The sequence below is a fragment of the Sphingobacterium sp. KH_072 genome (assembly GCF_057837975.1).
This window is the reverse complement of sequence record NZ_CM174457.1, coordinates 3,400,216-3,457,886: the sequence shown is the minus strand read 5'-3', so window position 1 is coordinate 3,457,886 and position 57,671 is coordinate 3,400,216. Positions and strand designations below refer to the sequence as shown.

Below are 57,671 nucleotides of genomic sequence, written 5' to 3'. Positions count from 1 at the left end.
AACACGCGGTCTATACGGGCGTGACTTTGGCCTTGCGCGGACGCGTACATCAGTTTGTGGAGCGCACTGCCGTTTGGTTTGTAGAATTGGAACCGGAAGAAATCGATTATTACGTGGCCAATTACAATCCGATGGATAAAGCAGGTTCGTACGGTATTCAAGAGTGGATTGGCCGTATAGCGGTGGAGCGTATCGATGGTGCGTATGAGAATGTGATGGGACTTCCAACAGCACGCTTGTATCGTGAGCTAAAGCATTTTCTTGCCGAGGATTGATAAGAGAAGTCGCATAACTTTAGAAATTTGGAAAATTCTGTTATTTCATGATGTTAAAATCCGCTAAAGTAGACACGGAAAGTCAATGTTAGAAGCATTGGCTTTTTTTTGTAATTTAGTAATTGAAAGGTTTTTATGATTTTGGAAACTATTTGTTCAAACCTTTAGTGTAGCCATCAAAGCATCCTGCAGGAATATTTATTGTAAATCGAATTAACCAAATTATAAAATGAAATCGATATTAAAATTTACAACTGCTGTACTTATCCTGTCATCTCTTGCAATGTGCAATGTCAAAACAAGTGAAAAAGCAGAAAACTTTGATTGGCTTTTAGGTAAATGGCAACGAATAAATGAAGAAAAAGGTAAGACTACTTTTGAAAATTGGGAAAAAGTAAGCACTTCGGAATATAATGGAGTTGGTTTTACTATTCAAAATAATGACACAATAAGTCAAGAGCAAATGAAGATCGTTGAAGAAGATGGGGAATGGAATTTGCTAGTCAAAACCCGTGAAGAGAAAGAATTTGTACGATTTGATATGTCTAAAATAGAAGAAGATAAATTTGCATTTAAAAACGACATACTGGATTTTCCGAAATTGATAAAATACTGGAAAACTGGCGATAAAATAAATGCCTTAGTTTTGGGTGATAGTCTAGAGTTGTCGTTTGAATTTAAGCGCATAGAATAAGAAAGATCAATTGTTAATTTGGAAGGAATTATTTCCAAACAAAAAAATCCCCCAACACCATTATCTATTGCTGGAGGATTTCAACTTTCTACTACAGCGCTATTACTGGATATGATAGCGAATTCCGGTATAAAACATTCTTCCGGTTAGTGGGCCCCACAACATATTGGTGTCGAAATTACTTCCAAATGGCTGATCAAATGCCAGAATAGGATCGTGCTGGAAGAAGTTGCTCAAGTTCTCTCCACCAACATACACATCGAAGTTTTTGTTCTTGCCAAATGTCTTGGACACTTGCGCATTCATCGTGACATATGCTTGGGAACGATCTGCCACCTGATATTGTGCAGGGTTGCCTGTGGTCGGTGGAATGCGTTTTTGTCCAACTACATTTAACGTGTAATCAAACGACCATCCGCCATGCGTATTATAACCCAAATTCATAAAACCACGGTGTTTCGCGATCAATGGTTTTTGCAAGCGACCCGTTTGATAATCGGTCTGCACATCCAAATAACGGTAGGCAAATCGAGCTTCCAAATGCTGGATTGGCATAAAACGAAACTCTGTTTGTACACTATTAGAGAAAGATTTTCCCTCTAAATTGTAGAAGCCAACTTCACGTGGATTCTCCCAATCGATCACCACTTGATGCTGAAAATTGTTGTGAAAAAGTTCTACGGATACACCCGCTTCGCGGCCAAATAATTGAAAATTCTGGTCTGCAGTGAATCCCGTATTCCAAGATACTTCTGGCCGAAGGCCGTAAGCGCCAGCACCATTCACGATACCGTCTAGATTAGCAATGCTTCTGCTCGAAGCAAAAATGCCTAAGTTTTCTGCAAAGATATTAGCTGTACGCTGTCCACGACCCGAACTCAAGCGTAAGGTCGTGTTTGTTGCTGGTTGATAACGAATCACACCACGTGGCGTAGTAAACCAACCATACAAATTGTTGTGATCTTGGCGTAAACCCAATACCACATCCAGATTTTCGGCTGGGCTGTACGTGTATTCTCCGAATATTCCGGTTACGCGCTCTTGGCGACCCATTTGATAGGTAATGCCCGGAGAAGTGTAAAATAGATCTTCGCGATATTTATCGTATTGCAAGGATGCGCCTACTTTATATTTGTGCGCTTCGCTTCCGATTACATCTTGGAAAATTAAGTTGGCGTAGCCGGATGAGTGATTGTTGTTATATCCAGTCAGGCCAAAAAAGCTTTCCTGATCGTAATTACTGGCCGAGAGCTGCAAGCCAATACTTCGGTGCAGATTCGTAGGGAATACATAGCCTACTTTGGCAAAACCTTCCACTCGCTTATTGATAAACCCTAATCCATATCTATTGGTAGTGAATTGATCGCTGTCCTTGTCAAAATCAATCTCACCGCCGACTCGATTATCGTTCAGATATTTGATTCCAAATTGAACAATCACGCCGTGATCATTCTGGTAATGCCAACGGTTGACACCGCTGAATAAGTTTCCTACGGGAATATCGCGAAAACCATTATTACTAAAGTTCATGTGACGATTGTACATGAAATTGTCGTGCAGTAGAAAACCCACCGACCAATTATCACTTAGTCGCTGTGAAACATTCAGATTGACATCCGTACGCCCCATGTTATTGCCGTAGGCATTGAAATACAGACGATCTGTATTATGTGGTTTCTTCAGTTCTACGTTGATTTGTCCGGCCATGTTTTCAAAACCATTGACCACCGAACCAATACCTTTGCTAATGTTAATGGCTTCGATCCAGCTTCCAGAAATACTGTTTAATCCCAAAGGAATCGCAAAACCTCGCGGTCCTGGCAATCCTTCTACGGTCAGCTGGGTATAAATGCCGCTAAGTCCCAACATCTGGATCTGCTTGCTGCCGGTAACGGCGTCGCTACTCACCACATCCACCGAAGCATTGGTCTCAAAGCTTTCGCTCAGGTCACAACAAGCGGCTTTAAAAAGTTCTCTTGCAGTCAACGTTTCTACCCGAGTCGCATTCATCCGAGAGATGTAGTTTGACTTCTGTTGGCGAGAAACCACCACTTCCTTAAGCACGTTGTTTTTGGACTGTACGACCAACACCTCATGCATGTTGGTGACTTCCAAAGTATCCGCCTGCATAGCCGTGTGAGACACGACCAGACGCTTGTAATCATGTTCATGCATGATCTTAAAAATTCCGTCTTTGTCCGACTGCACCTTCTTTTCTGAGTTTTCTAACCAGTATACCGTAGCGCCTTGGATAGGTTTTAGACTGCCATTCTCACCTTCATTCACCACTACGCCACGTACTTCGTGATCATGGTCGTGGTGCGCCGGATCATCCGGATTGTTTTGCGCTTTGTGCTCGTGAGGTTCGCCTTCTTCGCCCATGCGCTCGTACAGACAGCAGGTATGAAGTGCATTGTATACAGCATCTGGTGCTTTGAACTCGTCGGTATCATGTCCCGCTGCCGCAATAGCTTCTTTTAATTTCGAAACGCTAGTCTTTTTGCTACTGAATGTAACTTCGGCTTTGCCCGTGTTAGGATCCCATACAATTTGGGATGCACCGGCGTCTTTACCCGCCTTCTCGATTCGTTGTTTACACATACCGCAATTGCCCGCTACATCAAAGGTAACTTTGGTAGGATCTTGCGCGTATGCCCATTGTATAGCCGCGAAAAATAGGGCTATACATACATAATGTATATTTTTCATAGTTGTATTTTAATGTAGAGTATTTGTTGGCTACCAATTAGGTGGTAGAATAATAGGACTACATTAAAATCAAATACGGAAATTGCAATTGACGAGATAGGTGTCTGGGAAGGTGCCCAGAGGCACTAAAGAGGCAAGTGTGGTTTTGGTTGGTGCAGGTACATCAAACAATGCATGGTGAAAAACCATGATCCAAGGAATGATAAACTCTGCTGGCGAAAGCGAGTTAAAATCCTTTAATAAATTGGTGAGCGCTTGATCGTCACCGTTGTTCAGTTCGACCTGTACATCCGTACAGCAGGTGTGTTCTTGATTACAAGAAATATCGGAGTGCTGATTCTCTTGCTGTTCTAGACGGCAAGATTCCTCGTCTCCCGTGCAAAATGCACAAGCGCTGGAATTGTTTTGTTTTTCGAAAATAGAGATTTGAGAGTTTTGCCCACAAGTATGATAATACACCGTTGCACCAGTGCTGGTGAGTGAGTATACTAACAATAGGAATATGGACAAAATTCTAATCATCTTTTACAAATGTCAAAAATATAAAGCAGATACACAAATTATGCGTAAGCAAGTTGATGTCTATTTTGTCTGATCCAAAGCGTTGGTGACATCTGCAATAATGTCTTCTTTGTCTTCTAAACCTACCGAAAGGCGGATAGAACCGGGTTTAATGCCTAAGTTCAGTCTTTCTTCTTCTGATAGCTTTGAATGCGTAGTTGAAGCCGGATGGGTTACAATCGAACGGTTGTCGCCCAAGTTCGACGTGCAAAGAATCATTTCTAAATGGTCAATGAAATTCTTCGCGCGTTCGAATCCGCCTTTAACGACGAAAGTAACAATTCCTCCACCTGCTTTCATCTGTTTTTTTGCCAATTCGTACTGTGGGTGTGATGGCAAGAAAGGATATTTGACATCTTCGATCTCCGCGTTGTTTTCCAAAGCTTCTGCCAGCGCTAATGCATTGGAACAATGGCGATCCATACGTAGACCTAATGTGTCCAAACTTTTAGAGATCAGCCAAGCATTGAACGGAGACATCGATGGACCCGTGTGGCGAATGAAAAACATCATCGTATCAATCAGCTCTTTTTTACCAACTGTTACGCCGCCCAATACGCGTCCTTGCCCATCCATATATTTCGTCGCCGAGTGAATTGACAAATCAAAGCCATATTGCAATGGTTTTTGTAAATATGGCGTAGCAAAGCAGTTGTCGATGATCAATAATATATGCGGATATTTCTCTTTAAAACTCCCCAACCATTCCAAGTCCACTAATTCCAAACCGGGATTGGAAGGTGATTCTAAGAAGATGATTTTTGTGTTTTCCTGAATTGCTTCCTCCCATTGCGCTTTGTCTACACCATCAACATAGGTCGTCGTAACGCCCCAACGCGGAAAAAGCTGCGTAAATAATTGATGCGTGGATCCAAAGATGGCTCGGCTCGAGACAATGTGGTCGCCACTATGAATAAAGGCTGCAAAAGAGGCAAATACCGCTGCCATACCAGACGAAAAAGATAAGCCGGCTTCTGCATTCTCCATAATGCATACCTTGTTGATAAACTCATCCGTATTTGGATTCGAATACCTAGAGTATACCATGCCCTCTTCTTCTTCCGCGAAGATAGCACGCCCTTGCTCTGCACTATCAAAGATAAAGCTGGAAGTCAGGTACAAAGGAGCGGAATGTTCTCTTTTATCTGAGCGAGGAACCTGATTGCGGATGATTTTGGATTCGTCTTTATGCATAGTTCGCAAATGTACATAAATGTGGTAGTCATTTCCAATGGTTTAGTAACATTTGTATCTCGAACAGCGCGCAGATGAAGATGTGTTAAGAAATGTAATGGTATGTATTTCGTAATACTTTATTTTTTACATTTGTAGTAGTTTAAATATTATGGCAAACATGGTGAGTTGGAGTCGATTGATGATTTTGGGATTAATATTAAGTACGTTGACAGGTTGTCTGCGTGACGATGATGAACCTATTCGTCCAACTCGTCCAATTAGTAGGTTGTATATATCGACTTCTAATTTTCAACCAAATACAGCTCTTCCACAGTTTGAGAATGTTTACTTGGTCGATCCAGCCGATGGTACGACCTTCTCTTCTTTTAATAATTCTTTTCTGACGGGTGCTTTTGGTGGAGAAGCCATTATTTATAGCCCAGAAGCTCAGTTATTGTTTCAATCTTCTCAAAGTACGGCTTCAGCTGTTGATAATTCTATTCAAATCTATCGGATCGATACACTTCGTGGTGCTTTGGCGAGACAAGGACAACCTAGTTCTGAATTATTAACGGCTATTCGCGGTATGGCATATCATCCAAATAGAGATGTATTGTTTATGCCTAATTCTGCTCCTGCAGCTTCAACCATTCCACCATCTGTGGCGGGTTCGGTTTTAGCAAATGCAGGAGCAACGCAGTCTGATTTATACGTTTATGGTCGGGTTAGGGCTAAAGATCGTGCTAGTTTACCCACTTTTAGAATGCCCTTTCCAGATAAAACGATCCGATCTGTTTTTGTTTATGATATTAATTTGAGCCCAGAAAATCTTAAAAATATGACATATATCTCGACTATGGGGGGAGCAAATACAGAGATACTCGGTTATGAAAATTTACCAGATCAATTAGTAAATCAACCTGATTCACTGCGAACAAATATTAATCCAAAATTCACATTAACTTTGCCGGGTGTTACTGATCTTTTGTCGATGACTTATTCGCCGCGGTTGAATTTGATGATTGCCACTCAATTTATTGAAGGAGGTGGGAGTCGAATTTTGTTTTTCGAAAACTTTTCTAATCACACCACTAATACCAGTATCACACCAAGTAGAACAATTTCAGGATCAGCCACTTCGTTGGTAAATCCGGTTAGTGTAGCTATTGATAATAGAGAAGGTGCGCGCTATTTTTATGTAGCGGATTCGCAAGCTGTACCAACAGGAGGAACGACACCTGGTGCTGTTTTTCGGTATTTAATTACAGATGAAGGAAATGTGCAACCTAATGGTGTATTACGGATTCCAAATCGTACGCCTGTTGGCGTTTCGCTTGATGCACGCGGAACGATTCCTGCAGATTCTAACGCAAATGGCAATGGCGCTTCGGCTAGAATTCGCCATTAACATGCCTTAAAGAAGTGTTTTTTTTAGTACTATTGCATCAGTTCCAGCAGAAGGGCAATATCATTCCTTTTGGTGCTATTATCCACGTGTTCGTACGCTGAAATAAGGTTACGAAGTACCCGCTTGATAATGGATGGATTATCGCAAGGATGCGTATATTCTCGTGATAAAGGGAGGTTGAGTTGTCTGAGGAAAGCCTGAATATCTTCTTCTTGCATAATCTGCCCGCGATTGAAGACATTGATGTAAAACAACGCTTTGCTTGGCTCGGACTCGTCCATATAAGCTAGCACAAAATGTTTTGGTAAGTTGATGCCGTAAATGGGTAAATCTAATTTCTGCGCTACCAAAGCGTAGATGCATGCCAGTGAAATAGGATTACCCTTCTTTGTTTCTAAAACTTGATTGATAAAGGAGTTTTGCGGATCGTGGTAATTGCTCGTATTGCCAGAAAGACCGAATTCACGGAATATAATGTTATTCAACAACCTTACTTTCTCCACCGGACTCATATCGTACATCATGCCTGTCCAAGCGGCGCTACGTAGCTCTGCTAATTGATAATAGACCTGATCCTCATTCATATTCGGGTATTGATACCGATTGATAATCATTAACCCATCCAACAAATCATCCGCATTATTCAATTGCCAGATTTGCAATTCATTTTTGACTTCGTCAAACTGAATTTTGTGGATAATATTTTCGATCCGCGATTGTGCGAGCGGGTCAAAGGATTCTTCCCAGGTCTGCTCAAGCGTAGGAATTACATCAGGACCACAAGTAATAATTTTGTGTTCGATGTGCTGAAAGATGTCATAATCTGGATCGTCCAACAAGGACACTAATGCGGTGAATTCATTGTTGGTCATACGCTTTGCTATTTAGATTATCTAGGAGATACCAGTTTAAAACCGACGCCATATACATTTTCAATCCTGACGCTACTTGATTTTGATAACACTTTCCTTAGTCTAGAGATAAAAACATCTAAACTGCGACCGAGAAAATAATCATTGTCGCCCCAGATGTGTAAAAGAATCTCTTCCCGTTTTACTATTTGGTTACGTTGCTTGTGTAAGAACGTTAGCAATTCTAGCTCGCGCAGGGTCAGTGTAGTCGTAAAACTTTCTCCTATAGATATTGATAGCAATTTTAAGTCCAATTTTACATCATCGATGTAAATTTCATTCATCTTGTGGGCAGATGAAGAATTAGTATAGCGCATTTGTCTGTTTATGAAATTGCGAATACGCAATACCAATTCATCTACATCAAACGGTTTGGTCATGTAATCGAATGCACCTAGCTGCAGCCCTTGAATTTTATCTTCTTTCATGTTTCTGGCGGTAAGAAAAAGAAAGTGAGCCTGTTCATTTATCTGCCCAATTTGTTTCGCTAAGGTGAATCCATCGGTATCGGGCAGTTGTATATCAATAATACTAATGTCGTACTGCTCTTGTCCATACGCTTTTAATGCAGAGGTGCCATCCAGTGCCCAGTATACGTCGAATCCCATCATCTCTAAGTACTGCTTGGTCACATTTCCCAGATCTGACTCATCTTCCACATACAAAATGCGTGTTTTCATGGCCCTATATTACGAATTTTTAGGGATATCGATGATAAATGTGCTGCCGACTTCGAGGATACTTTCTACCTCAATGGTCCATCCGTGCGCGATAACACATTGTCTTACATAATACAAGCCAAGTCCAAGACTACTTTGCATATTGGAAGCCGAACGGTAAAATTTTTGAAACACAAGCTTTAGCTCCTTATCGGCGATGCCTTCTCCATTATCTGATAGGCGTATGCGCCAGTTATTTCCATTCTCGCTAAGCTCTACTTTGATCGATTTTTCGGTTTTATGGTTATGTTTCACGGCATTATCCATCAAGTTAGAAATCATTGTTGTAACGAAAAATGGATTCATGCTAACATGAGCTTGCTGATCGTCTACATTAATAAAAACGATCTGCACGTTGCTTTCACTCGTTTTGAGTCGGTAATCATTGACCATTTCTTGTAGGAGTTGGGCTATACTTCCTGATTCTTTCGTCAGTGCGTAGCCACTCATCGCGGTGATGTCTAATACCTGCGCAAATAGGCGTTGCAAGCGACTGGACTGCCGCTGGATCACGTCGGTCAATGCTTCGAGTGGTTTGTTCTCTTGTACAAGTTGTTGGGATTTCAGTGTCTTATTGGCTACCTGTATCGTCGCTATTGGCGTGTTGAATTCGTGTGTAATGCTGTTCACAAAATCCGACTTCATATCTGCTAAACGCTTTTGTCTTATCCAGTTTCTATACGTTGCTAGATAGATAATAATAATGGTTACGATAGCAAAAATCCCTAACAGAAATACGGGTGCAATCAGTTTGAGTAGCGCAATAGTCCGGTGTTTTCGGTCGGCAAAAATCGAAAATGAAACCTGATAACTGAAATCTTCGGTACTACTCACATTGAGCTCGGAGACCAAATTTTGCTTACGTAGCTGTTCCAGTTTGCCTCCTATTCTCAAGCCTCTCATAGCTGCGACGGTCTTTTGATCGCCTGCGGCGATAGATTCTGGGGTATAGATGTCTACTCTCCGATCGCTCGTGAGATTAATACGCACGCGATTTAACAATAAGGCGTATTCCCAGTCGTCTCCACGTTGAAAATTAGTTTTTATTTGCCCGAAGACACTATCCATGGTATTGTTTGCCTTAAGCTCGCGATCCAATTTTGTTAAGAGTAAACGCACTGTGTCATTCAGTTGTTGCTTATTGTGTTTGTCCAAACTATCCAACAATGCTAGTTTGGGGTTGATGTTTGCATCGAAAACTTTCTGCCCACCCGGGTACAATTTGTCATTACGGATCGCATTGTAATAAAACTCTTTGATCAATAACTTTTCCGTATTTTGATATTGTTGATCATTCAGGATGAAGGTGTTGTAAGTCAAGTAAACAAGTAGGCTGATCAATGTAATAAAACTGAATACAGCCGCAATCTTATAAACCAGAGAAATAGAAGTGAGTTTCATGGTGGCGCGTCACGATTATAACGGGAAAATATATAACTAAAGAAGTTGAATATACATGAAATCAACGACTAAAGACGACGTGTTTAATTTTTGTTAACAATTTGTTGGGGTTTTATTAACAGTGCAATAGCGCAAATCCAACTACTTTTATTTTAGATATCGCGAATACCGATGTCTTATCAGACACCTACATCTAAACCCATGTTAAATTATTTCACTCATCAATCTGCGCTGCGCAACCATACCGTTGGAATGCTGCTTGCGCTATTTTTGCCTATTGCTCTACTCGCGCAACAACCGCAAACTATTACAAAAAAGGGATATACGTTGCATTTTCAAGCACAGAATCCAGACTTTGATGCTGCACAACAAAAGCGTTTAATAGATGTGTTTTTCACCAATTATCCTAAGCTGGTAAAAGACTTTAATAAAAACTCGCTAAAAGAAGTGTACATCACCATCGATACAGCTTACGATGGTGTGGCTTACGCCCATAATGGCAAAATCGTCATCGCGCAAGCTTGGATGGAAAAAATGCCCGAAGATATCGACGTAGTCACGCACGAAGTAATGCATATTGTACAAGCCTATCCACCGCGTAGCGGACCAGGGTGGTTGGTTGAAGGGATTGCAGATTATGTCCGCTATAAATATGGTGTAAATAATAAAGCCGGCAATTGGTCTTTACCCGAATTGAAAGAAGACCATCACTATACCAACAGCTATCGTATATCTGCTCGCTTCTTGGATTGGATAGAAGTGAACAAAAAGAAAGGCGCTGTAAAACAATTAGATGCTGCGATGCGCGAGAAGACTTACACACCAGAAACCTGGGTTAACTTAACCGGAATGGAACTGGATGCGCTTTGGGATGCGTACGTAGCAGCCAACAAAGCATAGAACATTTTTTAGTATATTCGAATTATGAACCTACGTTATTTAATTTATTCCCTATCCTTTTTGTTTTCGATAGGGGCACTTTCTGCCCAACAAATTGACCAGGTAGAAAGACCTGAAGAATGGGTAAACACCCTGATGGGAACCGACTCCAAAGTATCTATGTCTAATGGAAATACATATCCTGCGATCGCTGTGCCATGGGGGATGAATTTCTGGAGTCCACAAACTGGAAAAATGGGCGATGGCTGGATGTATACCTATGCAGCGGACAAGCTTCGCGGATTCAAACAAACGCACCAACCGTCTCCGTGGATGAATGATTACGGTCAATTCTCTATCATGCCGGGAAGTGGTACACCTGAAATTGATCAGGATAAACGGGCAAGTTGGTTTTCGCACAAATCTGAAACAGCTAAGCCATACTATTACAGTGTGTATTTGGCAGATGCAGATGTGACGACAGAGATCACACCAACGGAGCGTGCAGCTGTATTCCGCTTTACTTTTCCAGAAAGCGATAGTTCATTTGTGGCTATTGATGCATTCGACAAAGGATCTGAAGTAAAATTCATTCCAGAAGAAAATAAAATTGTAGGTTACTCTAGCCGCTACAGTCGGGGTAAATACGAGAACTTTAAAAACTACTTTGTCATCTATTTTGACAAAGACGTTACGTTCACCAAAATTTGGAAAGATAGCGTATACCAATCAGCAAGTGAAAAAGCAGCCGCTGGAAACCATACTGGCGCGATCGTTGGCTTCAAAACCAAACGTGGCGAGCAGGTCAATATGCGCGTAGCATCTTCTTTCATTAGCTACGAACAAGCAGAATTAAATCTTTCTCGCGAAGTCGGTGCTAAATCGTTTGCGAACGTGCATGACGAAGCTAAAGAAGCTTGGCATCAGACCTTGAGCCGCGTAAAAGTGGGCGGTGGTACGCACGATCAGTTGAAAACATTTTATTCTTGTTTGTACAGAACGGTCTTGTTCCCTAATAAACTGTATGAAATCGATGCGAACAACGAACCGGTGCATTGGAGCCCATATAATGGCAAGATCCTTCCAGGTCGTATGTTTGCTGGTACTGGTTTTTGGGATACGTTCCGTGCGCTATATCCATTCTTGAATCTGGTCTATCCAGAGATTAATATGGAAATGCAAGAAGGATTGGCCAACGCTTACAAAGAAGGCGGTTGGTTGCCAGAGTGGAGCAGCCCAGGTTATGCCAACATCATGGTGGGCAACAACTCGGCCTCTGTGGTATCTGATGCACATATCAAAGGATTGCGCGGTTATGATATTGAAACCTTGTACGAAGCCTTGCTAAATGGCGCGAACAATGAAGGACCAATGACGGCAGTAGGTCGCGCAGGCGCTCCTTACTATTTGGAACTCGGTTATGTGCCGTACGATGTAGGAATCAATGAGAATGCGGCCAGAACTTTAGAGTACGCTTACGATGATTTTGCGATTTATCAATTGGCAAAAGCATTGAAAAAACCGCAGAAAGATATCGAATTGTACCGTACACGTAGTATGAACTACAAGCACCTATTTGATCCAGCAACTGGATTGATGCGCGGTAAAAATAAAGATGGTTCTTTCCAATCGCCGTTCAACCCATTCACCTGGGGAGATGCATTTACCGAAGGGAATAGCTGGCACTACACTTGGTCAGTATTCCATGATATAGAGGGCTTGGCGCGTTTGATGGGTGGCCATCAATCCTTCACCACCAAATTAGACTCCGTATTCTCTTTACCTCCGGTTTATGATGAAAGTTATTATGGCGGCGTGATTCACGAGATTCGCGAAATGCAAGTGGCCAATATGGGGCAATATGCGCACGGTAATCAGCCGATTCAACACATGATTTACCTGTATAACTATGCAGGCGAGCCTTGGAAAACACAATATTGGGCACGTGAAACGATGGATCGTATGTACACGCCTTATCCGGATGGATATTGTGGTGATGAGGATAATGGACAAACTTCGGCATGGTATGTATTCTCGGCATTAGGATTCTATCCTGTTTGTCCAGCTACGAATGAATATATCTTCGGGTCACCATTGTTTGATAAAGCAGAGATCACGTTGGCCAATGGCAAAACCGTATCGATCCAAGCCGGTAATAACAGCGCGGAGAATCGCTATGTACAGCAATTGAATGTGGATGGTAAAGCACATGCAAAGAACTTTATTACGCACGAACAACTGCAGAAGGGTACAAAGATTGACTTTTCGATGGGAGCACAACCTAATACACAACGCGGAACATCTGCAAAAGATTTCCCGTATTCGTTGAGTTTAGAAATGGAAGGAAAATATAAATAATGATAAACGTAGGTTTAGCTAATAAAGTGCGCTGGCAGGAATGCCTGCGCACTTTTGGTGTAGTGAGTTTGCTACATATCGCTGTTGCGGCACAAGCGCAAGACAAAAGATTGGTGGATTATGTAGATCCGATGATCGGTACGGCCAAAATGGGACATACCTATCCGGGACCGACTGTGCCATTTGGATCGGTACAGCTCAGTCCAGATACAGATACCATACCGTACGCCATGAATGGCAAATACAACGGCGATGTGTACAAATACTGTGCAGGCTATCAGTACAGTGATCCAACGATTGTGGGCTTTAGTCATACGCACTTCAGCGGTACAGGTCACTCTGATTTAGGTGATTTTTTGCTGATGCCGACAAGCGGCGAACTAAAACTAAATCCTGGTACAGCAGACAAACCAGGCAGTGGTTATCGATCGGCGTACAGCCATGATAATGAAAGTGCCGCGGCCAACTACTATAAGGTGAAGCTCGATGCACATGATATCACGGCCGAGCTAACGACCAGTGCGCGTGTTGGTCACCATAAATATACTTTTAGCCAGGCAGGGGAGAGCCACATTGTTTTCGATTTGATGCATGGCATCTATAACTATGATGATAAAAATGTATGGACGGTAGCACGTGTGCTAGACGATCACACCATTGTTGGATATCGCCAAACGCACGGTTGGGCAAGAACGCGCGTCGTTCATTTTGCCATGAAGTTCTCCAAACCATTTAAAAATTATGGCACCAAAGATTTCGAAAAGCAACAAGTGTACAAAGGTTTCTGGCGCAAGTTTGACCAAACGGACAACTTCCCTGACATTGCTGGAACTAAGATTCGGATGCACTTCGACTTTGATGTGGCGGCCAATGAAGAAATTCAGGTGAAATTGGCGATCTCTCCCGTAAGTATGGATAATGCCTTGGCGAATATGGAAGCAGAAGTATCACATTGGGACTTTGAGCGCACCAAGCGAGAAGGACAAGATCTGTGGGAGAAAGAATTAGGTCGTATTCAAGCGAAGTTACCTACTCATGCTGATTATGTCAATTTCTACACGGCGATGTACCACGCTGCGCTGATGCCAACGGAGTATATGGATGTGAATGGACAATACCGTGGCTTGGATCATCAGATTCACCAAGCAGATGGCTTTACCAATTATTCTTCCTTCTCCTTGTGGGATACTTTCCGGGCTTTTCACCCGTATATGAACCTGATTAACCCTTCCCGCAACGCCGATATGGTGGCTTCGATGATGGCACATTACGATCAGAGCACGTTGAAGATGCTACCGATCTGGTCGCATTACGGTAATGATAATTGGTGTATGAGCGGCTATCACAGCGTTTCGGTTATTGCAGATGCGATTCTCAAGGGTGTGTACAAAGGCGATGCGAACAAGGCATTGGACGCGTGTATTGCGACGGCGAATTACCGTCGATATGAAGGTATTGGAGATTACATCGATTTGGGTTATATACCCGATGAGAAAAATGGGACATCTGTATCCAACACCTTGGAATATGCGTACGACGATTGGTGCATTGCGCAATTGGCCAAGCACTTGAATAGGGATGCTGATTATCAGAATTTTGCGAAACGCGCGGAGAACTGGCGCAATATGTTTGACCCATCCATCGGCTTTATGCGTCCGAAAGATGCGCAAGGCAAATTCCGTGAGCAATTTGATGTATTGGAAACACACGGACAAGGCTTTATAGAAGGTAATACGTGGAATTACAGCTTGTATGTGCCACATAATCCAGCGGGATTAATGGAATTAATCGGTGGCAAAAAGAAGTTGTCAACTTACTTGGATTCCTTGTTCACGATGCACCTTCCCGACAAATTCTTCGAACACACCGAGGATATTACTCGCGAGGGAATTATTGGCAATTACGTGCATGGGAATGAGCCGGCACATCACGTCGTTTACCTTTATCAGTTGGTTGGCGAAGGTTGGAAATCACAAGAATGGATTCGCAAGATTTTGAAAGATCAGTACCATAATGGTGCAGATGGTCTTGGTGGAAATGATGATTGCGGGCAGATGAGCGCTTGGTATTTGTTTTCTAGCTTAGGTTTCTATCCAGTAGCGCCGGGTTCCACAGATTACTGGTTAGGCAGTCCGTTAGTGCAGTCCGCATCTGTTCGACTGGAGAATGGAAAGACCTTCGAAGTAGAAGCAATCAATCAAAATGATAAGAATGTATATGTGCAAGAAGTACGCTTGAATGGCAAACCGCTGAAAGGCTATATTTTAAAGCATGAAGACATCGTAAATGGTGGTAAGCTGCAATTCAAAATGGGCGCTAAGCCAAATAAGAAAGCTTAAAATTACACTACCTTTTTAGTTACACACAATAGTGGTATGAGATATTATTTCATACCACTTTTTTGTCGTTGTTGGTAAAAATACTGGTTTTCAGGGAGAATATTGTTGCTTATTAGCCTTATCTTAGGGTTTTCAAACTACTCCGGAGGAATTCTATTCTTCTCTAACCTATAAAAAATAGATACATGAAAAAGATCTTTACATTATTTTGTCTAATTGCGATGGCATTAGGCAGTCATGCTCAGATTTTAAAGAAAGTGCAGCGAAAACTCGAAGATAAAGCCGAAAAGGCGGTTGGAGATATGCTGGATAAGAAGGACACGAAGACCACTACAACTGCTCCAAATGGAAGTGTTTCCACCTCAGGTAATATCGATATCATTACTAATAGTACGCCTTTTACAAGAGGAACACAGCTTATTTTTGCAGACGATCTTCAAAACGATGCGACTGGGAGTATGCCGAGATATTGGCAAACGAATAGTACAGGTTCTGTTGTAGAGATCAATGGTGCTTCGGGGAAATGGCTACAGCTCGCCGCAAGGGCGTCGTATCAACTCGATACGTTACTACACTTACCGAAGAAATTTACGTTGGAGTTTGACTTGCTTACGCGGACAAGTCAGGCAAAGGATTTACGCGATATCGATTTTGGTTTTTCCAAAAACAACAGTACGAAAAACTATATCTATGGCGTTGGGAAAGAGATTAGCGTTTATAGTAGTTTGAAGTATTACTACGAAACGATTACGACGGATGCCGGAACTAATAGCAGTAGATTACCATTTCCCTTAAGCAATTATGCAAATGCAGTGATGCATATCGCGATCGCTGTTGACGGTGATCGGATGCAATTGTTTGTAGATAATCAAAAGGTGCTGGACGCCACTATGGTGGATGAGCAGGCGCCGAAACACTTCTTCCTATCTACCGATCAATTCCGTGATAATGCCAAAGCTTTCATCAGCAATTTTAGAATAGCTGGTTTTTAGTCATATTAATCGATACAAACATGAAAAAAGCGCTATGAAGTTCCATCTTCATAGCGCTTTTTTATGCGGTTCATTTTCCACAAATCAGATGATGCTAATCTTTTTTGAGCTGTCCGTCTAATAAGTTAATGATGCGGTTGCCGTATTCTGCGTTTTTTTCTGAATGCGTCACCTGAATAATTGTAACGCCCTCCTCATTCAATTTCTTGAATAACTTCATCACATCTTCACCTTGCTGAGAATTGAGGTTTCCCGTTGGTTCATCGGCTAAGATCAATTTTGGAGATCCGGCCAGTGCTCGAGCGATACCCACGATTTGCTGTTGTCCGCCGGATAGTTGATTCGGAAATAAATCTTTCTTGCCAACAATTCCAAAGCGGTCGAGCATATCCCCGACAATAGCTTTTCGCTCCGAGCCAGAGATGTTTTTATAGATCAAAGGCGTTTCTATGTTTTCATATACCGTGAGCTCATCGATGAGATGGTAAGATTGAAAAACGAAACCAACACGTGACTGAAACAGCTCCGCTCTTTTACGACTTTTCAACGCATATACATCCTCTTCCAAGAAGTGATAGATGCCCTCGTCGGGGATGTCCAAATTTCCTAATAGATGCAGCAGCGTGGATTTTCCAGAGCCCGAAGGTCCCATGATGGAGATGAATTCTCCCTGCTCTATACGTAGGTTGATGTCTTTGAGTACAAATGTCTTGATACCTCCGACATTATACCACTTGAAAATATGTTTTAGTTCGATCATGTATGCAATGGCTTTGTTCTACAAACCTCTGTCTAAGGATGTGCCAGAGTGATAACTTGCTGTTAGTCAGTTGGTGTTTTGTGGTTTTGTTTTGGTTAATGTTCGGAACTGAACAGTTTTTTGTTCAGTTCCGAACAGCTCAAAAAGCACTAGTTGGCTATTACATCAAAGGATGGCTTACGCCTTCGAAGGTCATCTTCACTGGCTTGATCAGGCCTTGCTCGTCGAAGTGCAGTTCTTCTATACAGGTAACGCGATCGTGCGCACTGGTTTTTCCTAACGGACGACGGTGATATACGATAAAGTATTTCTCTTCGTTGGGTACTTTAATAACCGAATGATGCCCCGCACCCGTCGCAACTTCAGGATCTTGTTCTAGAATGGTATTTACACGTTTGAATGGGCCGAAAGGCGAATCAGCAATCGCATAGGCTACTTTATAATCTGGACCTGTCCAACCACCTTCCGACCACATGAAGTAGTATTTGCCATCTTTAATAAACATAAATGGCCCTTCTACGTAATTCTCTGGTGTGACTTCTTTGTAATACGTGCCATCCTCGAAAGGCAATATTCCAGTGAAATCTGGTTTTAACTTCACCATGTTACAGTGTTTCCAACCACCATAGTACATGTAATAGGTGCCATCTTTATCCTTAAATACGAATTGATCTATCGGTTGTGCGCCATTTACATTTTCTTGAATCAATGGTTTGCCAATCAGATCCTTGTAAGGTCCTTCGGGTTTGTCTGCAACAGCGACGCCGATACCACCAACTTCGCCTGGATGAACATCATTGGCGCCAAAGAAGATATAGTATTTACCATCTTTCTCTAACACAGCAGGTGCCCACATGGCCTTATTTGCCCATTTCACTTCGGTATTGTCTAAAACACGAGGGTGTTTTTCCCAGTTAACCAAATCCTTAGAGGAGAAAGCATCAAGGAATATCTGTTCCTCATAAGGCGCGGAATAGGTTGGGAAAATCCAGTACGTATTATTGTAAACAATCCCTTCAGGATCGGCATAATTTCCTGGGAAAACGGGATTTTGTTGTGCAAGAGCAAGTGAGCTACAACTTAGCAAAGCGGCGGCTAGTAGAGAACTTAATTTATTCATGCTTTTTCGATTTAGCGTTTATATCGTATAGGTAATTACCTTCTAATATAACGCTTTTTTTTGGATTGCTTGGATGCTCCTCTTCGGAATAAAGGTAACAATTGGGATAGCAAATACGATTGGGGTTTAAAATCATTTGCTAGCCCAAAGCCTTTGGAAAGTGGTTATATATTTATTTTAGATCGCCGGGCCGTATCTTCTGGTCATGAAGGTCTAATCGAAAATTCTGGCTGTAAGACAAGCGATACCTAATTTTAAATCTTTATTTTTAACTACCCTAAAAACAAGATTATGGATTTTATATTTCTATTGCTAAGCCTTGTTACTGTCTTGCTATTTACTTATGTAACTCAATCGATCAAAGAAGGGGCTATAATGGTGGCTTGGGCAAGTGTGGTTTCATTCGTAGCTAGCAAATCTATTTTTGCTGCTTTCCCATTTTTATTTGCGATCGTTCTAATTGTAACCTTATTAATTGGGCTGTTTGTTTATAAAAGGTTGAAACTAAAACCGGTTAATCAGTCCATTTTATTAGCGATCCATATCGTGAGAATTCCGGTAGAGCTCATGCTTTATCAACTTTACTTAGCAGGCCGTGTACCTGTGTTGATGACTTACGATGGTTGGAATTTTGATCTATTTATTGGGTGTTCTGCACTTCTTTTGTTTGTGCTGTCACTATTTTTAGGCTTTTCGAAAATAATTAGGGTACTTCGCATTTGGTCTGTAGTTGGCATTCTATCTTTAACGACTATAGTAATCGTTGCTGTATTATCATCACCTATCCCGATTCAGCAATTTGCGTTTGACCAACCGAATACAGCATTGCTCTATTTTCCTTATGTATTGTTGCCTTGTCTAATTGTGCCTATTGTATTCTTGTCGCATTTTTTGTTATTAAAAAGTATGCGTTAGCAAGAAGTTATGAAAAGATCGGGTAATTTTCTAATCATCCCGAAGGCTGCGCGTTGGGTTCATCAGAGCGGCTTTGAGCGATTCGTAACCAATGGTAAGCAGCGCGATCATCAGCGCGTTAGCCGAAGCTAGAGTTGCAATCCAGACGCTCATATCGATCCGGTAAGCGAAACCATTCAGCCATTTTACGGCGCCATACCAAGATATTGGAATGGCCACAAGGATAGCCAATATCAACAATCCGATAAAACTTTTGGTTAATAGCGTCACGATTCCGAACGTAGAAGAGCCTAATACTTTGCGGATACCAATTTCTTTAAAGCGCTGCTCCGCCATAAATGCAGATAATCCATACAATCCTAGGCAAGAAATAAAGATGCCCAAGCCCGCAAACAAGGCAAACAGCTTGCTCAAGCGCTGCTCGCTTTCATATAGTCTATCAAGTTCTTCGTCGAAGAAACCATAGTTAAAAGGATAATCTGGATTTAGCTTTGTGTTGAGGGCTTCTACCGCTGCTAATGTCGCTTCGAGTTTTCCGGCCTGTGTACGTATTACCGCCATTCCGCCCCATTGATTGTATTGCATCATGAGCGGGCCAATGGATTGACTGACTGGCTTAAAGTTAAAGTCTTTCACAACGCCTACGATAGTCCCTTTTTTACTCCACACAGCAAACGGCTTTCCAATAGCCTCTTCGGGCGAGAGCCCCATGACAGCAGCCATGCTTTCATTGATCATATAGCTGGTAGAGTCCGTAAATAGTTTAGAGAAAGTCCGTCCGGCCAACAGCTCTATGCCAAAAACGGCAACAAAATCTTGGTCGACATCCATCATTGGTACGATCAATTCAGAGTTAGGATCTTTCTCTTCATACCAATAATCTATAGTGCCACTACCTAGGTTAGACGGCAATGCGTCGGTGATGGTGAAATTGCTGGTTAGTGGATTTTCGGCTAATGCATTCTTCCAAGTTTCTTGTTTGCCCCAAATATCGCCAGACATGTTCACAAAGAGGAGGTTCGACTGGTCAAATCCGTTGTCGCGGTTTTTGATAAATTCCAATTGTCTGTAAATTACGATCGTACCTACCAGTAAAAAAATAGACACGACAAACTGTACGACTACCAAACCATTACGAAACAGCCGGTGACCGCTGCGTTGTGAGGTCAGAATTCCTTTCAATACCAAAAGTGGCTTAAAACTGGATAGGTAAATTGCGGGATAGCTGCCAGCAAAAAGTCCGGTAAAAACCACCATGGCCAATAAATAAGCACCCATTTCTGCACTCAAAAGAGAGATAGATATGGCTTTCCCAATCAGCAGGTTAAACGCAGGCAATACGAGTATTACCAACGCTAGAGCGATGAGCACAGAAAGGGCTGTAATGAATAATGATTCACCTAAAAATTGGCTGATCAACTGTCTGCGATCTGCGCCAACGACTTTTCGCAAACCTACTTCTCGAGCGCGACGTGCGGAACGGGCGGTGGACAGGTTCATGAAATTGATGCAGGCAACAATTAGAATAAATAAGCCTACTAGGGATAATGTATTTACATACTGATAATGCCCGTGTACAGCTACATCTACCTGATAGTTTTGCGAATGCAAGTGAATATCTGATAAAGGCTGGAGCGTGAAGTGGGTCTTAGCAATGACGCCATCTACATGCGTTTTATATTGACGCATTATTTTTCCTGTCAGATTAGATAAAGCATCCGCCGTAGGCGTAAGCCGTTCGTCTAGCTGAAAATACGTATAATAAATAAAGTTCCCCCAATTTTGACTCGGGAATTTCCAATCATTCTCTTTTATCGCGGAAATCGGCAGAATATAATCAAATTGGAGATGCGAATTACTTGGGATGTCGGCTAACACTGCCGATACCGTGACGGGGAATTTATTATCTCTCGTCAGGGTTTTACCCACGACATCCGTGCTACCGAAGTATTTATTAGCCATCTTTTCCGTGAGCAAGATGGCGTCCGGATTTTGCAATGCGGTAGCCGGATCGCCTTTCAAGACGGTAAAAGAGAAGAAGGATAGGAAGTTGGAATCAGCATAAAAGCCCTCTTTTTCCTGCATCTTTTTTCCTTCATTCTCAAATAAATGATCCACCCGATGGGTAAGACGCAGGTAGTCTTTAATTGCTGGGATTTTACTCGCCATTTCTTGTCCGATAGGCGGTGGTGTAACTGCTGCTACCCAATCCTTCGAGACGCTACTAATCAAGCGGTAGGTTTGTGCCGATTTATCGTGAAACTGATCATAGCTACGTTCGTGATGTACCCACAAAAAAATCAAAAAGGTGGAAGCCAAGCCGATCGAAAGCCCCAAAATGTTGAGCAACGAATAGGCTTTGTACCTCCAAAGGTTTCGGTACATGATTTTCAGGTAGTTCTTCCACATAGCAGCTTTTTTTAATCGTTTCGTAAACTGTTTACAGGATTGCGCAGCCCCGCACGGATGGCTTGTCCACTCACGGTGATGAGCGCGATGCCCAAAGAGATAATTCCCGCGAGGGCAAAGATCCACCAAGCCATATCGATGCGGTAAGCAAAGCCATCTAACCAACGTTGCATGCCCCACCAAGCTAATGGCGAAGCGATCACCAATGCCAGTAAAACCAGAAGAACAAAATCTTTGGATAAGAGTAAAACAATGTCCGATACACTTGAACCTAATACCTTACGGATGCCAATTTCTTTGATTCGTTGATTGATGCTTAAGAGTGCTATCGCAAACAATCCCATGCAGGAGATCACGATGGCGATGACTGCACCACCAACGATAATATGGGCAAATCGACGATCCTTTTTATACATGTTCTCGGTATTTTCATCCAGATAGGATGCTTCACTCGCCGCTTTCGGATTGATGTTTTTCCACACATCTTCTACTTGCTTTAAAGCAGTCGCCAGATTGTCGGTTTGAACACGAACAAAGATATACTCTATGTCAAAACCAATGTTTGGATTGATGTGCATGGTCAGTGGTTCTACTTTTTGTCTGAGATCTTTAAAATTAAAATCTTTGACCACACCGATCACTGTCGAAGTAACCCCCATGTCAATATTTTTTCCAAGAATAGCATCAGCACCACCTAGTGCAGTTGCCATTTGTTGGTTGATGATGATGGCGCTTGTATCGGTGCCAAATCCGCGAGAAAAATCTCGTCCAGCCAGCAGATCAATATCCAACGCATCCAAGTAATCGTAATCCACACGCAGAAAATGTGTGCTGATTCCACGGCCTTCGTGATCAAATCCAATCTTCGAATTGGAGGTGCTACCATCTCGGCCTCGCCCCATATTGATATCGGTACCGGTCACATGTGTCACAAAAGGCATTTTAGCTAAATCGGCTCGCATTCTTTCTAGAGCTTGCTGATGATCTATGCCGCTGCCAATCGGTATGCTAATTACCTCTGTTTTATTGTATCCTAATGAACGATTAGAAAGGTAACTCAGTTGGGTGCTGATGACGATGGTGCCGATAATCATAAAGGTCGCGATGGCAAATTGTACAACGGTCAATGTGTTGCGCAAACCATGTTTTCTGCTGCCTGATGAAGTGCCTTTCAATGCCTCGATCACATTAGATTGTGCATTTTGCCAAGCTGGGTAGCCTCCGGCAATCAAAGCAATCACAAAAAACGTCAATGCAAATAGCGCTAGGTTAATAGGAGTAAATAATTCTCCAATTTTCAGACTATATCCCATATTGGCATTGTATTGCGGTAGCAACAGCCAAGCTAGTGCCAAACCGAAAATCAAGGCTGCACACGTGATTAATAGGGATTCAGTCCAAAATTGAGTAATCAGCTGTCTGTTGCTACTACCCAATGTTTTCCGTGTTCCTACTTCGCGTTTGCGCGTAATGGAGTTGGCTAATGAGAGGTTGATAAAATTGGAACAGGCAATAAAAACCATTAATCCGGCAATGCCAATTAACATCCAAGGGAAGGTTGTCGAGCCGGCATCCCCCAAACCTAGTTCGTTCAGATGATAATCCGTAAAAGGAAGTGCTTGTAATGTGATATAATCGCCATTGGTATCGGCGGTGGCACCGTCTCTTTTCAGTTCCTCGATTTGCGGTTTGAAATGATTGGCGATTACTTGTCGAGTTTTAGCATTGAAAGCGTTTTTTTCGCTTATGGGTAAAGTCGTTTTTACAAATATGCTATGATCATTATGATTCCATTGGTCTACGTTGCCCTGATAGTTGGGCTTGTGCTCAAAACGGATCAATGATGTAAACTCCAAACTAGAATTTTTAGGAAGATCGACAAGAATCGAAGAGATGATCTTCGAAGTCCAAGATCCGTTGAGGTATACCTCAACGGATTGACCGACTACATTACTTGCACCAAAAAGCGATGTAGCCAATTTCTTAGTAATCGCAATATGATCTAAATCATTCAGCGCATTGTCCGAACCTTCCTCCAGAGCAAAATCAAAGATGGATAGAAAGTCCGGATCAACAAATTTGCTATCGGAGCTGATTTGCTTATCACCATTGCGGAAAAGGAGTGTACCGTTGTAGTAACGAGACACGCCTTCCAAACCTTCCATTTCTGCTTTCAACGTGGGCGCCAGCGGAGTAGGCATAGGGCTGGCATACGTCAGTCCTTCCACTGGATTGGACTGAAAATAAAGCAAACCGATGCGATCACGATCTTCATGCTGCTCGTCGAAAGACAACTCAAACATAGCCGTGAGAAACAATAAGGTCGCTACGCCAATGGCTACGCCCATGCCTAAGACATGGATCGTAGCAAAGCTTTTTTGGCGTTTAATGTTTCGCCAAGCTGTTTTGAGGTAATTTTGCATTTTTATACTTGCTTTATAACCAGTTTACGTTCACCGATCCCGCAGAAGTGGATGCCGTCACCGCATGTCCGCCACCATTTACACTGCCTTTTACTTTATCTCTTTTGGTGCTTCCTGAGAAATTTTGCAGGTTGTCGATATTCACTTTATTGTCGCTTAAATCCAAGTCATAACCACCTTTTGGTAGGCTTAGGTTGATGCTGCCTGCACTGGTGCTTAACTTAACTGGATTAGTTACTTTAGTAAGCGATGCGGTAACGCTGCCACCCGATGTAGCTGCTTGGATATCTCCTTCTGCATTTTGTAAATTGACAGAACCTCCAGACGTAGAAGCGTTTAATTTTCCGACCACTTGTTTTCCAGTGATTGATCCGCCAGATGTTTTCGCTACGATCGTACCGTTCAATTGCTCCATAGTAATCGATCCTCCAGAGGTAGAAATTTGAATATTGCCTTTAGACGATTTTGCCGTGATGCTGCCTCCCGAAGTTTTGCCAATGATATTGCCATTCAGATTTGTCAACGTTAAGCTGCCTCCTGAAGTGGCGAAGTTTTGGTCTCCTGTCAGGTTATTCATCGTAATGCTGCCGCCAGCTGTTCTCACTTGCGAAGTAACTTTGGTAGGTACATGGATTACGTACGAAACTGACACTGGGTTGTTGCCATTACGACCAGACTTGCGTTTTACTTTAGCGACCAATGTGCCACCCTGTACGCCTAGCTCCAAGTCGTATTCTTTTTCAAAGACTGATTTTAGATCTTCGCTTCGAGAAAACTTATTGCCATTAGGATTTAAGATGACTTCTACAGAAGCTTCTCCAGTAGTACCGTCTACTTGAATAGATCCACCGCTCGTACTGGCGTCAAGTGATTTGATGGAAGACGCTGAAAAAGTCTTGGTGGTGTATGTGATTTTTTTGTGTTGCGCTTGTAGGCCGAAGATACTTGCCAATAAAAGTGTAGTTAAAATGATGTAACGCATAATTGGTGGTGTTTGTGTGAATAAAATATGTGTGCTTTTGTGTTAATAATTTACAGCATTTTCCTACTCATTGCGTAGGCTTTGAATTGGATTTGCCAGCGCTGCACGAAGTGCTTGCCCGCTGATGGTTAATATGGCAATGAGTAAAGCGATAAAGCCGGCTACGCCGAATACCCACCATTCTAATTGTATACGATAAGAAAAATCGGATAACCAACTGTGCATCGCCCACCAAGCAATTGGTGTGGCGATGACAATTGATAAACACACCAATTTAATGAAATCTTTTGATAGTAAGAGTAATATGCTGTTGACGCTGGAACCCAAAACCTTGCGAATACCAATTTCTTTGACACGCTGTTCGGCCATAGAACTGGCGAGGCCGAATAGGCCTAAGCAGGAAATTAAGATCGCTAAACCGGAAAACAAACCCGTGATGTTGGCTGTCCGGATTTCTTCTTTGTACATACGTGCTACATGATCATCCGTAAATTCGTATACAAAAGCGCCGTCTGGCACATGTTGCTTGAATACTTCAGCTATTTGGTCAAGAAAAGTACTAACCTGCGCCGCTTGAAAACGTACGAACAACTGCTCCTGCGATTCCGACGGACGGTTCATACGATAATATAAATAGCCGCCCACGGACTCTTTGAGAGAGGTATAATGAAAATCGCTCAACACACCAGATATAATGGAGTTGTTTGGGCGCATTTCGGTGATGATTGGCTTTCCAATAGCTTCTTCAGGAGTGGTGTAGCCTAAATATTTCAACACCGCTTCATTAATTAAGACATAACAGGTCGTGTCTGTAGTAGACAGGTTTTCTGGTAAATCAGTGCCCGCTAAAAGGTGAAGCTGAAGGGTTTCTGCGATTGGCCCACTCACGCTATTGGTAGATACTGGCAATCCTTTTTTGTCCGTTACTAATTTTCGAATCTGCTTACCACTTTCGCGCATACCCATCATGCTTTGTGCTGCTACTGAACTAGTGGTAGAGGCGAGGTTACGTAAACCGTCGTTCAACGTCTGAAATTGCGCTTTGGAAGACAACGAATTGATGGAAATAGCCATTACACCAGCTGGTTCGTAGCCTAAGTCTTTTTGCTGTACATAGCGCATTTGTTGCGCTATTATCATAATTGATGACAATAGTATAATAGAGGCCGTGAATTGACAGACCACCAAAATGCGGCGCATGCGATTGGCAAATGAATTTTTTAGCGCGCTCTTATTCATCAAGATAAGCGGACTAATCTTGTTCATGTAATAAGCCGGATAGCTACCGGCTAATAAGGTAATACCAATCCATAGTAAAAATGTGATGCCTATCAACTGCGGATTCCACAACGCTTGATAGTTCCAGCTTGTCTGCGTTATTTGTTCGAAAATTGGAGCTAGTAGAATGGCGATTCCATACCCCAGTCCAATGGCTATTAAAGTCACTAAAGCCGCTTCGGTATAAAATCTAAAAACGACCTGTTTTCCTGTGGCACCCAGCACCTTTGCGACGCCGACATCTTTCGCATTCTTGGAAGAGCGCGCCGTAGCCAAATTCATGTAATTGATGCAGGCGATAAGAAGTGTGACTGCCGCCAGAAGAATCGCTAGCTTGATGGTGACATGATTTCCAGAGCGGGTATTATTGCTTTCATGTAAATCTGTCGAGTATAAATGTACATCAGCCAGCGGCTGTAAAAAAAGTCGCTTCAGAAAGCGATTGTCGGCCATGTATTTATCCAATAAGGCATCGGTTTGCTTTTCTACTAGCTTTGGGTCTACAGAAGGATTCAACAAAGCGTAGGTTTCATAGCTAGAATTGGACCAGTACACATCTTTCCCCATCCAACTATCCAGCATGCTGTAGACCATGTTGCAGTCCAAGCTGCTATTTTCTGGCAAATCTTGAAAAACCCCTGTCACACGCATGGTATCCTGGTTGTTGATGGTCAGTATTTCATCCATGACCAATCGGTCTCCAAAGATTTTATCTCTTGTAGAAGCTGATATGACAATATTGTTCGGCTGATCAAAAACATGTTTTGCGTTGCCTTCGATAAACTGAAAATCAAAAATTTGGAACAGGCTAGAGTCAGACAAATAGAGTGCAGACTCAGGGAAATTCTGATCACCCACTCTGATTGATGCGATAGTGCCAAAGTCGTGTTTTACCAAACGTGCCGTGTTTTCTACACCAGTTACTTCGGCTAACATAGCAGGCGCCACGGAGTTCGGTAATTGTGGCGTTTTTCGATTGTCATACTCTGCTTCGAATTCGGTATTTACGCGATATATGTTACTAAAATTGCTGTGAAATTTATCGAAGCTGGTTTCTTTCCATACGAAGGATAGCAGTAAAATGGTAACCGCAAAGGCGGTCGCCAAACCCACAATATTCAATATACTAAAGAGTTTATTGTTGATGATATTGCGCCAGGCCGTCTTGATATGCGATGTCATGCGAATGAGTAACTTATGTATTTGTTAATGTTTAGTAAAGGAGCGGCGTTTTTGCACTCCCGATCAAGATATGCCAAATTTAAAGCCTAATATTTAATCGTTTGATTATTAGTGTTTTGCTGTGTTGTGTGGTTTTAAAGAGTGTTCGATACCGAACAATTATTCGTTCGATACCGAACAGCTATTTGATCTCTGAGGAGAATTGCGTATCTTAAAGTCAATACCTAAAATAATATATGAAAATAATAAGCATAGCGGTGATTGCGGTAGTAGCTATTGGAATCATCTTGGGGTTAATGTTTGGTTTGCCTCGTTATAATGTATGGCAACAGGAAATGGCGGGTCGCGCGCGACTTGCCGAAGCAACGCAGTCGCGTCAGATTTTGATCGAGCAGGCTCGTGCAGAAAAAGATGCTGCAGTTTTACAAGCAGAAGCCATCAAAATTATGGGCGAGGCAGCACAACGCTATCCTGAATATCGTAAACAGGAATTTATCGGCGCATTTGGTGAAGCACTCAAAGCGGGTAAAATCAACCAAATCATCTACGTGCCGACCGAGGCTAATATTCCAATTCTGGAAGCCGCACGCAACCCGTAATAAATTAGTTGCAGATCGCGTAGACTAGGAATCAGCCTCGCAGAGTGCCATATTTACCATCGCACCTGCGAGGTTTCCTGTATATACTGCGCTAGCAACTGATCGCATTGGATTGCAAATATCTCCACAAGCGTACACGCCCGAAACGGTTGTTTTCTGAAATGCATCGACTTGCAACAGTCCCATCTCTGTTTTACTACAGCCAAGCTGTTCTGCGATATCGTGGTGCAGATCAAATGGCACGCGCGCATATAAAGCATCTAATGATATCACTTGCTTGTTTTCAAAAACAAGACGCTCCATGTTGCCGTCTTGATGGATGATTTCTTCAATTTTATCGCTATTAATTTGAATCGCACGATCTTGTAAATTAGTCAATTGTGCAGCATCAAAAGGATTTTTTCCATTGGTAAATAGTGTAACATCTGCGGTTAGGTTCTTGACCAAGCCGGATAGATGAAGCGCTGCTGCTGGATCCTCAGGTAATAAAATACCCGTACGTTTTCCACGAAACTCGTAACCGTGACAATAAGGGCAGTGGATCACCGATATTCCCCAACATGCGGCAAAGCCTGGGATTTCGGGCATGATATCGCGAATGCCTGTAGCGATAATGATTTTTTTAGCTTCATACTGATTTTGTGAGCTCGTAGTTACTTTAAAAATATCATCCACGGACGAAGTTGTAACTACAGAATCTGAAATAAACTGTACGGTATCGTACTGCAAAACCTGTTCTCTAGCCACCGCTGCAATTTCTGCAGGGGTTTTGCCATCCTGTGTCAAGAAATTATGTGAATGTGGTGTTTGGCGATTACAGGGAAGGCCATTGTCAATAATTAAAACATTTCGTAAAGACCTACCTAATGCCATAGCAGTAGATAGACCGGCATAACTGCCTCCTAATATGATGGCGTCGAATACGAGATGATGTTTCATAATTGTTGAATTTAGAATCTTAACTATAAGCGGTAAAGGTATTCTGAAAAATGTTTAAATGCAATTTAATTGCGTTTATAATCTACATGATTTTGTCATAATTTTTTACGGTCTTGGTTAATACGACGTCCAAGTTGGATGGATAATTTCAGAACATAAAAAAGAGGATGATTTATTGAAAAATCATCCTCTCGGTACAATGTATGATAAAACTTAACAATTACGCATGTTGACCTTTATGCTTGCCTTCGGCATATTCCTCCACAATCTTTTTATTGAATGCTGGCAGATCTTCTGGAGTGCGGCTGGTTACCAAACCTTGATCGGTCACTACCTCGCTATCTTCCCAAAGCGCACCTGCATTGATCAGATCTTTTTTAATCGCACCAACGGAAGTAATTTTTCTACCTTCTACTACTTCCGCATCAATCAATACTTGCGGACCATGACAGATTGCCGAAACGGGTTTTCCGGCGGCAAAGAATGCTTTTACAAATGATAAAGCTGATTCATTGACGCGTAATTTATCTGGATTAATTACACCACCCGGAATTAATAATCCATCATAATCATCAGCAGAAGCGCTGTCAAGCAGTTGGTCTACTTTGTAATCGCCTTTCCAATCATCACCTTCTTTAGCACGTACTACATCACTTTTAGGAGATATGATATGTACGGTAGCACCAGCAGCTTCCAAAGCTTCTTTTGGGCTTGTTAACTCAATCTCTTCAAATCCGTCTTCTGTCAATATTGCTATCTTCTTTTCTGTCAATTTTCCCATGATATATTTATATTATGTTGTATTTACTTGATAAAACTCCTTTGCATTGCAGATTGGCTGTAATGGCATCTCAAATTCTGAGGAGATATTATGGATTTGTAGGTGTGTTCAGCATCGGATTCAGAGAATCTTCGGATAAAGTGTCTCGCGCAGTCGTGTCCGTCATCGGCATAGGATTTACCTCGTCGGGCGTATTTTCTAAATTATCGCCTTGGTGTGATGCTGGATCTGCACACGATAGGATACCAAACATGCCTGATGCTGCTATTGCTACTAAATAGGATTTTTTCATAACGTTCCTTCCTTTGTTTGTATGGAGAACAGGAGGTAACGCGAAATGTTACCCCCAAATTTCAATTTGGGGGTTTGTACTCAGGGTGTTACCGTATTTAATGAGGTGCGCTGCGTGATCTGCCGAATGCGGTATCGGCAAGATGCTGCTATCTATGATGTGGAAAAAGGTACTTCAATTTCCAACTCTTCCCACAGCAGCCGAATGATACCATTTTGTTCATTAACAACTTGTATTTCGTAGGTTAATCGAGGTGTGGCAGCATGTGATTTTGGTTGAATTGTGGTGCGCAGTACATCTTCTTCCTGACTATAATCATCAGCCAAATGTTGCTCATGATTCCTGTTCAAGATAAATGCCCACGTATCTTTTTCTGGAATGGTAAAAATAGCATACGTACCTGCTGGCACAGTCTGTCCATCAATCACGATGTCTGATGTAAACATAATACTAGTGGCTGTGTGGGCGCCAGTCACCCAAACTTGTCCATAAGGAACTAATCCACCCCAAATTATCCGATCCTTTACACCGGGCGAACGATACGTGAGGTGCACATGTGTAGTGCCTACGTTAGTCATGGTCACACGTTTCGGACTTCCTTTCAAGGTATCTTGTGCCATTAAACCGTGATTTAAACTATCCACATACCCTTGGCTATCACCAGTGGCTTGTTGATGATGCGCGTGTGGATCTGTTGGCGCATCTGTTTCCTTTTTCTGCGGCTCACCGCAACCTAACAACAATGAAGTCATCAATGCTGCATGGATGTATAGGTGTGGTTTGTTGTAGAACATAAATTATATAGTGATTAAATATGAATGAGAAGTACTAAGCTTGCATGATAAAGGTACGATGTCTAACCAGTACAAAAGTGTTTTTTAGATGTGAATACTAATAAACGTCATGTTCGGTTAAAATCCGTTTTTTTTGAATCTCTACATTCCAACGCATAGCTAAATTTTTTACCTTTGCTGTAACAGGATTAAGACCGATTTTGCTTAATACTTTACGGTACTTTAGCAGTCCAACAACAAACTAATCATCACGTCTATGAAAAAAATATATCTGAGCTTCGTCTTTCTCTTCGCCATTTACTTGCTATCTAGCTGTGCTATGTATCAACAGCAATTGGCTTTAAATATGTTTGATGTGCGCTTGGGGATGACTAGAGAACAAGTGGTGGAAGTATTAGGAAGGCCAAGCATGGTCGTCTCCGCCTACACCGAGGAAAATGGCAATATCATCGAAGTACTGGAATATGTACGAAGTGAGACCAATTCATTGACAGATCAAGTGGAGGCGCGGCCGATCTGGACGTATTTTGTGAATAATGAATTGTTCGAATGGGGGCCTGGCGAAAACTGGGAAACTGATGCCGCTTTCCGTCGAGCAATATTAAACAGATCCATGGATTATCAACAAAACCGACGTAAACATTTGTAAACTAAATAAAAGTTTTTCTTTTTTCGAGATGATATATCATCTCGAAAAAAGAAAAACTTTTAGCTTTATTCATCTCTCAAACTTTCTACGGGATTGGCGGATGCGGCCTTTGCAGATTGCATGCTAATGGTAATCAACATCACGACAATCATACTTCCCGCAGAAATCAAAAATGGCCAAGGACTTAGATTGACCTGATACGCAAAATTTTCCAACCAACGTTTTAGCAAAAAGTATCCAATAGGTACGGCCACCAAATTGGCCACGACGAAAACTTTTAAGAATGGCTTATTGAGCAAAAGGAATAATTGTGGAATGCTCGCGCCCAAAACCTTTCGAATACTAACTTCTTTCCTCTTTGAGGTGACATGGTAAGCCGCCAGATTAAACAAGCCCAACGCCGCTATGACAATAGCGATGATACCAAATGCACTCGATACATTTTTTAATTGTTCTTCCTTCGCTTGCAGCTTCGCATAGTTGCTATCCATAAAAGTATAATCGAGAGGCAACCTTTCGGAATTAGAATTTTTCTTCCATTCTACATCCATCGCTGCAAGTGCCTCTTTTGTTTTTCCTTTTTCTGTACGAATTAGTACATCCAGTTTATACGAGCTAAAGCCGCATTCATCCTTAAAATTGTATACCGATGGTGGTACTTTACTTTCAAAGCCGTAGGTTTTGGAATCTTTGACCACCCCAATAATAGTAAAATCGGTGTCGCAGCCGCTTATTTTTTGTCCCAGCGGTTGGTCGATCTCCATCGCTGAGGCCATACTTTCGTTAATCACCGCAAAATGGTTCACCGTATCCTGCTCGAATTCTTTATCGGTCAATCTATTCCGACCAGCAACTAACGGGATAGACAATAAATCAAAGTAATCCAAATCTACGCCAACCAAATCTACTTCAGTGGTCTTTTTTGGTCCATTGAATTGCTTTTTTACGGGAGTTTGTCCTTCGGCCGGACTATTGGACGTAGTTGCTACATGCGTGATAGCACCGCTATTCACTAAACGATTTCGAAAATCATTCTTCCAACCATTTCCTATTTCATATACGAGTGACATACCTTTAAAACTAATTACCTGTTCTGTTTCAAAGCCGCGCTCAGAAGAACGCATAAAATTTAGTTGGTTATTGATAATGATAATTCCCGAGATAAAAATGCTGGCGATAATAAATTGAAAAGTGAGCAATACGGTGCGAAAGCCAATACGCGTATGCGCCGTCTGCATATTGCCGCGCAACATCTCAAATGGCTTAAAACCAGATAAGAACATAGCGGGATAAATACCTGCTATCGCTGTAGTAAGTACGATGGCGGTGCCCAGCTGTAATAATGTGTTGCTATGATAAAGGTATTCAGACAAATCATCATTACGCCATTTCTGCAACCCATTGCTAGAAAGTATTAATACAAACCATGCTACACCAGCAGCCAGCAAACATTGGATAAAAACTTCCAGCATAAACTGAAAAATTAAGGTACGTCTCCGTACACCAAATAATTTTTTTATACCAATCTCCTTACCACGATTCTCAGATTGTGCAATGACCAGATTGGTAAAGTTGATGGCCGACAAAATCAAAATGGTAAGCGATAATCCGCCCAGTACCCAGATGGTAATGTATGGCATGTTGGAACCATGTTTGGGTTGGAGATGAAGAGTACTCAACGGATCTAAATAAACGCTGCCTTTTGCAAAGGCGGAAGATTTCACCAGATGATGCTGAGACGTATTTTGTTCGTAATAGCGGCTGATTTTAGCGGTTAATGCAACTATGTCGGTTCCTGGTTTGACCTGAATATAGGTTTGAAAGGTGTATGGATTAGCATATTCTACTTCATCGTAAATGCGTTTTACTAGCAACATGTCGTATTCTAGGACGGATGGTTTCCTTTCTTCGGTGACACCATAAAAAGTTTCGTAAAAACTCTGCTGAAGTGATAGTGCCTTCAACTCAATAGGTTCTTCCGCCGTTGGTAGCGAGTCTTTAGAGAAAAGCAATGCCGAAATCTCTTCATTGGCGATGGTGCCTTCCAATTTGTCCAGCTCCGTAAAGAGTTTTCCATCAGCCGTCTTCATCTGAAAGATATTCGCTGCCGCTGAATCTACCATGAGTGCATTCTTGACGTTGGCCGTTTCTTTTCCAAATATGGGATAAGAACCATACATATACGGGATGGACCGCCCTGCTAATACAATCTCAGGAAATTCTTGCATGATGGCTGGCGCAAAAGAAGGTGGCGTTTGATCCGTGTATTCTCCATTGTAAGTCAATCCAATCAGATAAATGTTCTCTATATTTGGATTCCACGTATCGTAGCTTGTTTCACGATTGATGTATTGGTACGATAAGATAAAACCAGCAAAGCCAATAGCTAATCCCAGAATATTCAGTCCGGAAGAGAAGATATTTTTCTTGAAATGCCGCCAGGCAGTCTTCATATAATTTATACGCATTTTTACATCTTTTATGGGGTTAGTTACTCATCTCTCAAACTATTTACTGGATTAGCAAGAGCTGCGCGGATTGCTTGATAGCTCACTGTAATCAGCGCTACAATTACAGCTAGTAAACCGGCGAAAGCAAACATCCACCATTGAATCTCAATTCGGTATGCGAAATCCTCCAACCATTTGCTCATCACCCACCATGCTATTGGCGAAGCAATGAAAATCGCAATAAATACGACTTTCAAAAAATCTTTAGACAGCAAACCCACAATACCGGCAACAGAAGCTCCGAGTACTTTGCGAATACCAATCTCTTTGGTACGTAAGCTGACCATATTAACCATCAGGCCAAAAATCCCTAAGCCAGCTAAGAATAAAGTTAGGATACTCGACGCCGTAAATATCTGCTCCAGTTTTTTTTCCTTTTGATACTGTGCCGCTAGCGTTTCTTTCACTTTGCTCAACTCTAGGGGTTTGTCTGGATACAACTCTTTCCACACCTGCGCAATGTAGCGCATCACATTGTCTTCATTACCTGAGGTGCTACGTATAAATACAGATCCATGTCGTGGGTTCGTATAACCGACAATAACGGTCGGAAGGATTTCTTTATGCAGAGATTCGGAGTTAAAATCTTCAATAATCCCCACAGGAAGTAATTTATTTACTTGCGGCATGGTTTTATTTAAAGTCGGATTGTCCAATAATCTTGCTGTGCTTGCTGCTAGCAAGCAAGGTCTGAGCGCTTCAGCTTCAGCAGTAAAATCTTCGGCATCAATAACATCTGTCTCCAGCGCGGTTTGAAGCCAACGGCCTTCTTTAAGTTTAAATCCGAGTGTTTCTGCGAGGTTTGGTTCACCAGCGATGTACCATACTTCTATTTTTTTTTCTGGATTTTTGGGATCATTAATCAATCGCGACATATAACCAGGCCCATCGGTCGGTGACCAGCTGGCTAGGCTAACATGCTTTACATCCTTATGTACTGCTAGTTTGTTTTTGAAAGCTTCGGATTTATTGTCAAAAGATATGCCTCCAATACTAATCAAGCCATCTGTATCAATTCCAGTTTCCTTGTTCTTCATAAAGCTCACTTGGCTTTGTATAACAAATAGTGCTACAAGAATGATAATGGAAAGACTGAATTGTGTAATAACCAATACTGAACGTATATTGCTTTTGGAAGACTTGCTTGTCTTCAAAGATTTGTTTAGCGAGCCCACGGCCGCTAAGCGCGAGACAAACCACGAAGGGTATAAACCAGATAAAAAGCTCAGCACGATTACAATGCTGGTGATACATACGAAATATTGCCAACTGTATGCAGATGCAAATGCAAGTTTATTGCCAATAAATTGCTCAATAAAGGGCAATGTGATCAGGTAGAGCATAATAGATAGCGCAAATGCGATGGAAAATATGAGCAAAGATTCCAACAAAAATTGCCTAATAAGTTGTGCTTTTGAAGCGCCCATGACCTTCCGTATACCTGTCTCTTTTAATCGGTTAGAAATCTGTGCGGTGGCTAAGTTGACGAAGTTGATGCAAGCAATTAACATCACCAGTATTCCTATTGCTACGTAAATAAAGATATTTTTTTGACTACCTCGAATGATTTGATAAGCACCGAAATCACTTTTGAGATAGCTATCTTGGATGGATTGTAGCTCAAATTGAGTAGGTTTTTTCACGTCAACGAAGTCCGTGTACCACTTGTTCACTTTACTTTGAAATGCTGCACGATCGGTGCCAGGTTTTAATACAATGTAATGGCGGCTTAACATTCCGCTATTATTTCTAAGAAGTTCCCTTTCTTCTCTCTTTTCGATAATAATGACGTCACTCCGCAAATGTGAATTGGAAGGTAAATCCTCCATGACGCCGGCAATAAGATATTCATTTGCTACGTCATCGTATCGGGGCGCATCATAGATGGTTTTTCCAATCACTTCTTGTCCGTTAAAATAAGTGTTTACAAATGTTTGAGAGACGATGATTTTTCGGATGTCTTTTGACGGAGTGAGGTTTTCACTTTTAATCAAATTAACATCTAAAAGTCTCTGCACAGCAGTATCCGTGTATAGAGCCACTACGTTAACTGAAATATTGGCTCCTTTTTCAAGTTTAAAATCAATCGGGCTAACATATAGCGTACTATATTCTTCGACTTCTGGGAAATTGCGTTTTAATTCTGGTGCCAAGCCAGCGTATGTAGCACCATTCTTACTGTGTGGTAAATTGGCGTCGCCGTGTGCTACAGATATGATGCGGTATACATCTTGGGCTCTACTCCAATATTTATCATAAGATAGTTCGTCTATTACAAAAGCAGCGATTAGCATACTAACTGCAAAGCCTAATGCCAATCCCGAGACGGAAATCGCGGTGTAAATTTTTCCGTGCAGTAAGGTTCTTAACGCTATTTTTAGGGAATACATCTGATGTTGTTGTTATTAAGTGTGACTTCTTTCAATCAAGTTACTCATCTCTTAAACTATTTACTGGATTGGCTACAGCTGCGCGAATTGCTTGCCCACTCACTGTTACTAACGCAACTATTATAGCCAGCAAACCCGCGATAGCAAACATCCACCATTGGATCTCAATACGATAAGCAAAATCTTCCAACCATTTATTCATCGCCCACCACGCGATCGGCGACGCAATGAGAATCGCGATCAACACAACTTTCACAAAATCCTTGGACAGCAAACCGACAATGCCGGCAACGGAAGCGCCCAATACTTTGCGGATGCCGATCTCCTTGGTGCGTTGAAATGCGGTCAAGGTGGCCAAGCCAAATAAACCTAAACAACTGATAAATATGGTGACGGCAGTAGCTAAGTCAATCAGCTTGGCTGTACGATGCTCCGTTTCATACAGGTTTTTAATCTTTTCATCTGCGAATTGGTATTCGAAAGGAGCATCTGGATAGAATGTCTTCCATTCTCGTTCCATGATAGCAAATGTTTTATGCCATAGCTTGCTATCAGTTGGAAGTTTGACATGGAAGGTCTGTAGCTGACCAGAATAATTAGAAGAGACCAAGATGAGCGGTTCGATCTGCGTCCTCAAAGATTTTTGGTGAAAGTCCCTGAATACACCCACAATAGGTAATGCCTTATGCTCGCCCTGTAGTAAGTATTTACCGATCGCTTCGCTGGCCGATTGTAATCCTAAAGCTTTGATGCCTGCTTCATTAATCAATACATCGTGTATGGTGTCGGTCTGCTTCAAATTACGTCCGGCAAGTAATTCAATTTCGTATAGATCGATAAAGTCTTTATCAATGTATTTCAATGGGGTGTTGAATTGCACACGGCCAGTATCTGCCGCAAAATCATATATATTGCTCCAATGGTTTTGATTCTGTGGCTCATGTCCTTGTGCAATTTTTGCTATTTCGGGGTATTTTTGCAGCGCTTGTTTGTATAATGCAGGATCTACCTCAGAGTTTTGATACGATTTGTATGGCATGCGTACAGTAACTACCGCATCGTGCGAAAATCCCATATCTTTCGTGAGCGTAAAATTGAGCTGATAGGCCATGATGAGCGCACCAACAATAAAGAATTGCGCTATGATAAATTGAAAGACAATTAATCCTTTTCGAAGTGTCAATTTCGTGCCTTGAATCCGTGTTTCTAGCTTTCCTTTCAAGGTTTCTATGACACGCAATTTATTGATTAAGTAAGAAGGATACAATCCGGCGAGCACTGTGATAAGGATTGTAAGTCCTAAAAGAAAAGCAGCAATTGCCCAAGGATTGCTGTAGTTTTCCATTCCGGCAGGTAAAAACTCGGGATATAGACTACGAAACAACACGACGATAGGCCACGACAATAACAAAGAAAATAAACAAATACAGAATGTTTCTAGCAAAAAGTCCAATGTAAGCGAAAGGGGCCTAGCACCCAGTGTTTTCCTGATGCCTATTTCTTTTGCTCGCTGCGGTACTTGAGCGGTGCTCAGATTGATGTAGTTGATACAGGCTAAGGTCAATAAGAAAGCTCCAATAGCAATCAATCCATAAATTACCTTTTTATCTGCCACCAAACCGTCGATGTTGTATTTTGTGTTGAAATGTTTCTCGGCTAAAGGCGTCGAAGCAAATTTGGAGGCGTAGCCGTATTTTGCATTAGCTTCACCCGCAATTTCTTGATGCCGTTTTTGTCCTACCTTTAATAAATGTAGGAGCGAGGCTTCATTAGCTGTTTTTACATACAGCAGGTGTGCGGAATTTCTCGAATTCCACTCGGGTTGCCATTCCACATCCCGAACAGGCATGAAAATCTGTGCTTGAAAGCTGCTTGGAAACGAAAGATCTTTAACCACTCCCGATACGAGGTATTGTGCCGTGTCTGCCATGACAACACGACCTAAAATTGATGAAACATCATCTTTGGGGAATAATGTTTTGGCTTTGCTTTCGGTGAGTACCATGCTTTTAGGATGCTGAAAGGCCGTTTTCGCTTTTCCTGCAACCCACTCGTACGGCAATAGATCGAAGTAACTCGCTCGTGTACCAATCACGTTGTCCTGCTCTTCCAAGATTATCGGTTTTTCGCTACCATTTTGTGATACAGTAAAACGTTCAAAATATTGAGTATAAACTGGTACTACCAATGCATCGTCCAGCGCCTGTTCTTCCATGAGTGGCGCAAGTCCAAGGTTGACTCCGGCAGCATGGTGATCTTCGCCTTCATACTTGATTTCGGTGACGATCTGATAAATGTCCTGCAAGTCAGGCGTATTTTTGTCAAAAGAAAACTCGTATTGTACAATGCTGAATACCAACCAACACGCGCTAATGCCAATCGATAGACCGACAATGTTTAGAGAGGTAAATAAGCGATTGCGCCAAAGGTATCGAAAGGTGCTTTTTATGTCGTGTTTTGTCATGATTCTCATTTTTTTAGGTTAATGCAATCGGTTACTCATCTCTCAAACTATTTACTGGATTAGCAAGAGCCGCTCGGATGGCTTGCCCGCTTACGGTAAGCAGCGCTATAATCAAAGCGGCCAAGCCAGCGAAAGCAAACATCCAGCATTGAATCTCAATTCGGTATGCGAAATCCTCCAACCATTTATTCATCGCCCACCAAGCGAAAGGACCGGCAATGAAAATGGAAATGGTCACCAACTGCAAGAAATCGACAGATAGCAAGCGCACGATATTAAAAGTAGATGCGCCGAGTACTTTTCGTACACCAATCTCTTTGGTGCGCTGCTGTGCGGTGTAAGTGGCCAACCCGAGCAATCCGAGGGACGCAATAAATAACGCTAATCCGGAGAAGGCCGAGAACAATCGTCTAAAACGATAGTCGGCCTCATATTGACGATTAAAGCTGTCGTCCAAGAAGCTATAGAGAAACGGACGGTGTGGCGCTACGCTAGTCCAGATGTCCGCTAATTTTTCGAGCGTTTTGGGATCGCCAGCATGTTGGATTTTCAGCGTAATGAACTTACTGCTTCTTGGTTCCAAACGCAGTGTTAGTGGTTCTACCTTTTGGTGCAGGGATAGGTAGTTGAAATCTTTGACAACACCGATTACTTGGCCTTCGCGTCCCCATTGCGCAAATCGTTTACCAATAATCTGTTCAGGATCGGAATAACCCCAAAGCTTGGCAGCGGCTTCGTTAACGACCAAGGAATGGATGGTATCTACCGGAAATTCTCTTGAATAAGCGCGACCGGCAGCCATCTCAATTTCATAGTTCGGTATAAAATCGACATCTACCTCGAAAATCGCTTGAATAAAGACTTTCATTTCACCGTCGGGCAATTCGATCTGTGTGCCGGCATCTGGAAAATAAGAACCGGGTATACTCCGCGAAGAGGAAACCGATAGAACGTCTTTCTGCTGCGCAAAGGTTTGCTTGATCGCTTCCAAATTCTGCAATACTTGGTTATCATAATTGAAATCAACGACCAACATCTGCGTTTTCTCAAAGCCGAGATCCTTCTGTTGCAAATGACCTAATTGCGAAAAGACGATATAGGTGCCCGCGATCAGCGCGATCGATAAAGAAAATTGGAATACAACCAATCCTTTTCTGAGCCAAACGCTACCAGAAGTAGCATTGGAAGAACCTTTAAATACCTTCACAGGTTTGAAGTTGGCCAATACAAATGCCGGATAGCTAGCCGCAACGACCGCTGTCGTCAACACGATGCCCACAAAGAGGAGGAGGATTTTGCCGTCGAATAAACCGGTTATAAGGAACTGCTTGCCCGCAAACATCTCCATAAAGGGAAATAAGCACAGAACGAGTACGACAGCCAAAATGCTGGCGAAAAGAACCAACAGCACCGACTCGCTCATGAATTGAACAATCAAGTCTTTCCTGCTCGCGCCTACAACTTTGCGAACGCCCACTTCCTTTGCCCGTTCCATCGATCGGGACGTGGCGAGATTCATAAAGTTGACGCAGGCAATACACAAGATGAAAACACCGATGACGGCGAAAATATAAATATTTTGCATGTTACCTACTGGTCCGGGTTGCCGATCTGCTTTAGAATTTAGATACGCGCCCAGCATGGGTTCGAAATGAATACTGTACTTACCTTCCTGCGAAGCGTCATGCCGTGCAATGAAGTCTGGAACCTGTTTTTCTAATTTGGTGATGTCATAGTTTTCGGGTAACAGGATATAGGTGTAAAAGTCCACATAACCCCATGATTCAAATACTTCCGACCACGATTCTCGAAAAGAACTCATAGAAAGCAAAGCATCGAAGGTGAAGTGCGAATTTGACGGAAGGTCTTCAATAACAGCAGTAACAGTATATATGCCCGGCGCAGCGCGCCCGCCAGTGACGCCGCCTTCCAGCGTTTGACCGATCGCATTGCTATCGCCAAAGTATTTTTTTGCGAGCTTTTCGGTTAGTACAATGGAATATGGCGCTGTTAGCGCGGTTTTCGGGTCGCCAGCAATAAATTGCCAACTGAACACGTCGAAAGCGGTAGAGTCCATACAGAAAATATTTTCCTCTTGAAATGCTTTTTCCCCCTGCTTCAATAAGATGGAGATCTGACCGGAGAATTGTACCACCTTTTCTACTTCTGGAAAGTCAGCTTTTAATGCTGCGCCAACGGGTGCATTACCCCATATCTGATGCGTTTCTTCGCCATTCTTCTCCTTCCAGTCATGCACCACGCGATAGATACGATCCTTATTTGCATGATAATGGTCAAACGAAAGCTCGTCTTGAATATACAACACGACCAATAGGCAACATGCCAAGCCAATAGCCAGACCAAGGATGTTAATAGACGAATAACCTTTGTTTTTGAGGAGATTTCGCCAAGCGATTTTTATATAGTTCTTGATCATGATTTTATAAGGTTAATGCTGTACTTGGATTCTTTTTATTCGTCTCGTAGGCTTTTGACGGGATTCATACGAGCCGTTCGTATGGCATGGTAACAAATCGTTCCCATGGCGATCAAAAGACTGAGTCCGCCTGTCAGGGCAAATACCCACCATTGTACTTCAATGCGGTAATTGAAATCTTGCAGCCAAGTGTGCATGGCCCACCACGCGATCGGCGAAGCAACAAGCACGGAAAGCAAAATCAATTTTAAGAAGCCAAACGATAACAATTGAATGATTTGCGCTATACTGGCACCTAATACCTTACGTACGCCAATTTCCTTGGTGCGCTGCGCTGTGGTGTAAGCGACCAAACCAAAAAGGCCTAAACAGGCGATAAAGATGGTAATAATGGCAAAAGCCGTGAATATTTGTTGCGTGCGTTGCACATCTTGGTACAGCGAGGCAAAGCCTTCATCTAAGAAGCTGTATTGAATCCGTTGTTGAGGAGAAAACTTGTCCCATATCGTGCTGATGCTCTTTATCGTCTGCGCTGCATCCGTAGCTTTGATCTTGACCGATATCAGGGAGTTACTGCCGCCAATAGCCAAACAGAGTGGGTCTAAGCCTTCTTCGCGTAGTGAGCCAAAGATAAAATCTTCTACCACACCAATGATTGTATAACTGTTGCCGTTGGTTATGCGAGCGCCAATAGGATTTTCTATGCCGAGTTCCTGCACCATTCGTTGATTCACGATCACGGCGGCAGAATCCGAGGCAATATCCATGTCGAAATTTCTACCGGCAACCAAATTAAGCCCAAAGGTGCTAATGTAATCTTTATCCACTATCCAAAATTGACCACCTTTTCCCGCTTCCTCTTGCTGCTTGCCTTCTAGTGTAAAGCTATTGCCATTGCGTTTCGAACCGTTGATATTCACAGGAATATAATCACTGATGGACACGCTCTGTACAGACGGAATGTTATTCAGCTCGTCTTTAAAAATCTTCGCCTGATTGTCTAAGGTGGTCGTTCCGTGTAGCACTAGGACTTGATCTTTATTGAAGCCGACATCTTTGTTTAGAATAAAATCTAACTGTTGGTTGATAATGAGCGTACCAATAATTAAGATGATCGAAGTCGCAAACTGAAAGATGACCAATCCATTTCGGAAGGTAGAATTCCCATTGCTAGACGATACTTTTCCTTTGAGCACGGCGATCGGCTTGAAGCTTGATAGATAAAAAGCCGGATAGATTCCAGAAAGAAATCCTAAAACTATTGCTGCAAGCAACATCGCTGGTAGAAAATACCAGGTATTCCACGGTATGCACAAGGTTTTGTCGGCTAGATTATTGAACAAAGGCAGCAGCACGAAACTGATGGCAATGCCCAGCAATACCGAAATGATACTATAAAGCAAGGATTCGGTAATAAACTGATTGATCAAGATCTTTTTGCTGGAGCCTATGGTTTTTCGTACGCCCACTTCTTTCGCACGACTACTTGCATTGGCGGTCGACAAATTGATAAAGTTAATAGCGGCAATGAGCAAGATAAAGCCTGCGATGCCGCCAAAGATCCACACGACGTTGATGTCTCCTCTTTTTTGGGTTTCGACTTTGTAATCTTGGATGTCAGTAGAATATAGGTGTATTGCTTTAAGCGGCTGTAAAACCAGTTTTGCAGAATTTAGTATGGGGTTTACCTGCATGCCCGCTTGTACAACGGCGGGTATGTAGTGATCGTTGATGTAGGATTTCGTCAACTGTTGGGCGAGCAAGTCGGTATTTGTCCCTTTTTTAACTTTAATATAGGTCGCATAGTTGCTCGCGACCCAGTTTTGCTGCTCGCCAGGGTAAAAATCAATACCAGAAAGCGTCATGAAAAAATGGTAACCTTCGAGATGAGAGTTACTGGGGATGTCTTCAATGACTGCATTAACTTTATAGGGCTTATCCTTGTTATTATTGAGATAAATGATTTTCCCGACCGCATCTCCTTTGAAGTATTTTTCAGCTTTGCTTTTGGTGATCACGATGCTGTTAGGTTGATCAAGCGCATGCGCCAGCGAGCCAGCTTCTGTAGCTAACGGCAACATATCCAGCAACGATTGGTCTACATACGTAAAACCGTTATCAGAGAAATTTTCGGGGTTATCATTGGTCGATAACTGATTACTTCCTGCTCCAAAAAGAGGATTAGATAGCATTCGCCCCGTTGCCTCAATTGCTGGAAATTCTGCCTCAAAAGTGGGGCCAGTAGGAGCGGGCAGAGAAATACCCTTGCGAATGGTGTTGTCTTGTTTGGCCACTCCCACCAACCGGAATATCTGATCTGCTTCCGGGTAGAACTTGTCATAGCTTAGCTCGTGCTGTACAAAGAGTGCAATGAGCAAAGACACCGCGATACCAAAGGCAAATCCTCCGATTTTAATGATCGAGAAAAGTCGCTGACTACGCAGGTTTCTCCAAGCTATTTTAATGTCGTTCTTAATCATGGCTGTGTATCATTAGATGATGCATTTAATGTGTTTATTCATCTCTCAAACTTTTTACCGGATTGGCTAGTGCGGCTTGCATAGCGCGAACTCCAATTGTGACATACGCCAGTAAGACGGCGATTACACCGCCACTGATAAATAGGGAAATGTTAATCGATGTGCGGTAAGAGAAGCTGCTCAACCATTCGTCCATCAAATACCAAGCAACCGGACAAGCAATCACAATAGCTATCAATACGAGCAGAATGAAATCCTTGCTTAGCAAATGGACAATTCCTAAAACGTCTGCGCCAAGCACCTTACGAATACCAATCTCTTTGATTCGGATTTGTGCTGCGTAGGTGGTCAAAGCAAAAAGCCCCAATACCGATATGAAAATGGCAATCCCCGAAAAGATGTTAAATAATAAGCCGGTCCGGTTGTCGGCTTTGTATAGCTCATCAAATTGGCTATCGAGGAAATTGTATTTAAATGAAAATTCTGTAGGGTATTTCTTGTATTGGGCTTCGACAGCCGCGATGGCTTGCTGCGCCATGTTGGGTTTCGCTTTCACATATAGAGAGCCTCGATACCAATGCGTCCACATCACCATTGGGCCGATTTTTTCTTTTAGCGATTTATAATGAAAATCTTTTACCACACCGACGATCGTTCCATCCATACCGTGAAAATTAAGCGGTTGACCCACGTAAGGAGATTTAAGTCCAATTTGTAACGCTAAGGCTTCGTTGATAATTAATGCAGAAGAATCGCTCGGTAAACCAGTGAAGTTATTGCCTTCCAGCATTTCTAAATTCAATAAAGGGATAAAGTTTTTATCTATGCTTGCTTGTGTTACAATGATAGATTGATTCTTATTTTTGCCCGGCCATTCTAGGTCTCCGGTGGCCTCACCGTGATCTGCCAAGTTGTAGATGCCCGTAAGCGCCGTATTTTCGATGGCAGGCGAACGCTCTAATTCTGCCCTGATGGCGTCGTAATGCTGCACGGCATCCCAATCCAGATTGACGGTGAATAGCTGCTCTTGGTTATAGCCCAGATTTTTGTCGCGGATATAATTCAATTGTTGTTTGATCACGAGTGTGGCAATAATCAGCGTTACGGATATAGTAAACTGGAACACCACCAATCCTTTTCGAAGGATAGCAGAAGAACCGTGTTTCGTCAATTGTCCTTTTAGTGATTGTAAGACATTGATAGATGTAAGCTGTAATGCCGGATAAATACTCGCCAATAGCAATGTAGCTACGATGGCTGTACCCAGATATGCCCATACAGTGACGTTGCTGAGTGAAAACGCTAACGATTTTCCAGAGATAGCGTTATAGCCTGGTACCAAAACCCAGACTGATACGATCGCTAAAAGAAGTGCCATCGAAAAGATGATCAATGTTTCGGTGGCAAAGCTTAAAAAGAGATGAGATCGACTAGCTCCGATCACTTTTCTGATGCCCACTGCTTTGGCTCTTTCCAGCGATCGGGCGGTAGAAAGATTGATATAGTTAACGGCGCCAATAGCAAGTAAAAGCACGCAAATGATGCTAAAGACCTGCACCAGGCGTAACGCTGATTTGTTGCCGTCGGCACTGACTAGGTGGAGATATGGCAGGTGATCAACCGAAAAGAAAGTGGAGGATTCTTCATTTCGTAGTTTTTTGAAGCCGTTGGATATTTGTGTACCGATCTCCTTTGGGTTACTGTTGGGTTGCGTCTTTAGATAGGTATTGAATGCATAGTTGCCCAAATCCTCGTCAATGGTTTTCCAATGCATATTTCCACCGCGCTCCGTGAATTTGGCGGCGTAGTAGGATAAGGGAATCAACGCGTCGAAAGTAATGCTAGAATTTTGCGGGGCTTTATCGATCAGCCCGGTTACGGTAAATGCTTCGTCTTGCCAGTATAGCGTTTTACCGAGTACATTTTCATCACCAAAGACCGCGATAGCCGTTTTAGGCGTGATAAGTACATGTTGTTTATCCTGAAAAAAGGTAGATTCGACTCCTTGTACTAAAGGGAAATTGAAAATAGAGAAGAAGGAATCATCTACGTAAGCGATGTTGATCCCATCGGTTTGTTTTTTCGTCGTTTTGTCTACAAGGGTGGCGTCCGAATTGTACGCTATTCTTGTTGCTGATTCTACCGCAGGAATGTCTCTTGCTAATACAGCAATCGGACCGGGAGCCCCATTCCATACGGCAGTAGATTCGCTGGTTTGGAGGTGTGAACTGATTTTATAAATCCGCTCATGATCGGCATGAAATTTATCAAAGCTTTGTTCATCCTGAACCCATAAGATAATCAATATGGATGTGGCTAAACTAACTGCCAGTCCGAGCACATTTACTGCTGTGTAGAATTTGTTGTTTTTCAATCTCCGCCAAGCGGTTTTGATATTTTCAATAGTCATAATTGGTCAATTTAAATAATAGTCGTTCTAGTCCGCATGTGTCCTCTTATTACTCATCGCGTAGGCTATCGACTGGGTTGGCTAGTGCGGCTCGGATAGCCTGAAAGCTGACCGTGATGAAAGCAATGCCTATAGTAACGATCCCCGCGATTAGAAAAACCCACCATTCTATGTTAATGTGATAGGTAAATTCCTGCAACCAACGATGCATGATCCACCAGGTTATCGGAACAGAGATACAGAGGGCAATAATCACTAAAGTCACAAAATCGAGGGTGAGCAATGCTACTATTCTTCCGACGGAGGCTCCTAATACTTTTCGGATGCCGATTTCTTTAATCCGCCGTTGTGCGGCATAAGCCGACAGGGCAAATAGCCCTAAACAGGCAATGCTGATGGTAATGGCTGAAAACAAGCCCATGATCTTAGCCGTTTGGCGCTCGTGCGTGTACAGCTTTGCATAATCGTCGTCCAAGAAACGGGACTCGAAAGGGATATCTGGCTTAATTGCTTTCCAGGTAGTTCCTATAGCGGCTAACGTACTGGCCATATTGGCGTGCCGATCTATTTTGACGAAGATATTCCCAAAGTAGTCGTATTCCGGAAAGATCACGATCGGTTGCACTTCCTCTTTCAGAGAGGCAAAGTTGAAATTATCAACGACCGTCTTGATCCGTCCGATGCGACCATTTAGATTCATACGTTTGCCGATGGCTTCATCTGGTGAAAAGCCCATCGCGTTGGCTGCGAGCTCATTGATAATAAAGCTGTATTCTTGTGCAGCACTCGTGTCACGCGCACGCAGAATATCAGCTTCTGTTAGGGTTTCTCCGGCTATAATAGGAATCTCAAATACGGTTAAAAAGTCTTTCTCCACCGGAATGGCCGTTACGCTTATTTCTAAATCACTGCCTTTGCCTTCTATATCAGATGCCGTGTAATCACCCTGCACTGACACGGGTGAGTCATAGGATGCGGTTACGCCTTTCACGGCATTTAGACGTAGTAAATTATTTTTCAACGTAGTACGATCCGCATCTTTCAACACACTGCCATTTAATACGACTACCTGCTCACGATTGAGGCCCGTATCGGTTTCTTGTAGAAATTGTAGTTGCCGGGTAGCAAATAAAGTACAGGTAATAAAGAGCAAGGAAATACAAAATTGAAGGACGATTAAGGCTTTGCCAGAACCAAAACCTTCGCTCGTAGTTGCACCTTTCCCTTTTAGTATTCGCAGTGGGCGCAGTCTAGAAATTAGCCAAGCCGGCCAGCCACCGCCTAATAGCGACATCAACACCGTAAATACAAGAATCGCAAGATAAAATAGCGGTTCGCTCCACAGATGCAACTGCATCTCGACACCGATATACTGGCTAAATGCAGGAAGCAAAAGCCATGTGCAAACCACGCCTAATATGGTCGCTATCCCAATCATCAGCGCACATTCCAATAGAAATTGAGAGAAAATGGAATAACGCGCTGCGCCCAACACCTTTTTGACGCCTACTTCTTTAGCGCGTTCGGATGAGCGTGCTAAGATGAGATTCGTAAAGTTCACGCTGGCCAGTACAATAATCGCTGCTGCCAAGGCAGCGAAGATATAGATGTACATTAAGTTGCCGCGGCCTGCTTTTGAAAATAAATGGATATCGGCTAGCTTTTCGATAGTCACTTTTACTTGTGCTGCCTTCTCGGAAGAACTCTTGAACCGCTTGTCGATAAAAGACGTAACATGTGCTTGTAAAGGGGCGAAGCTGTCGGGATTTTTTAATAGCAATAGTGTCACATCATTTGCCGAATGCCATACCTGCTCTTGATACCGCTTGAGGTGTTTGTTTGACATGACAGCATGAAAGGAAAAGCGGGTATTCGTTGGTGGATTCTCTACAACACCCGTCACTTTCCAGGGTTGATTATCAATAACCAGTGTTTGTCCTAAAGCGGATTGATCGCGGAAGTATTTTTTCGCTAGATCTTCGGTCAGTACAATCTGATAAGGCTGAGAGAGCAACTCGGTCTGCAGTGCGCCCTGCGTAAAAGGATACTGCAACACGCGGAAAAATCCTTCATCAGCATATAGTAACTGTGTCTCCACCACTGTCTGTGTACTCGTTTTTACCACTGCTTCACCAGAATATTCGGCCAAACGAACAGCTTCTTCCACCTCCGCAAATTCATTTTTTAAAGTGGGAGCAACGGCTGTTGGTGTAGTGGGAATATATTGGTATTCATTTTCTGAATCGCCCTTATAGCCGTAAGATACCCAAGCTAACCGATCGATGTTTGGGTAAAATCGATCGTAATTCCACTCATGCACAATATAAGCGCACAGCAACATGAAACAGGTAATCCCCATCGCCAACCCAAAAATATTTAGGATGGTAAAGCCTTGATTCTTTCGAATGGCTCGCCAGGCAGTTCTAAAATAAGTTTGGGTCATGGTGATTAAAATTAAACGGTGGTGGTTTCCATAATTACTTGTCCATCCAGCATGCGGATCACACGGTCGGAGAATTTAGCATCGTGCTCGCTGTGCGTCACCATTACAATAGTGGTACCCGCTTCATTGAGTTCTGTCAACAGGTTCATCACCTCGTTACCGTTCGAAGAATCCAAGTTACCTGTCGGCTCATCGGCTAAGATCAGTTTCGGATTATTGACTACGGCACGTGCTACTGCGACACGCTGTTGCTGACCACCAGAAAGCTGCTGTGGAAAGTGATTACGACGATGCATGATCTGCACTTTTTCTAATACTTCTTCGACACGTTTCTTGCGTTCTGCAGCTGGTACATTGGTGTAGATCAATGGTAATTCTACGTTTTCGAAGACTGTCAATTCATCAATCAGGTTGAAGCTCTGAAACACAAAGCCAATGTTGTGTTTACGCAAGTCAGAACGTTTGCGCTCGTTGAACTTGGCCACTTCAACGCTATTAAACACATAGCTACCTTCATCCAAATCATCTAGGAGTCCGATAATATTTAATAAAGTCGATTTTCCACATCCCGAAGGCCCCATGACGGCGACAAATTCGCCTTCTTGTACGTGGATGTTCAGGTCATTCAAGGCTACCGTTTCTACCTCTTCGGTACGGTAAAATTTCTGGAGGTTAGTTATTTTGATCATATGTACTCTGCTTATTTTCTTGTTTGAAGTGTATGTTTTAATATTATTGCTCTTTCAATGTTTTTGCTGGATTGGCGGAGGCCGCGCGTAGCGCGTGTGAACTTACTGTCAATATAGCGATAAGAATTGCGAGGCAAGCGGCTAATACAAATACCGTCCAGCTGATGTCGATGCGATATTTATAGGTGCCTAACCAATCGTGCATAAACCACCATCCGAGCGGGAAGGCGATCAGACAGGAAAGGCTGACCAGCAGGATAAATTCCTTGTTCAACATGCTCACCAAGCGGCCGACAGATGCGCCCAATACTTTGCGGATACTAATCTCCTTTGCGCGTTGCTCTGCGGAGTAAGATGCCAATCCAAACAAGCCCAGGCAGGAAATGATAATGGAAAGCACCGCAAAAACAGTCGCTAAGTGTTGGACAAGCATTACCGAAGTGAATTTGCTGTTGAATGTTTCATCTAAAAAGCGGTACTCGAAGGGATATTCTGGATTATTTGCCTTGATAATGTGCTCGATCTGAGAAAGCGTCTCTGGCAAATCAGCCCCAGCCTTTGTTTTGATATTAAGAACTCCGTAAGAATAGTCGATAGGGCCAATGATGAGTGGCTCAGGACTGATAGAAAAAACACTGTTGAACACAAAATCGTTAACGACGCCGATAATGATGCGCGGCTCATTGTTCCAGTGCAAGGTCTGACCAGCCACCATGCCATCCGCTTTGATCAACCTAGCGAATGTTTCGTTGATAATCACTGCGGTGCTATCACCCGTGAAGTTCGGTTTGAAATTGCGGCCATCGTGTAGCTTCATGCTCAAGCTGGGGATAAAGCCGTCGTCGGCATTCAAAATATTAATCAGAATATTACTGTTTGGATTCTTGCCTTCCCAATCAAATCCGCTGGCATTGGATCCTATATCCATAAGATTGTTGTCACTCACTCCGACAGACTCTATATTGCCCGTTGCCTTAAGTTGATCTTTAATTACATCCAGATGCTTAGCCATATTTCCTTGAAGGGAAGTGTTGATCACCTGGCTGCGCTCAAATCCCATATCGCGATCTTTGGTATGTTGGATTTGTTGGTAGATAATAACGGTGCAGATCACCAGTAATACGGATGCGGTATATTGTAAGACTACCAATCCGCGGCGGATGAATCCAGCCGTTCCCGCTTTTTGTTTTGCTCCTTTTAAGGTTTTTAACGGGTTGAAAGAGGAAAGGTAAAAGGCCGGGTAGCTTCCTGCCAGTAGTCCGCAAATCAACATAATACCTACTAGGAAATATAAGTGAAGAGGTTCGAATAATGAGACGGTCAACTCTTTTTTCAGTAGGCTGTTAAAAGGCCCAATGGCCAAATAAATAAGTCCAATCGCCAAGAAAACAGCAAAAAATGCACTAATTAATGCTTCACTCAAAAACTGTAGGATCAGCGTATACCGTTTTGCGCCGACTACTTTGCGCATACCGACTTCTTTGGCGCGTTTTTCTGATCGGGCGGTGGCCAAGTTCATGAAGTTGATACAGGCGATTAGCAAAACAACCCAAGCGATGATGCTAAACAAACGAATATGCTTTAGCGCACCCTCTTGTTCGTGGCCGTCATTACCAAATACGTTGTACATATTCCATCGAGTCATCGGATACAGAAAATTCTGATAGTAAGAAGTTTCTCCATTGGTTTTTACCTTAGCAAAGTCTAATAGGGTCGCATTCACCGTTGCTAAATTTGCGGTAGGATCCAATTGCACTAAGGTCATCAGACCATTTGCGCCCCAGTTTTCCAACCAAGGATTGGCTAATTCGTATTTTTTTAAATTAATTAACCAATCAAAGCGGAAGCTACTATTCTTCGGAAATTCTTTGACCACACCGGTTACGGTATAGCTTTCATCATTGTTTATGCGTACGGTTTTCCCGACTGCGGTTTCCTCTCCGAAAAGACGTTTGGCGGATGATTCATTTAGGACAATATTGTTCAATTCCGATAGGGCAGAACGGCGATCTCCTTCTAGAAATTCTACCGAAAGAATGTCTAGTATGGCTGGATCAGCATGATAACCACGCTGGTAAATGGATTTTTCACCCACTGAAAATAAGAAGGAATGACTCCAATCCATTCTGGCGGCATGTTTTATGCCGGAAATGTCATCGGCTATTGCTTGGGCAAAGGGGCCGGGAGTAGATTCGAAGATATTGGTAACACCATCATACTTTTGTATGGATTTAACGACGTAGATATCCTTTTTGTTGGCGAAGTGATCGTTTTTAGTCACCTCGTCTTCTACCCATAGGAAGATAAGCGCCGCCGCGGTAATACCTACAGCCAGACCGAAGATATTCAGGAAACTGTACCCCTTCGTTTTCCAAAGATTCCTAAATGCGGATTTGATAAAGATTTTGATCATGGCTAGCTGTGGTTAATCATTATTTCTTGATGTTCAGTTCCTGTACTTTATCATAGGTTTCGTAGCTGGATACCACAACTTTGTCGCCCGGCTTCAAGCCACCAATTACTTCATAGTATTCTGGATTTTGACGACCTAATTGAATATCCATGCGATAAGCCGTTTGTCCATCTTTATCGAGCTTAAAGATCCAGTTTCCACCCGTTTGTTGGTAGAAACCGCCTTTGGCTAATAAAATACCTTTGGTTTCATCACTCAGTGCTAAGCGTGTTTGCAACGTTTGTCCACGGCGAATGCCGGATGGTACTTCATCAACAAATTCCATATCGACTTGAAAACGGCCATCTTTTACTTGCGTATAGACTTTTTTGATTTCCAATTTGTAGGGTTTGCCACTGATGGTGAATTGACCTTCCAAACCCGGAAAAATCCGGTTAATATAATGCTCGTCAATATCTGCCCGTACTTTAAAGCCGGAGAGCACATCCAATTGCCCCAGTCGTTCGCCCGAATTTTTATTTTGTCCGATTTCCGCATCAAAGGACGTCAACTGTCCATCCACCGGAGAGCGAACGATCAAATCACCGACCTTTTGCCGCATCAATTCCAGCGCACTTTGCGTACGTTCGTAGGTCTTACGATCCTGCCCAGCTTTCTGGTTGTTGGATACCTCATCTTGCTTCAGGATTTGCCTGGTAAGTTCAATGCGTTGCTTCTGATAATTATAATCGTTCAGAGACTTTTGATACTCTTGCGAACCAATCGCTTTATCATCGTACAATTTCTTGTTGAGCGTGTATAGGCGCTCCGCTTCTTTGACGGCCAATTCCACATCGGCCATTTGATTCCGGTTAGAGATTGTCACCTGTTGTGCGTTCGTCTGTGCGATTTGTGCCTGCGTCAACAAGTTGAGTACCTGTGTTTCTTGATTTACCAAACTCAGTTCTAAGTCTGTATTGGATAGGCGCATAATCGGATCACCTTTTTTGAGGTGTGCACCATCTTCTACATATTTCTCCTCCACGCGACCGCCTACAGAAGCATCTAGATAAATACTGCTGATCGGCAGTACCGTTCCATTGATCGGGATAAACTCCTGAAATGTTCCTTCTTTGACCTCGAAAATGCTAATACGCTCGCTGTCTACATTTAAGCGACTATTGCCGCTGGTATAGTAATAGCTCGCGCCAATTAATCCGACCAAAGCCAGTACACCGACGATGGTCAATATGCGTTTAGTTCCCCACTTTTTTTTCTCAATTGCTCTGTCCATTGGTACAGCAAATATTTAATGTATAATATAATGTTGACGTATTGATCGTCACCTACCTATATACAATGATGTGCCAAAATCGTAATCATTTGATTTTATGGTTGTTATATCGATGTGTAGTGCAGTTCATGTTCGATATCGTACACTTATTGTGCGAAGATGGACAATCTGGCTGTTGTTCAGTAGTGAACAAGGATTGTTCGAAAATGAACACTAAGCGGTTAGTGGTAGATGTATTTGTGTTGATAATCAGTGTTTTGTGACTTTGGCACTTGCTGTGAATTGATCGTTACAAACTATTACAATAATGTGGTACAAACTTATACTTCTTATCGTCACGCTCATCACGTACATTACACAGGCTTTTGCTCAGGTAGATAGCGTTCGGAGCTTGTCCGATTGTTTGGAATTGGCGGTGGCGAATAATCCAACCTTACGACAGTCTGCCTTGGAGCTAAGAACCAACGATATACAATACAAACAGGCAAAACAAATTCTGATTCCCACATTGAATGGTGGAATTAGTCATGGTATCAGTACGGGGCGAAATGTGGATCCAACGACCAACCTTTTCGTAGAGGAAACGGTTAATTCGGGAAATCTAAACTTGAATTCTGGTCTTTCTTTGCTGAATGGTTTTCGTATCCTACATGATATCCGCGGACGCTCTTCGGCGAGAGAAGCAGGCAAGCTGGAGTTTGATGGTCAGATTAATGTGTTGAAGTTGGACGTCATTACCGCTTATATTCAGGTGCTCACGGCAGAAGATCTGGTGACGCAGTCTATGCAACAATTTGAAGTCACGAAAGAACGCTTGCGCAATGCGGAAGTGATGCATCGCGAAGGCGCAATGGCTCCGGGCGATTATTATGATATTAAAGGCGAGTACAGCGCCAACCTCAATACGATCGAGCAAAATCGTCAGGGATTGAACAGCAGCCGTACGGAGTTGGCCACTTTGTTGAGTGTGCCAGCAGAGCAAATAGCTTCACTTCGGCGCATTGATATTCCTGCGCAAATGCAGGTGGTAGACAATCAACGATTGTACGAGTTGGCAAGATTGAATTTACCCCAGTTTCAGGCGTGGGAATGGCGTAGAAAAGAAGCCGAAAATGCGATCAAAAGTGAGCGATCTGGTTTCTTTCCTTCACTACGGTTTGATGCTGGCCTTAATACAAGATATTCCAGCCTAAATTCTAGTCCATACACCACACAAGCAAGAGATTTTTTAGGTCGTTTCGTCTCGGTGGGATTGAGTATTCCCATTTTCAATCAGTTTACAGTGCGTAACCGGGTCGACTTGGCTAAGGTAGATCTCGAAAGTGTAAAATATCAAGAACAGATTGCGCTGAATACGCTTCGCGAGAATACTGCAAAAGCAGTTTTCGATCTGGAGATCGCACGCAAAAATGTACACAACCTACAAAATCAAGAACAGAGCTACGCCGAGGCGTTTCGAGTTGCACAACTGCAATTTGATCTGGGAGCTACCAACTCTGTCATTTATTTGACTGCTAAAAATAAATTGGAAAACGCGCAGAATCAATTGGTGATTAAGCGGTACGAATGGCTTTTGCAAAAATATATCAATGATTTCTATTCTGGCTCGTTAGATTTATAGCTATCTTTAGCCTGTGTTGCACACGATAATGCAACAGCGCTAATTACCAATACATAGTATAGCTTCTCTTGATCTTTTGGAGCTAACAAATAGACAATATGAAAAAGGCTTCCATACTGGTTGTTGATGATGATCAGGATCTGCTGACTGCTGTAAGGATATTATTACGCCCAAAAGTACATCAAGTATTTATTGAATCTAATCCGGAGCAACTGCTACATATACTGGCTAAAGAGCAAGTAGATTTGGTGTTGTTGGATATGAATTTCAAAAGCACGATTCATACCGGCAACGAAGGCTTGTATTGGCTTTCGGCTATTAAAGAGAAATATCCGCAAGTGCGTGTAGTTATGATTACGGCATACGGTGCGGTGGATCTTGCGGTGAAGGCGCTGAAGCTCGGCGCTTCTGATTTTATTGTGAAACCTTGGCATAATGAGCAACTCCTGGAAACATTGCAAAGTGCATTATCCGAAGTCAAACCAACTTCTCGCATGACCAAATCGGTCGATAAAAAATCCACGGAAGACAATCCGCTTATTGGCAGCTCAGCCATAATAGAAGACTTGCAGTATAAGATTAGTAAAGTGGCTCCGACGGATGCAAATATCCTGATTATGGGGGAGAATGGTACGGGTAAGGATGTGATTGCGCAAGTGTTGCACAAACAGTCGCTGCGACAAGCCATGCCGTACATAAAAGTGGATGTAGGCGCGTTAACAGAAACTTTATTCGAAAGTGAACTTTTTGGCTACAAGAAGGGTGCTTTTACCGATGCGCGCGAAGATCGTAAAGGTCGTTTTGAGCATGCCAATGGTGGCACGCTTTTCTTGGATGAGATCGGTAATATCGGTTTGCATCAGCAAGCAAAATTGCTCAGCGTGTTGCAAAATAGACAGGTGGTCGCATTAGGCTCGTCGCATCCTGTTTCTGTAGATATCCGCTTGCTGTCTGCTACCAACGTCCCCATTCGTTCGCTCGCGGATGAAACGCGCTTTCGAAAAGATTTGATTTATCGCATCAATACGGTCGAGATCCAAGTACCGCCGCTGCGCGAAAGGGGAGATGATGTGATTTTACTGGGCGAATATTTTCTAGCCCATTACATTACCAAATACCATAAGACAATCGAAGGATTTGAGCCCGATGCGAAGCAGAAACTGCGACAGTATCATTTTCCGGGCAATGTGCGTGAACTGCAATATAGTATTGAGCGTGCCGTGATCATGTCGGAGCATGATGGATTGCGTGCTTCGGATCTCTTGTTTTCGCCGATAGAATCTCCGCCACCTCTGGAAAATCAGATGACCGATCAGCCTCGTAATTTAGAAGAAATGGAACGTAAAGCCATTCAGCAAGCGATGGATCGTTATAGTGGCAATATCAGCAAAGCCGCGCGCGAGTTAGGTTTAACACGTGCAGCGTTGTACAGACGAATGGAGAAATACGGTATTTAGCGCTAGATAAAATTCAGCATGGGAAATCTTCAATTCAAAGAATTTGTACGGGCACTGCTACTGATGGGGCTGTGCGCCGTAGCCGGATATCTGTTTTTTGCGCAGAATTTAGCTTATGCTATCATGGCAGCTATACTGGCCTTGATATTGGTTTTCCAGTGGTTCAATCGTCATCTGTGGTTGCACAAGCAAATTGATGAATTTTCCGAAGCGGTGAAATACCGAGATTTTACCAGACGATATGCCGTCAAGAAGACGCGTAACATAGAAAACCGGCTTTACGCTTCCTTCAATCGCATTAATGAAGCATTCAAAGAAGTGAGCGCCAAACGCGAGATTCAGCACCAGTACCTGACCAAGGTGATCAATATGCTGGATTCGGCGCTTATTTTTTACCATGCCAATAGCGGAAAAGTGGAGTGGGTCAATGATGCGTTCAAAGAGATGTTTGAAACGCCGCACTTGGGGAATATCAAGGGTTTGAAGAAGCGCCGCGAAGAATTGTATCACAAAACCATGCAGCTCAAGATTGGTCAACAGCATATAGATACGGCTCATTCGAGCAAGGGGCGCATCAAATTGCTCATTCAGGTATCGGAGTTTGAAACGGAAAATGGTTTGTATCGAATTGTCATGTATCAAAATGTGAACGATGCGATGGACGAGACGGAGAATCGCGCTTGGCATAAATTATTACGTGTGCTGACGCACGAAATCATGAACTCCATTGCGCCCATATCATCCATCGCCGAAACCTTGCACGGCCGACTCGAACAGACTGCCTACAGCGACGAGCTCGAAGATGTAAAAGTGGGCGTGCACACGATTAAAAAGCGTAGCGAAGGGTTATTGAAATTCGCGAAGAGCTACCGACTGATTAATAAGGTAGATAAACCTCAGTTTACGGAAATACCCGTCGTGCAACTATTTGAGAATATCTATAACCTGCTCGAACCTTCCTTTATCCAAAAGGGCGTGGATGTAGATATCATTCTGAAAAATACGCGCGCCGTGATTCAAGCTGATTTGCACCTGATAGAACAGGTGATTATCAACTTAATGCTTAATGCGATGGAGGCGGTTAAAGATGCTGAAAATCCATACATCAGTATGTCTGCACTGGAAGAAAATGGTCGCGTGCAGCTCAAGATCTCGGATAACGGCGAAGGAATGGAGTTAGATATTCAAGAACAGATCTTTACGCCATTCTTTACCACGAAGAAAACGGGTAGCGGAATCGGCTTGACCTTGAGCAAGCAGATTATGCTGGTGCATAATGGGAATATTTTTGTCTACAGCACACCTCAAAAGGGGAGTACCTTCACCTTGCAGTTTTAGCAGTTTGGTAAGGGCTAAATATTTAAGCGACAAAAATCGATTCCCTTTCGAAAAAAAAGCCCATCAGTTTTTACTTGCCCCAATCTGCCATGAAAATGGTAATGGCGTGCGGCTCACTTCCCAGTCTCCGATTACTTTTTCCTTATAGACTAATGGATTATGAGAAGATACCACGCGAGCATTGCGCCAATGTCGATCTAA

Annotated in this window: 40 protein-coding genes (2 of these 40 only partly in view); 13 read left to right on the top strand and 27 right to left on the bottom strand. The window is 42.7% G+C overall.

Going from position 1 to position 57,671, the window contains the following annotated elements:
* Positions 1-275: the final stretch of a Maf family protein gene (locus AC3IRT_RS15375; RefSeq protein WP_489394089.1), read on the top strand. It extends 325 nt beyond the left edge of the window; only the last 275 of its 600 coding nucleotides appear in the window; its start codon lies off the left edge, out of view; the stop codon is at positions 273-275.
* Positions 276-504: 229 nt separating this feature from the next.
* Positions 505-969: a DUF6265 family protein gene (locus AC3IRT_RS15370; protein ID WP_489394088.1), complete on the top strand. Its 465-nt coding sequence runs from the start codon at positions 505-507 to the stop codon at positions 967-969.
* A gap of 102 nt (positions 970-1,071) precedes the next feature.
* Here AC3IRT_RS15370 and AC3IRT_RS15365 read toward each other — a convergent pair whose 3' ends face one another.
* The 3 genes from AC3IRT_RS15365 to AC3IRT_RS15355 form a co-directional block, all read right to left on the bottom strand.
* A complete protein-coding gene (locus AC3IRT_RS15365) occupies positions 1,072-3,678 on the bottom strand; it encodes a TonB-dependent receptor domain-containing protein (protein WP_489394087.1) in 2,607 nt (868 codons plus the stop codon).
* Between the two features lie 69 nt (positions 3,679-3,747).
* Positions 3,748-4,200, bottom strand: a complete 453-nt coding sequence (locus AC3IRT_RS15360) for an HYC_CC_PP family protein (protein WP_489394086.1) — start codon at positions 4,198-4,200, stop codon at positions 3,748-3,750.
* A 60-nt stretch (positions 4,201-4,260) separates the two neighbouring features.
* Positions 4,261-5,433, bottom strand: a complete 1,173-nt coding sequence (locus tag AC3IRT_RS15355) for a trans-sulfuration enzyme family protein (protein WP_489394085.1) — start codon at positions 5,431-5,433, stop codon at positions 4,261-4,263.
* 151 nt (positions 5,434-5,584) lie between these two features.
* Between AC3IRT_RS15355 and AC3IRT_RS15350 the strand changes: the two genes are divergently transcribed.
* On the top strand, positions 5,585-6,823 hold the full coding sequence (locus tag AC3IRT_RS15350) for a hypothetical protein (protein ID WP_489394084.1): 1,239 nt from the start codon (positions 5,585-5,587) through the stop codon (positions 6,821-6,823).
* 29 nt (positions 6,824-6,852) lie between these two features.
* Here AC3IRT_RS15350 and AC3IRT_RS15345 read toward each other — a convergent pair whose 3' ends face one another.
* The 3 genes from AC3IRT_RS15345 to AC3IRT_RS15335 are packed head-to-tail and all read right to left on the bottom strand — an operon-like array spanning position 6,853 to position 9,854.
* On the bottom strand, positions 6,853-7,695 hold the full coding sequence (locus AC3IRT_RS15345; protein WP_489394083.1) for a transglutaminase-like domain-containing protein: 843 nt from the start codon (positions 7,693-7,695) through the stop codon (positions 6,853-6,855).
* A 17-nt stretch (positions 7,696-7,712) separates the two neighbouring features.
* On the bottom strand, positions 7,713-8,414 hold the full coding sequence (locus AC3IRT_RS15340; RefSeq protein WP_489394082.1) for a response regulator transcription factor: 702 nt from the start codon (positions 8,412-8,414) through the stop codon (positions 7,713-7,715).
* Between the two features lie 9 nt (positions 8,415-8,423).
* The gene (locus AC3IRT_RS15335; protein ID WP_489394081.1) at positions 8,424-9,854 is read right to left on the bottom strand and encodes a sensor histidine kinase; all 1,431 of its coding nucleotides are present in this window, start codon (positions 9,852-9,854) and stop codon (positions 8,424-8,426) included.
* 201 nt (positions 9,855-10,055) lie between these two features.
* Between AC3IRT_RS15335 and AC3IRT_RS15330 the strand changes: the two genes are divergently transcribed.
* The 4 genes from AC3IRT_RS15330 (at position 10,056) to AC3IRT_RS15315 (ending at position 16,422) form a co-directional block, all read left to right on the top strand.
* Positions 10,056-10,754, top strand: coding sequence for a basic secretory protein-like protein (locus tag AC3IRT_RS15330; protein ID WP_489394080.1), 699 nt, complete (start codon positions 10,056-10,058; stop codon positions 10,752-10,754).
* Positions 10,755-10,778: 24 nt separating this feature from the next.
* A complete protein-coding gene (locus AC3IRT_RS15325; RefSeq protein WP_489394079.1) occupies positions 10,779-13,091 on the top strand; it encodes a GH92 family glycosyl hydrolase in 2,313 nt (770 codons plus the stop codon).
* The gene (locus AC3IRT_RS15320) at positions 13,091-15,430 is read left to right on the top strand and encodes a GH92 family glycosyl hydrolase (RefSeq protein WP_489394078.1); all 2,340 of its coding nucleotides are present in this window, start codon (positions 13,091-13,093) and stop codon (positions 15,428-15,430) included. Before AC3IRT_RS15325 ends, AC3IRT_RS15320 begins: the two co-directional genes overlap by 1 nt.
* A gap of 185 nt (positions 15,431-15,615) precedes the next feature.
* Positions 15,616-16,422, top strand: coding sequence for a hypothetical protein (locus AC3IRT_RS15315; protein ID WP_489394077.1), 807 nt, complete (start codon positions 15,616-15,618; stop codon positions 16,420-16,422).
* Between the two features lie 94 nt (positions 16,423-16,516).
* Here the strand turns inward: AC3IRT_RS15315 and AC3IRT_RS15310 are convergent, their stop codons facing one another.
* Positions 16,517-17,182, bottom strand: a complete 666-nt coding sequence (locus AC3IRT_RS15310; RefSeq protein WP_489394076.1) for an ABC transporter ATP-binding protein — start codon at positions 17,180-17,182, stop codon at positions 16,517-16,519.
* Between the two features lie 160 nt (positions 17,183-17,342).
* Complete coding sequence (locus AC3IRT_RS15305) at positions 17,343-18,302, bottom strand: glycoside hydrolase family 43 protein (RefSeq protein WP_489394075.1); 960 nt, start codon at positions 18,300-18,302, stop codon at positions 17,343-17,345.
* A gap of 291 nt (positions 18,303-18,593) precedes the next feature.
* Between AC3IRT_RS15305 and AC3IRT_RS15300 the strand changes: the two genes are divergently transcribed.
* Positions 18,594-19,217 carry a hypothetical protein gene (locus tag AC3IRT_RS15300; RefSeq protein WP_489394074.1) on the top strand — a complete coding sequence of 208 codons (624 nt, stop codon included), beginning with the start codon at positions 18,594-18,596 and terminating at the stop codon, positions 19,215-19,217.
* A 30-nt stretch (positions 19,218-19,247) separates the two neighbouring features.
* Here AC3IRT_RS15300 and AC3IRT_RS15295 read toward each other — a convergent pair whose 3' ends face one another.
* The 4 genes from AC3IRT_RS15295 to AC3IRT_RS15280 form a co-directional block, all read right to left on the bottom strand.
* Positions 19,248-21,626: an ABC transporter permease gene (locus AC3IRT_RS15295; RefSeq protein ID WP_489394073.1), complete on the bottom strand. Its 2,379-nt coding sequence runs from the start codon at positions 21,624-21,626 to the stop codon at positions 19,248-19,250.
* A gap of 11 nt (positions 21,627-21,637) precedes the next feature.
* Complete coding sequence (locus tag AC3IRT_RS15290) at positions 21,638-24,049, bottom strand: FtsX-like permease family protein (RefSeq protein ID WP_489394072.1); 2,412 nt, start codon at positions 24,047-24,049, stop codon at positions 21,638-21,640.
* Between the two features lie 13 nt (positions 24,050-24,062).
* Entirely contained in the window at positions 24,063-25,031 is a 969-nt protein-coding gene (locus tag AC3IRT_RS15285) for a DUF4097 family beta strand repeat-containing protein (RefSeq protein ID WP_489394071.1), read from the bottom strand.
* 63 nt (positions 25,032-25,094) lie between these two features.
* Positions 25,095-27,491 (bottom strand): ABC transporter permease, encoded by a 2,397-nt coding sequence (locus AC3IRT_RS15280; protein ID WP_489394070.1) that lies wholly within the window; start codon positions 27,489-27,491, stop codon positions 25,095-25,097.
* A gap of 236 nt (positions 27,492-27,727) precedes the next feature.
* Between AC3IRT_RS15280 and AC3IRT_RS15275 the strand changes: the two genes are divergently transcribed.
* Positions 27,728-28,090, top strand: a complete 363-nt coding sequence (locus tag AC3IRT_RS15275; protein WP_489394069.1) for a hypothetical protein — start codon at positions 27,728-27,730, stop codon at positions 28,088-28,090.
* Positions 28,091-28,114: 24 nt separating this feature from the next.
* On the opposite strand, the gene AC3IRT_RS15270 is transcribed toward AC3IRT_RS15275, so the two are convergent.
* From AC3IRT_RS15270 to AC3IRT_RS15255, 4 genes are all read right to left on the bottom strand, one after another.
* The gene (locus AC3IRT_RS15270; RefSeq protein ID WP_489394068.1) at positions 28,115-29,029 is read right to left on the bottom strand and encodes an NAD(P)/FAD-dependent oxidoreductase; all 915 of its coding nucleotides are present in this window, start codon (positions 29,027-29,029) and stop codon (positions 28,115-28,117) included.
* 220 nt (positions 29,030-29,249) lie between these two features.
* Positions 29,250-29,810: a type 1 glutamine amidotransferase domain-containing protein gene (locus AC3IRT_RS15265; protein ID WP_489394067.1), complete on the bottom strand. Its 561-nt coding sequence runs from the start codon at positions 29,808-29,810 to the stop codon at positions 29,250-29,252.
* Positions 29,811-29,898: 88 nt separating this feature from the next.
* The gene (locus AC3IRT_RS15260; RefSeq protein WP_489394066.1) at positions 29,899-30,102 is read right to left on the bottom strand and encodes a hypothetical protein; all 204 of its coding nucleotides are present in this window, start codon (positions 30,100-30,102) and stop codon (positions 29,899-29,901) included.
* 152 nt (positions 30,103-30,254) lie between these two features.
* Entirely contained in the window at positions 30,255-30,896 is a 642-nt protein-coding gene (locus AC3IRT_RS15255; protein WP_489394065.1) for a DUF2911 domain-containing protein, read from the bottom strand.
* A 256-nt stretch (positions 30,897-31,152) separates the two neighbouring features.
* Between AC3IRT_RS15255 and bamE the strand changes: the two genes are divergently transcribed.
* On the top strand, positions 31,153-31,545 hold the full coding sequence (gene bamE / locus AC3IRT_RS15250; RefSeq protein ID WP_489394064.1) for an outer membrane protein assembly factor BamE domain-containing protein: 393 nt from the start codon (positions 31,153-31,155) through the stop codon (positions 31,543-31,545).
* Between the two features lie 65 nt (positions 31,546-31,610).
* Here bamE and AC3IRT_RS15245 read toward each other — a convergent pair whose 3' ends face one another.
* The 10 genes from AC3IRT_RS15245 to AC3IRT_RS15200 are packed head-to-tail and all read right to left on the bottom strand — an operon-like array spanning position 31,611 to position 53,054.
* A complete protein-coding gene (locus AC3IRT_RS15245) occupies positions 31,611-33,998 on the bottom strand; it encodes an ABC transporter permease (RefSeq protein WP_489394063.1) in 2,388 nt (795 codons plus the stop codon).
* Positions 33,999-34,036: 38 nt separating this feature from the next.
* Positions 34,037-36,445, bottom strand: a complete 2,409-nt coding sequence (locus AC3IRT_RS15240; protein WP_489394062.1) for an FtsX-like permease family protein — start codon at positions 36,443-36,445, stop codon at positions 34,037-34,039.
* A 40-nt stretch (positions 36,446-36,485) separates the two neighbouring features.
* Positions 36,486-38,909, bottom strand: a complete 2,424-nt coding sequence (locus tag AC3IRT_RS15235; RefSeq protein ID WP_489394061.1) for an ABC transporter permease — start codon at positions 38,907-38,909, stop codon at positions 36,486-36,488.
* 31 nt (positions 38,910-38,940) lie between these two features.
* Entirely contained in the window at positions 38,941-41,346 is a 2,406-nt protein-coding gene (locus tag AC3IRT_RS15230; RefSeq protein ID WP_489394060.1) for an ABC transporter permease, read from the bottom strand.
* Between the two features lie 35 nt (positions 41,347-41,381).
* On the bottom strand, positions 41,382-43,826 hold the full coding sequence (locus AC3IRT_RS15225) for an FtsX-like permease family protein (protein ID WP_489394059.1): 2,445 nt from the start codon (positions 43,824-43,826) through the stop codon (positions 41,382-41,384).
* A gap of 34 nt (positions 43,827-43,860) precedes the next feature.
* Positions 43,861-46,236, bottom strand: a complete 2,376-nt coding sequence (locus AC3IRT_RS15220; RefSeq protein WP_489394058.1) for an ABC transporter permease — start codon at positions 46,234-46,236, stop codon at positions 43,861-43,863.
* Between the two features lie 49 nt (positions 46,237-46,285).
* Positions 46,286-48,679, bottom strand: a complete 2,394-nt coding sequence (locus tag AC3IRT_RS15215) for an ABC transporter permease (protein ID WP_489394057.1) — start codon at positions 48,677-48,679, stop codon at positions 46,286-46,288.
* 11 nt (positions 48,680-48,690) lie between these two features.
* Entirely contained in the window at positions 48,691-49,368 is a 678-nt protein-coding gene (locus AC3IRT_RS15210) for an ABC transporter ATP-binding protein (protein ID WP_249992251.1), read from the bottom strand.
* Between the two features lie 43 nt (positions 49,369-49,411).
* The gene (locus AC3IRT_RS15205; protein ID WP_489394056.1) at positions 49,412-51,781 is read right to left on the bottom strand and encodes an ABC transporter permease; all 2,370 of its coding nucleotides are present in this window, start codon (positions 51,779-51,781) and stop codon (positions 49,412-49,414) included.
* A 19-nt stretch (positions 51,782-51,800) separates the two neighbouring features.
* Positions 51,801-53,054: an efflux RND transporter periplasmic adaptor subunit gene (locus AC3IRT_RS15200; protein ID WP_489394055.1), complete on the bottom strand. Its 1,254-nt coding sequence runs from the start codon at positions 53,052-53,054 to the stop codon at positions 51,801-51,803.
* Positions 53,055-53,361: 307 nt separating this feature from the next.
* Between AC3IRT_RS15200 and AC3IRT_RS15195 the strand changes: the two genes are divergently transcribed.
* The 3 genes from AC3IRT_RS15195 to AC3IRT_RS15185 all read left to right on the top strand — a co-directional run bounded on the left by AC3IRT_RS15195 (position 53,362) and on the right by AC3IRT_RS15185 (position 57,470).
* Positions 53,362-54,675 carry a TolC family protein gene (locus AC3IRT_RS15195; RefSeq protein WP_489394054.1) on the top strand — a complete coding sequence of 438 codons (1,314 nt, stop codon included), beginning with the start codon at positions 53,362-53,364 and terminating at the stop codon, positions 54,673-54,675.
* 98 nt (positions 54,676-54,773) lie between these two features.
* Complete coding sequence (locus tag AC3IRT_RS15190; protein WP_489394053.1) at positions 54,774-56,132, top strand: sigma-54-dependent transcriptional regulator; 1,359 nt, start codon at positions 54,774-54,776, stop codon at positions 56,130-56,132.
* An 18-nt stretch (positions 56,133-56,150) separates the two neighbouring features.
* The gene (locus tag AC3IRT_RS15185; RefSeq protein WP_489394052.1) at positions 56,151-57,470 is read left to right on the top strand and encodes a sensor histidine kinase; all 1,320 of its coding nucleotides are present in this window, start codon (positions 56,151-56,153) and stop codon (positions 57,468-57,470) included.
* A gap of 63 nt (positions 57,471-57,533) precedes the next feature.
* On the opposite strand, the gene AC3IRT_RS15180 is transcribed toward AC3IRT_RS15185, so the two are convergent.
* Positions 57,534-57,671, bottom strand: partial view of a hypothetical protein gene (locus AC3IRT_RS15180; RefSeq protein ID WP_489394051.1) — the 3' portion only. It continues 84 nt past the right edge of the window; 138 of the gene's 222 nt are visible here — the last part of the coding sequence; its start codon lies off the right edge, out of view — the gene reads right to left on this strand; the stop codon is at positions 57,534-57,536.

Excerpts from the sequence above, each read along its gene's own strand:
- AC3IRT_RS15370 (WP_489394088.1), top strand. The coding sequence starts at position 505 with ATGAAATCGATATTAAAATTTACAACTGCTGTACTTATCCTGTCATCT.
- AC3IRT_RS15365 (WP_489394087.1), bottom strand. The coding sequence starts at position 3,678 with ATGAAAAATATACATTATGTATGTATAGCCCTATTTTTCGCGGCTATA.
- AC3IRT_RS15360 (WP_489394086.1), bottom strand. The coding sequence starts at position 4,200 with ATGATTAGAATTTTGTCCATATTCCTATTGTTAGTATACTCACTCACC.
- AC3IRT_RS15355 (WP_489394085.1), bottom strand. The coding sequence starts at position 5,433 with ATGCATAAAGACGAATCCAAAATCATCCGCAATCAGGTTCCTCGCTCA.
- AC3IRT_RS15350 (WP_489394084.1), top strand. The coding sequence starts at position 5,585 with ATGGCAAACATGGTGAGTTGGAGTCGATTGATGATTTTGGGATTAATA.
- AC3IRT_RS15345 (WP_489394083.1), bottom strand. The coding sequence starts at position 7,695 with ATGACCAACAATGAATTCACCGCATTAGTGTCCTTGTTGGACGATCCA.
- AC3IRT_RS15340 (WP_489394082.1), bottom strand. The coding sequence starts at position 8,414 with ATGAAAACACGCATTTTGTATGTGGAAGATGAGTCAGATCTGGGAAAT.
- AC3IRT_RS15335 (WP_489394081.1), bottom strand. The coding sequence starts at position 9,854 with ATGAAACTCACTTCTATTTCTCTGGTTTATAAGATTGCGGCTGTATTC.
- AC3IRT_RS15330 (WP_489394080.1), top strand. The coding sequence starts at position 10,056 with ATGTTAAATTATTTCACTCATCAATCTGCGCTGCGCAACCATACCGTT.
- AC3IRT_RS15325 (WP_489394079.1), top strand. The coding sequence starts at position 10,779 with ATGAACCTACGTTATTTAATTTATTCCCTATCCTTTTTGTTTTCGATA.
- AC3IRT_RS15320 (WP_489394078.1), top strand. The coding sequence starts at position 13,091 with ATGATAAACGTAGGTTTAGCTAATAAAGTGCGCTGGCAGGAATGCCTG.
- AC3IRT_RS15315 (WP_489394077.1), top strand. The coding sequence starts at position 15,616 with ATGAAAAAGATCTTTACATTATTTTGTCTAATTGCGATGGCATTAGGC.
- AC3IRT_RS15310 (WP_489394076.1), bottom strand. The coding sequence starts at position 17,182 with ATGATCGAACTAAAACATATTTTCAAGTGGTATAATGTCGGAGGTATC.
- AC3IRT_RS15305 (WP_489394075.1), bottom strand. The coding sequence starts at position 18,302 with ATGAATAAATTAAGTTCTCTACTAGCCGCCGCTTTGCTAAGTTGTAGC.
- AC3IRT_RS15300 (WP_489394074.1), top strand. The coding sequence starts at position 18,594 with ATGGATTTTATATTTCTATTGCTAAGCCTTGTTACTGTCTTGCTATTT.
- AC3IRT_RS15295 (WP_489394073.1), bottom strand. The coding sequence starts at position 21,626 with ATGTGGAAGAACTACCTGAAAATCATGTACCGAAACCTTTGGAGGTAC.
- AC3IRT_RS15290 (WP_489394072.1), bottom strand. The coding sequence starts at position 24,049 with ATGCAAAATTACCTCAAAACAGCTTGGCGAAACATTAAACGCCAAAAA.
- AC3IRT_RS15285 (WP_489394071.1), bottom strand. The coding sequence starts at position 25,031 with ATGCGTTACATCATTTTAACTACACTTTTATTGGCAAGTATCTTCGGC.
- AC3IRT_RS15280 (WP_489394070.1), bottom strand. The coding sequence starts at position 27,491 with ATGACATCGCATATCAAGACGGCCTGGCGCAATATCATCAACAATAAA.
- AC3IRT_RS15275 (WP_489394069.1), top strand. The coding sequence starts at position 27,728 with ATGAAAATAATAAGCATAGCGGTGATTGCGGTAGTAGCTATTGGAATC.
- AC3IRT_RS15270 (WP_489394068.1), bottom strand. The coding sequence starts at position 29,029 with ATGAAACATCATCTCGTATTCGACGCCATCATATTAGGAGGCAGTTAT.
- AC3IRT_RS15265 (WP_489394067.1), bottom strand. The coding sequence starts at position 29,810 with ATGGGAAAATTGACAGAAAAGAAGATAGCAATATTGACAGAAGACGGA.
- AC3IRT_RS15260 (WP_489394066.1), bottom strand. The coding sequence starts at position 30,102 with ATGAAAAAATCCTATTTAGTAGCAATAGCAGCATCAGGCATGTTTGGT.
- AC3IRT_RS15255 (WP_489394065.1), bottom strand. The coding sequence starts at position 30,896 with ATGTTCTACAACAAACCACACCTATACATCCATGCAGCATTGATGACT.
- bamE (WP_489394064.1), top strand. The coding sequence starts at position 31,153 with ATGAAAAAAATATATCTGAGCTTCGTCTTTCTCTTCGCCATTTACTTG.
- AC3IRT_RS15245 (WP_489394063.1), bottom strand. The coding sequence starts at position 33,998 with ATGAAGACTGCCTGGCGGCATTTCAAGAAAAATATCTTCTCTTCCGGA.
- AC3IRT_RS15240 (WP_489394062.1), bottom strand. The coding sequence starts at position 36,445 with ATGTATTCCCTAAAAATAGCGTTAAGAACCTTACTGCACGGAAAAATT.
- AC3IRT_RS15235 (WP_489394061.1), bottom strand. The coding sequence starts at position 38,909 with ATGACAAAACACGACATAAAAAGCACCTTTCGATACCTTTGGCGCAAT.
- AC3IRT_RS15230 (WP_489394060.1), bottom strand. The coding sequence starts at position 41,346 with ATGATCAAGAACTATATAAAAATCGCTTGGCGAAATCTCCTCAAAAAC.
- AC3IRT_RS15225 (WP_489394059.1), bottom strand. The coding sequence starts at position 43,826 with ATGATTAAGAACGACATTAAAATAGCTTGGAGAAACCTGCGTAGTCAG.
- AC3IRT_RS15220 (WP_489394058.1), bottom strand. The coding sequence starts at position 46,236 with ATGACTATTGAAAATATCAAAACCGCTTGGCGGAGATTGAAAAACAAC.
- AC3IRT_RS15215 (WP_489394057.1), bottom strand. The coding sequence starts at position 48,679 with ATGACCCAAACTTATTTTAGAACTGCCTGGCGAGCCATTCGAAAGAAT.
- AC3IRT_RS15210 (WP_249992251.1), bottom strand. The coding sequence starts at position 49,368 with ATGATCAAAATAACTAACCTCCAGAAATTTTACCGTACCGAAGAGGTA.
- AC3IRT_RS15205 (WP_489394056.1), bottom strand. The coding sequence starts at position 51,781 with ATGATCAAAATCTTTATCAAATCCGCATTTAGGAATCTTTGGAAAACG.
- AC3IRT_RS15200 (WP_489394055.1), bottom strand. The coding sequence starts at position 53,054 with ATGGACAGAGCAATTGAGAAAAAAAAGTGGGGAACTAAACGCATATTG.
- AC3IRT_RS15195 (WP_489394054.1), top strand. The coding sequence starts at position 53,362 with ATGTGGTACAAACTTATACTTCTTATCGTCACGCTCATCACGTACATT.
- AC3IRT_RS15190 (WP_489394053.1), top strand. The coding sequence starts at position 54,774 with ATGAAAAAGGCTTCCATACTGGTTGTTGATGATGATCAGGATCTGCTG.
- AC3IRT_RS15185 (WP_489394052.1), top strand. The coding sequence starts at position 56,151 with ATGGGAAATCTTCAATTCAAAGAATTTGTACGGGCACTGCTACTGATG.